Source organism: Streptomyces sp. NBC_00690 (assembly GCF_036226685.1).
Classification (GTDB): Bacteria; Actinomycetota; Actinomycetes; order Streptomycetales; family Streptomycetaceae; genus Streptomyces.
This window is the reverse complement of the sequence record NZ_CP109009.1, coordinates 4,485,222-4,542,892: the sequence shown is the minus strand read 5'-3', so window position 1 is coordinate 4,542,892 and position 57,671 is coordinate 4,485,222. Positions and strand designations below refer to the sequence as shown.

Genomic DNA, 57,671 nt, shown 5'->3' with positions numbered 1-57,671 from the left:
CGCGTACCGCCGCCTTCGGCTCCACCGAGATGCAGTTGACGGCGACCGAGACGCTCACCGTCGACACCCCCGGGCACGCCCGTGATCTCGTCGCCGTCGGGGACGCGTTCCTGTTCGGCACCGACCCGTCCGCCGCGCTCACCCCGCGTACCGCCGTCTCCGATGTGTTCAGCCTCCACGGCCGCAGCCGGCAGCCGCTCTCGTCGGACGCAGTCCCCGGGCTGTTGGACGATCCGGCGTTCATCGCCGAGTTCGCCTCCCTGTGCCGCTACTTCCAGGGCGCCCGACTGATCCGGCTGCGCCGGGTCGAGGACCGGCTGTTGGCCGTGTTTCGGATGGCAGCGGAGGGCGACGGCACGGGCGGTCGGGCCGACGCCGTGCGCGTACTGCGCTGGGCGCTCCACCCGGACGGCACGGTCCGCTTCCTGGACGGCCGGGGGGACCGCGACCTCGCCCGCACACCCCCGTACGACATCGAGTGGACCGCGCTCCAGCGCGACAGCCATGTGCTCGGACGCCATCCGCACATCGCCGTCGGCGAGGACCTGTACGTCTCCACGGTGGGCGGCGCGCTCACCCTCAAGGTGGAGAACGACACCGAGAGCGCGGACGGCATCCACCGCGAGCCGGTCGATGAGCCCCTCCAGGCCCTCGCCGACGCCGATGTGTCCTACGCCCGGGTCGGCCCCCTGCTGTTGCTGCGGGTCAGGCCCTACAAGGAGCAGCACGTTCGCCATCTGGTGTTCAACACGGTCACCCGCGCGGTGGCCAGGCTGGACGCCATCGGTCAGTCCTGCCGGCGGCTCCCCGACGACCAGGGGATCATCTTTCCCGGCGGCTACTGCCTCGCCGGCGGTGAGGTGCGCGTCTTCGACGTGGACGCCGACGGCCTGGAGTTCGAGACCGCGCAGCCCTCCCCCGGTGGCGAGGACGTGCTGTACGTCTTCCAGGACCCGGGCGGCGGCCGGGCCCTGCTGATGGCGTACAACACGATCCGCAAGGAGGCCGCGAGCCCATTGGGTTGTGTCGGGCATGCACTGTTCGACGACGGCACGCTGATCCTGCTGCGCGACCCGCAGACCGACGAGCCCTCCCTGGTCCATCAGATCCAGCTGTGGCGCAGCCCCTACGTCAGCGCCACCCATCGGGCGCCCACGGGCTCGGGCCCACTGGCGCGCATCGGCAACGCCGACCTCGTCCGGGGGATCTCCGACTGTCTGTCCATCGCCCGTCGGGCCATCGAGACCACCCCCACCACGGAGGTGTACGAGTCCCTGGTGGCGCTGTGCTCCCGTACCGTCGACCGCTGCCACTGGCTGGACGACCCCGACACGGGGGATCTGCTGACCCCGCTGGAGGCCGTGCGGACGAGCGCCGGCCAGGTGCTGGAGGAGTTCCGGACCGTACAGGCCCTCACCGCACAGTCCGCGGAGGCCCTCGCGGAGATGACGGCCCGCATCACCCGGCTGGTGCGCCGCATCAAGGGCGAGGCGCCCGCGGGTGCGACGGAGTGGGTCGAGCGCATCGCCGAACTGCGCGCCTGCCACGGGCATGTGGTGGGCCTGCGCGAGATGCGGTACGCCGACACGGAGGCGATCGACGCGCTCGCCCGCCGCATCGAGGACGACACGGCATCGGCGGCCCGTCGGGCGATGGCCTTCCTCCAGCGCAAGGACGCCTTCACCCCGTTCCACGCCGAGGCGGAGGAGGCGACCGAGGCGGCGGCGCGGTCGGCGACGGTGGCCGAGGCGGACGAGGCCGGCGCCCAGCTGGTCGAGCGCACGGCCGGTCTGCGGGCGCTGAGCGAGTCCGTCACCGGTCTGGACAGCGGTGACACCACCGTCCGCACGTCGATCCTGGAGCGGATCGCCGATGCCATGGGTGCGCTCAACCGGGCCGCGGCGACCCTGCGCGCCCGTCGACGTGAGCTCCTCGACCACGAGGGCCGGGCCGAGTTCGCGGCCGAGTTCGCGCTGCTCGCCCAGACGGTCACCGGAGCCCTGGCAGCCGCCGAGACACCCGACGCCTGCGAAGACCAGCTCACGCGACTGCTGCCCCAGTTGGAGGAGCTGGAGTCCCGGTTCGCCGCCCATGACGACTTCCTCGACCGGATCGCCGAGAAGCGGACCGAGGTGTACGAGGCGTTCACGGCTCGTCGGCAGACCCTCGACGACACCCGGGCACGGCGGGCCCAGCGGCTGGCCCGGTCCGCCGAGCGCACGGTGGAGGCGATCGTTCGACGCGCGGCCACGCTGGCCGACACCGATGCGGCACACGCCTACTTCGCCTCCGACCCGCTGCCGGTGAAGGTCCGTCGTACCGCGAACGAACTGCGGGCACTCGGCGACCAGGTGCGCGCCGACGAGTTGGAGGGCCGGCTCAAGGCGGCCCGCCAGGAGGCCGCTCGGGCGGTACGGGACCGCACGGAGCTGTTCGCGGACGGCGGGGACACCATCCGTCTGGGCGCGCACCGGTTCGCCGTGACCACCCGGGCCGCGGAGTTGACCGTCGTACCGGACGGGAGCGGACCCGATGCCGGCCTCGCCTTCGCGCTGACCGGCACCGACTACCGGGCGCCCGTCACCGACCCCGCCTTCGCCGCCACCCGGCCCTACTGGACGCGCACCCTGCCGTCCGAGTCACCGCAGGTCTACCGGGCCGAGTACCTGGCCGCCCGGCTGCTGCCCGCGGCGATCGACGGCGGCGACATAGCGGAGTTGGTGCGTGATGCCGCGCAGTCCTCGTACGACGAGGGCTATGAGCGGGGGGTCCACGACCACGACACCGAGCAGATCCTGCGGCTGCTGCTGCGGCTGCGCGCGGACGCCGGGCTGCTGAGCCATCCGGGGCAGGCCCGGGCCGCGGCGCAACTGTTCTGGGCGCACGGTACGACCGAGGCGCAGCGCACGGGCTGGGCGCGGCAGGCCCTATCACTGGCCAGGGCGCAGGAGGTGTTCGGAGCGGTGGGCGCGACGGACGGTCTGCGGGACGAGATCGCCGCCGCCCTCGCGGGCGCGGCCCTGCCGCTGCACCATCCGGGGGCCGCTGACTACCTGGTCGCGGAGTTGGCGTCCGGGGAGTCGTTCACGACCAGCGGCACGGCCCGTGCACTGCTGGACAAGTTCACCCGGGCGGTGGGCGCCTGCCCGTACGCGGACGATGTGCGGGCGCAGTTGGCCGAAGGGGAGGTCGCGGCTGCGCACCGGCTGGTCGAGGGCTGGCTGACGGCCTGGGCTCGGACGACCGGCGAACACCTCGCGGCGGGGGACATCGCGGAGGCGATGGCGATCGAGCTGACGGCCGGGCTGGCGCGCCACGACGTGGACGCGTCGGTGACGGGCACGGCGGCCCCGCTGCTGGGCGAACACTCACGGATCGTCCGCGGCGCGCTCACCCTGCGGCTGGATGAGTTCCTGTCCCGGACGGCCGGTTTCGCGGCCAACGACGTCCCCGGATTCCGCGCCTACCAGCAGTTGCGGGGGCAGCTCGCGACCCGTGAGCGCGCCCGGTTGCGGCTGGACGACTACCGGCCGAGGGTGATGTCCGCCTTCGTCCGCAACCGGCTGGTGGACGAGGTGTGCCTACCGCTGATCGGGGACAACCTCGCCAAACAGCTGGGTGCGGCAGGGGACGCACGGCGCACGGACAGCGGCGGCCTGCTGCTGCTCCTGTCCCCTCCGGGCTATGGCAAGACCACGCTGGTGGAGTACGTGGCGGAGCGGCTCGGACTGCTGCTGGTGAAGGTGGACGGGCCGGCGCTCGGCCGGCATACCGTCTCCCTGGACCCGGCGGAGGCACCGGACGCGGCAGCGCGCCAGGAGGTCGAGAAGATCGCGTTCGCCTTGGAGGCGGGCAGCAATGTGCTGCTCTACCTCGACGACATCCAGCACACCTCGCCCGAGTTGCTCCAGAAGTTCATTCCGCTGACCGATGCGACCCGCACCCTGGGCGGGCGCGATCTTCGGGGCAAGCGGTTCGCCGTTTGCATGGCCGGCAACCCGTATACGGAGTCCGGGCAGCGGTTCCGCATCCCCGACATGCTCGCGAACCGGGCCGATGTGTGGGACCTCGGTGATGTCCTGACGGGCAAGGAGGACGCCTTCGCGTTCAGCTTCGTCGAGAACGCGCTGACCTCGCATCCGGTGCTCGCACCCCTGGCGGGCAGGGCCCGGGAGGATCTGGAACTGCTGGTACGACTGGCGTCCGACGACCCAACGGCCCACCGTGACCGGCTCACCCATCCGTACGCGGCCCAAGAACTGGACCGGATCGTGAGCGTCCTACGGCATCTGCTGGCGGCCCGCGCGACCGTCCTCGCGGTGAACGCCGCCTACATCGTGTCCGCGGGCCGATCGGACAGCACCCGGACCGAGCCGCCGTTCCGGCTCCAGGGCTCGTACCGCAATCTGAACCGGATCGCCCAGCGGATCAGTCCGGTGATGAACGACACCGAACTGTCCGCGGTGATCGACGACCACTACGCGGCCGAGGCCCGCACGCTGACGACGGACGCGGAAGCCAATCTGCTGAAACTGGCCGAGCTGCGCGGACTGCTGGACGAGGCCGGCGCGGCGCGTTGGGAGCGGATCAAGGCGGTGTACGTGCGGGAGGCCCAGGGCGGCGAGTTGGAGCGGGCGGTGGCGGCGCTGGGGGTGTTGGCGCAGCGCCTCGCCGGGGTGGAGGCGGCGATCGTCGGGCGGGGAGGCCCGACCGGGAGCCCGGGGTGAGCCTTCAGGCCCGGGCCCGGGCCTGAAGACACGACCTACCGGCCCGGGCAGCTGATGTCGTGCCGGGGGCGCTCGCCGGTGGTGAGGAAGGCGGTCACCGCCCGGTCGCCGCAGGCGTTGCCCGTACCGAGGTAGGCCCCGTGGCCGCCCGTCTCCGCCGTGACCAGCCGGGCCCGCTCCCCCAGCGCCTCGCGCATCTTCAACCCGCCGAAGTGGGGCGTGGCCGGATCACGTCGGGTCTGGACCATGAGGATGTTGGACGGTCCCTCATCGGTGATGCGCGTCGGCGCCTCGGTCGGTGTGTCCTTCCAGAAGGCGCAGGGGGTGATGTTCTGCGGCAGCCCCGCAGTGAGCGGATACGCCGCCCGGTCGGCCACCACCGCACGCCGGTACGAGTCCACGCGCCCGGGCCACCGGACGTCGTTGCAGATCACCGCCATCGTCACCGCCGCGGCCTCGTCGCTCATCGGCTTCACCAGGTCGTCCGAGAGCACCGGCCGACCGGTCGGGTCCTGCGCGGCCTTGATCAGCCCCGCCAGTTGGGGGAACGCGGCGTCGTTGTAGAGGGCGAGATGCAGGGCCTGGCGCAGGAGGTTCCCGTCTAGGGGGATGTTCGCGGTGGTGGTCGGCCGGGGGTTGCGGTCCAGCGCCCGCGCCAGCCGTAGGAACTCCGGCCTGAGGTCCTGGGCCCGCCGTACCAACCGGAGCCCCTCGGCATCGCGGTCCGGGTGGGCGGCCCAGGCCGCGAAGTCGGGGAAGCGGAGCTCGACGGCCCGCCCGGTGTTGGCGAGCCACCCCCGGGCGACACGCCGCGGATCGGGATCGCCGCTGCTGTCGAGCACCCAGCGATCGGTCCGCCGCGGATGCTTCTGCGCATAGACCGCGCCCACGTACGCACCGTACGAGCTGCCCCAGGCGGACAGCTTCTCCACGCCCAACGCGGCACGGAAGGACTCGATGTCATGCACCTCGTTGGCGGTGGTCATGCTGCGCAGCACGGCCCCGCCGTTGCGATGGCAGGCGTCCGCGATCCGTTGTGACCGGGCGATGTTCGCATCGATGCGACCGTCGGCGGCCGGCCAGGACCGCAAATTCGGCATCCGCCGATCGTCGGGGTCCAGCCCACAACTGTCGGTGGTGCTGCCACCGACCCCGCGCGGGTCGAGGCTGACGATGTCGTAGGCGCCCTCCAGCTCCCGCTGGAGGGCGATCCCCTTCTGCGTCAGTCTCTGCACCCCCGAGGACCCGGGCCCGCCAGCGATCACCAGCAGGGTGCCGCGGCGCGCCTGCGGCTGGTCGCTGGGGATGCGGGAGACGGCGAGGGGGATGTGTTTGCCCCGGGGGTCGCGATGGTCCAGCGGAACCGACAGGGTGGCGCACTCCTGGGTCCTCGGTCCGCCATCCCGGGCACAGTTCTGCCACACCAGACGCCCGGACGCCGGTGCGGCCGGGGCCGCCTGAGCGAGGGGCGAGACAACACCGGTGAGCGTTGCGGAGAGGGCGAGGAGAAGGGCGGGAGTGGAGTAAGTCGTCATCCCTAGAGGGTTGTTGACCGCCCGCGCGGGGCCCATCCAGGAGGCTGGTGGACCTGGGTGGGGGTACCCCCCGATCGATTCCCGGCCATCCGGCGCGCCGAGTGGCGGCACCGGACGCCCGTGGACGCCCACGGTCGTGTGCCGGAGACCTTCCCGCGCCAGGCCCTCGCTTCCTTCCTACGAGATGCCCTCGGCGACGAGGCCAGCCGCAAGCCCGACTGCACGATGACCGTACTGATCCGCGACTTCCAGTTCCCGGACCTCCTGGGTAGCGGGCCGGGGGAACACTCCACGGTCAGCCCTTCGAGCGTGAACTGACGCTCCTGATTGGGTCCGATCCCCGCCCCCGGGCAGAGAGAAATAGTGCTCGTCGATCGGGGACACATGGTGCAATGCCAGCCATGGCAACGCTTCTCGACAAGGCACAACTCTTCCGCTCCTTGCACGTTCCCGGCGACCCGCTGATCCTGCCCAACGCCTGGGACGCGGCCTCCGCCCGGGTGGTGGCGAGCGCTGGTGCAGCCGCGATCGCCACCACCAGCGCCGGGGTCGCCTGGTCGTTGGGCCACGGCGACGGGGACCAGCTGAGCCGCGAACAGGCGTTGGGCGCGATCTCCCGGATCACGGCCGCCGTCGACCAGCCGGTAACGGCCGACATCGAACGCGGCTACGCGACCGATCCCGCTGGTGTGGGCGAGACCGTACGCGGCGTCCTGGCGGCCGGAGCCGTGGGCATCAACCTTGAGGACACCCTTCGTCCGGTCGCCGAGCAGGTCGCCCGGATCGCAGCGGCCCGCGCGGCGGCGGACGAGGCAGGCGTCCCGCTGTTCATCAACGCCCGCATCGACACCCACCGCCTGCCACCGGGCGACCGCGCAACATGGCTGGACGAGACCCTCGTCCGTGCCGGCGCCTATGCGGCGGCGGGTGCGGACGGCGTCTTCGTCCTCAGCGCGCCGGACACCCATGCGATCAAGGCGCTCGTCGAATTCACCCCCCTGCCGGTGAACCTGCTGGCCGGCCCGGGAGCACCGCCCGTACCCGATCTCGCCACCGCGGGAGTCGCCCGCGTCAGCGCGGGTTCCTCCATCGCCGAGGCGGCGTACGAACTGGTACGACGAGCAGCCCACGAACTACTGACCGAGGGCACGACGACTGCCCTGGAGGGTGGATACGACTATGCCGCTCTCAATGCCCTGCTTCTGGGCGAACGGCCGCGCTGAAAAAGCCGGCCGGGGAATGGCGGCGGGCGCTCAACCGATCATTCCCGCCCGGGCCGGTGTGCCATTCCTGGTCGAGGATGCTGAAGACATCGGAGTCACGCCAGCCGTCCCGAATCCACACGGTGTGCCGATGCCGGCCCTCGTGGGTCATGCCGAGCTTGCCCAGCACCCAACTGCAATCAATAGAACTCACGAGCCCGCGTCCGTCCCTGCTGTCGCAAGCCGCTGTGTACGGACGCGGGCACCCCCCGCAACACCCCAGGAGGGTCACCGTCGCCATCTCCCCTGTTGCCCAAAGGAGTAGCGTTCTGAGTGTCTACGCGAGAACGGAGTGTCGGTATGCCGGATCCACATGACGGACGCAGTGCGCCGGACACCTTCGCAAAACGAGTCCGGCAGGCCAGAGAACGCCGGGGGATGACCCGAGCAGCAGCAGCCGAACGAGTCGGCCACTCCTACGAGTGGTGGAAGGGGATTGAGACCGGCCGACTGCTCATGCCTCGGCTGCCCATGTTGATGAGGATCGCCGACGTGCTGGGGGTCGATTCCCTTTCGGACCTCACGGGTGACGACCGTGTCACCGCGTCCGCCTACAGCAACACATCTCACCCCTCACTCGGCAGAGTGAAGGACTCCCTCACCAAGTACACCTTCCGCCACTCTGATGTTGAGCCCCAGAGCGAGGCGCAGTTGATGAGTCGCGTGCGGCAGGCATGGCTGCTGTGGCACGGCATCGGAGACCATCGCACACACATCGCCGATGTGCTTCCGGCTTTGCTCTCGGACCTTCAGCACGCGGCTCGCACCTTGGACGGAACGGCACGCCGGCGCGTACTTGCCGCTCTGGCCGAGACCTACCACCTGGCCCAGCTCTACCTCAGCTTCCAACCGGTTCCAGAGCTCGTGATGCTGACCGGAGACAGAGCAATGGCTGCCGCCCAGGACGCTGACAGTCCCCATGCCATCGCCGTGGCGGCCTGGTACATGAACCACGTCTTCCGAGACGCGGGAGAGTCTCATCAGGCACGAACCGAACTAGCCCTCAGTGCAGCTGGTCTGCTCCGGTGTGAACGAGGCGAGGAAGACACCGCCCGATGGGGGTTGTTGCATCTGGCAGTAGCCCTGTCCTATGCAAAGGTGGGCCAAGCCGGAAGCGCGGAACACCATTGGGAAAAGGCTGACCAGGCAGCCAGGGCATTGGGGGACGCGTACTCCCATCCTTACCTGATCTTCGGGAGAGGCATGGTGGATGCGTATCGGATCACTATGTACACCGATCTGACACAGCCAGGCCCGGCGGTGAGCGCGGCAGGAGGGCTTGATGCCTCCGCCATGCCCTCTGCTACGCGTCGCGGCTTCCACGCCATCGAGCAAGCACGTGCGTACAGTCTTGCCGGCGAAGACGTGGCGGTCGTGCACTTCCTCAAACAGGCCAATGACCTGTCACCGGAGACGGCCAAGTACAACTTGTTCGCGCGGAGAGTTGTTGCCGACCTTGTGGAGTCCGGCCCGGTGGCCATTCGCGGCAACGCCCGTTCACTTGCGCGAGCCTGGAACGTCCCCGCCGCATAGGTACAGTCCGTACCCGTAGTCGAACGGGTACGGACTGTACCCGGGACGCATGTCTGGCGGTCCTACCGTCGAACCGCTGCTGGCCATACGCCTGGCAGCGGCGGTTTTCCGCGTTCGCGCGTTCCTGTACGCCCCCGTGGTGGCCGCCTCCAGTGTCAAGAGGTGAACCATATGAACCAGTGCGTTACGCAGCGCTTGAGGCTTCTTTCCCTGTGCGGCGAACTGATGCCGTCCCGTGAAAAGACGTTCTGCACCGTCAAGGACCCCGACCACAAAGGGGATCACGTCCACGAGTATTCGGCCCTCTCTTGGTCACGGACCGAGGACGATGCCCCTGCGAAAGCCGATGCCGATTCGGTCGACCTACAGAGGGCATCCCAGTTCGGTGGCTGACACTTACAGCGCCCAGCAGCGCCCACCAAGGGACCTCCGAAGAGTGCAACGACATCGCCGCCAAGGCTCGTCCAACAGCTTTCGAGGGAGCTAGCCCACGATGCGCACCGCCATCGTCCGAATCCTGTTGTGGGCTCTGAGCCGGTTACTTCCGGCAGAGGACGACGCCGTACCACCGCCCACTTTCATCCCCGAGCCGACACCGGTTCCCGCCCGCTGGTGGTCCACGCCGACGCCCGCCCATGTCGTTGAGCGGCAACGCACGCTTAGGGGTGAAGACTGCCGAACCGTCCGCCCGTACGTCGTTGCGGAAGAGACCCTGCAACTACGCGCCATGAGCGCGGACCACGACCCGTATGCACATCGGGGGACGTACGCATGAGACACGACGCAGTTGTACGACCCACGTCCCCTCCCGAAACGGGCGATCACACACCCCACAACACCGAACGGCCACTCGGGACCGGCCGAGCAGTGGGGGTCACGAGCGAAACGGAGACTCTTCTGAGCATGAGCTTGACCGTGGAACCGTCAAAGATCGGGGCCGTACGACGAGCCGTCGTGAACCATCTCAAGGACGTCGGGCTCAAGGAGGCGGCCCCTGATGTGGGCCTTGTGGTAACCGAGTTGCTGGCCAACGTCCACAAGCACGCCGAAGGCATCTGCCATCTGGAGATCGAGCCTCGCGGTGAGCGGCTGGTCCTCCGTCTCAGCGACACCGTGCACAATCTGCCCACCGTGCGCCAGCGCTCCGACTGCGCCGAGACCGGCCGCGGCCTGCTCCTGGTCGCGGCACTGACCGAGCACTGGAAATCTGACGTCACGCCGACGGGCAAGGTCGTGACCTGCACGTTCCATACCGCAGCCCTGTCCTCGCAGACGGAGGGCGACCGATGACGGGGGTCGAGCACGAGTCCGACGCAGTGACGCCCGCCGCTCCCCGGGCGAGATCGGAGAGAACACTCGGAGACAGGGTCTTCTTCGCCATCGCGACCCTGACCCTCTTCGGCTCCCTGGTGGCCGCCCTCCTGCGCAGCATCAGGGGAGACGGCCCTTGATGCTGCACAACTCCCGATCGCCGCGGCAATCGCCGAACTGTTGGAGAACGGAACGATGAAGTGAGCGACCACCCTTCCTCACAAGAGCTCCGGGCAGACCTCGTGCAGTTGCTCACCGAGTCCGGAGACCTCCGGAGTCCACAGTGGCAGGAGGCGTTTGGCGCCGTACCTCGTGAAGCATTCCTCAAGGGCGGATGGTTCGAGTACGAAGACGGCGGGTGGTACCGGCCGGTGCGTCCCGGTGATGGACCACAGGTGCTCGGCCGGGTCTACGAGGACGACACGCTCGTCACCCAGGTCGCGTGTTCCGTCGCTCCACTCCAGGTGGACGGGCGCATCTCGCACACGCCCTCGTCGTCATCGACCCGGCCGGGGCTCGTGGCGCACATGCTCGAAGAACTGAATGTGTCCGAGGGCATGCGGGTACTCGAAGTCGGTACGGGCACGGGCTACTCAACGGCCCTCCTCTCCTACGTGGCGGGAGAGGACCATGTGTACTCCGTGGAAGTGGATCCGGAGATCTCCGCCCGCGCCCAGGTGGCTCTGGGTGAACTGGGCCACTGGCCTCATCTCGTCGTCGGCGACGGGTTGACCGGGTACGTTGCCAAGGCTCCCTATGATCGGCTGATCGCCACCTGTGGCGTCCACACGGTTCCCGCCGAATGGATCGACCAGATCCGCCCCGGGGGAGAGATCCTGGCAACGATCGGTGGCTGGATGAACGCCTCCGAGCTGGTGCGTCTCACCGTCGCGAACGATGGGACGGCGAGCGGCCCCGTGCTGGAGGGTCATGTCTCGTTCATGCTCGCCCGCACCCATCAGCCGCCCGCGTTGGGCATGTTGCCGGACCTCGACGCTGGGGAGACCGTGCCCACGGACATCGGCGGGACGGTACTGGACGACGGGACGGCCCGCTTCGTCGCACAGTTCGCAGCTCCGCGTGCCCAACGGTTCTCCCTCTCCCGCCACGGCCGTGACGAGCAAGTGGTCATCGATGTGGAAGCTGCTTCCTGGGCGGTCATGTTCGAGGACGACGGGCAGTGGTACGTCCGCCAGGGAGGACCTGCACGGCTGTGGGACGACATCAGCGAGCAGATCGCTCGCTGGCGCGACGCGGGCCGTCCTTCGGCCGGGCGACTGCGGCTGGATGTGGAGGCAGGAGGTCAGCGCCTCGGCTGGTGATCCCTCCCGCCTCCGTGTTCGAGGCCCGGCGCGCACGCCGGCCCCTCCAGCAAACGGGTGCAATCGCCCCATCCCCCGCCGTGGAGCGCTGGACACCCCGGGGCGGGGCATGAACAGCTGAAAGCACCCACAGTGCCAGCGGCCGGGCCCGGCAGGTCGTTGGGGCAGTACCGATCCGAAGGAGCACTCGATGCCCGCCACCGCGCTGACCGCCGACGAGTTGGACCAGGTGTTGACCGACCTGCCCGGCTGGAGTGTGCAGGACGGCAGCCTCGCCGCAGAGTTCAAGGCCGAGCGCGCCAGGGTGCCCGAGCTGTACCGGGCCGTTGCCGCCGCCGAGGACGAGGCGAATCACCACGCCAAGATCACCATCCTCTACGGGACGATCGGCTTCGGGCTCAACACCCATGACGCCGGTGACGCGATCACCGCTCTGGACACGGCCCTCGCCGCACGGATCAGTGCCTTGGCCGCCGAGCACGGGGCCGAGCCGGCCGGCGGCTGACCCGTTCGGTCGTGGCGGGTCCGAGGCGGCGGCGTACCGACGCCGCCTCGGATGATCTTGATCCCATGGGTCGGGTGGTCTGCCACAACCGCCCAACACGGGCGCGCAGCTCAGATGTTGCTCAGAGAATCGGTGATTTTCGGGACCGCCGAACCGTTCCTGCTAGCTTCGGCTCACCGACGGTCGTCGAAGCACGATGCCGCTGACCGTCGAAGACACCGAGACCCACCGTTCACCGCACTCTCCTCGTTCCTCCCGGTACGTGACGGCAACAGGGGGTACCCATGCAGCACGTATGGCTGGCCATCGCGGCGGTCTTCGCTCTCAATCTCGTCGTGTTCTCCGGCGCTTGGCTGTTTCTCAGGCTGCACCGGGTTCACATCCGCTGGCACGGCTGAGTAGCGCTCCAACCTTTCGGGGGCTGGGCTCGGGCGGGCCGGAGATACGGTGATCCGCCACCACGAGCAAGGGTGGCGGCGGCGTGATTCCGTACGTCCCACCGAGCCTGCCCGAACCGGGCGTACGGCACCGGAAGGCCCCCTGGAAGGCCCCTGCGCCCAAGGCTGACCAAGAAGGCGGGAATCACGCGCGTGATCGCAGGGCGTTCCCTCCACTGCACACAGACGCGTTTGACCAGCCAAAACGGCATGTGATCACCGAATGCGCTCCCCCGGAGTCGAGCACCTGCGGGACCATGGAGCATGCGCCCCGATGACTGGCACCTCACCCAAGACGTCGATGACTTCCTCGTCCGCGCCGAAGGCTTTCTGCGCCCTCGCCTGGCCCTGCACACCACGCTGCTGACGGTGACCGACAAGCTGCGAACAAGCGGGTCGGACGCGTACGGCGACGAAGCCCCCGTTTTCGGCCGGTTGGAGCGGGCGGGCGAGACCATCGGCACCTTTCATCGCCTGGCGGGCCTTCGGCTGTTCATCGCCGCGCTCTCCCCCGAGCACGCCGAATCGCTCGCCCTCCGCATGAAGCACCTCGGCCACTCCCTCCCCGGCGTCACCGGGGACCACAACGCCGTCACCGCCTTCGCCGAGGCATGGCAGCGACTCACGGGCGCCACACCGAAACTCGGGATCCGGCTCGGTCTGTACCGTCTCGGCACCCTGACCCCGGTGGACCCGTTCCCGCAGGGCCGAGGGCGTCTCGTGGGGGCGCAGGACCGGGAGCAACTCATGTCCTGGTTGCGCGGGTTCGTGACGGCCGTCGAGGAGGACGTCACCATCGACGCCGACTCCTGGGCCAGCACCCGCTTCGCCGACAAGCACTACACCTTCTGGGAGACCCCGGACGGCACACCCGTGTCCCTGGCGGGCTCGACCTCGATGGTCTCCCGCATGGTCCGGGTGGACCCGGTCTACACCCCGGCCCACCTGCGCGGTCGTGGCTACGGGGGCGCCGTGACGGTCGAGGTGACCCGGGCCGCACTGGCTGCGGGGGCGACGGACGTCGTGTTGTTCACCAATGCGGCCAACCCCACCAGCAACGCCCTCTACCAGCGCCTCGGGTACGAGCCGGTGACGAACATCAGCGTGTACGACTTCGCGTACCCCGCCGATCCGGAAGGCGGTTGAGACGCCCGGCGGGAGCGTTCCGCCGGAGGCACCCCCGGGGCCGTGCAGCAGCCCTCACCGACCCCGGTGAGGGCTGGCTAGGCTGCGGCGCATGGACATAGTGATCCCGCTCTTCGACGACTTCGAGCCGCTCGACGCGATCGGGCCGTACGAGATCCTCGCGTACGTGCCCGATGCCACCGTACGGTTCGTCACGGCCGAACCCGGTCTGGTGCGTGATGTGTTGGGCTCCCTGCCGGTGCACGTTCCGACCGGGTACGCCGAGGTGGAGCGCTGCGATGTCCTGCGGTGGCAGCTTCCAGGCCATGGTTGCGGACGCCGACTTCCTGAACTGGGTGCGCGCGATCCACACCGGTACCCGCTTCACCACCTCGGTGTGCACCGGCTCCCTGGTGCTCGGTGCGGCCGGTCTGCTGAAGGGCCTGACCGCCACCACCCATTGGGACGCGGCTGCCGACCTGGAGTCGTACGGTGCCGTCTACACCCCCGAGCGGGTGGTTCGGCACGACCGGGTGATCACCTCGGCCGGGGTCTCATCCGGCATCGACATGGCCGTCCGGTTGGCTGCGCTGCTCAGCGATGATGTGACCGCGCAGGCGATCCAGCTCTACACCGAGTACGACCCGCAACCCCCCTTCGACTCCGGTTCGGTGGCCAAGGCGTCGGCGGAGGTGCTCGAACGGGCCCGCACTCTGGGCTGACCCCGCGGGCGGGAACGGGCCCTTCAGCCGGTCCGTCGCGGCGTCGAGCGGGGTCCGCGGGAGGCGGTGGAACCGTGCAAGGGGACCTCGCTCCAGCCTCGAAAAACGAAGAGTGCAGAATGAACCTATGTCGATATCGAATACCCCGAAAACGGCAACGCTCGACGATGCGCCGCTGGTCAGCAGCGTGCTGGCCCGCGCATTCGACGATGACCCGATGATGCGCTCGTTCTTCCCCGACGGCGCCACGCGTGAGGCGGATCTGAGCCGCTACTTCACGACGATCTTCACCCGGCAGTACGTCAAGCACGCCGTGTGCGAGGTCACCGAGAAGGCCGCCGCGTTCTGGGTGCCGCCGGAGGCCCAGGCCAAGGCCGTGCCGGATGGGGAGACCATCCAGGAGCTCCTGAACATCCTCGGCGACCGGGCCGAGTTGTTCAGGAACACCGTCGAGACGGCCGCCAAGCACACCCCCCAGGAGCCGCACTGGTATCTGGCGCTGATCGGCGCCGACCCGGCGGCACAGGGCCAGGGGCACGGGGCCGCCCTGCTGCGCTCGGGGCTGGCAAAGGCCGATGCGGCGGGCCTGCCGGCCTATCTGGAGTCGTCCAAGCCGGACAACCTCCCGTTCTACGAGCACTTCGGGTTCAGCGTGCGCAACGAGTTGCAACTGCCCGACGGCGGTCCGGTGCTCTGGGCGATGTGGCGCGAACCGCGCCCCACGACCGCGGCCTAGCCGACACCGCGTCGCACCCCGACCGAGCCCCGCTCGATGTGTCGATCACCAGCGGGCGGGGTCACTCCGAGGGGCGCGTGCCATCTACCCGGAGGCGGGCCAGAACCAGTTCCCCGCGCGGGGACAGCCTGTATCCCGTCTCCAGGCTCTCGGTGAGTCCGTACTCCTTCAGCCTGCGCACATCGGCCTTGAAACGGACGAGGTCGCGATCGATGGACTCGGCGAGTTCCCGCGCCGGTACGGCCGGACGCCCGGCAATCAGGGTGAGTACGGCCTCGGTCCACGGTCCGTGCTTGCTGCGGGAGTCGATCAGCGCGAGACGCTCCGCGTCCAGGGCGATTTCCCGTTCCGTCAGGTCCTTCGCGGTCCGTAGCCCCTCCCGCGGATCGGACCCGGCATGGTGCAGGGCGATGCGGTAGATCCGGCGGTCCGCCCCCGGTCGCAGACTCCCCAACAGCTCGCTCCTGTCGGGGAAACCGGCCTTGCGGGCGTCCTCGTCGGTGATGTCCTCCTCCGCGACGACGTCCACCGCACCGAACTCGATCACACCGACAGAGGTCCGCAGCGTTCCGCCCGCCTTGGCTTCCGGGCGCAGCCAGCGCCGGAACGCCAGGCTCACCTCACCGGCGACCACCCGGTCGAGCACGTTCCGTTTGAACATCATGTGCCGCTCCTCGGCCGCTTCGGTCCGGTCGTCCAGCACTCCCGGCGCCTGGGTGTACGGGCTCCCCAGTCTGCGGGCGGGGCGAGCAGAGCGACCACCTGGCAGCGCAACCGACACCCGCCGACCGGAGCGATGGACGCACTCGTGGGCCCGGTCCAGGACGGACCGGGCCCACGGGGGAACCTGCGTCAGATCAGATCCCCTCGACTCTCATCCGGGTGGTACGTGGCCAGGGCCCAGATGATGAACACATCGATCGCGATCATGATCACTGCCCAGATCGGGAGATAGGGCAGGAACAGGAACTGCGCGATCAGGCTGATCGAGGCGAAGAAGATGCCCGTGTACCGCGCCCAGGACTGGTTCGACAGCACGCCCCAGCCGGTGATCAGCAGACAGACGCCGAGCACGAGGTGGATCCAACCCCATCCAGTGAGGTTGATCTTGTAGACGTAGTCGCCGACCCGGGTGTACACGTCGTCCTTGGCGATCGCGGAGATGCCCTGAAGGATGGCGAGCACGCCATTGCAGATCATCAGGATGCCCGCGAAGACGACCCCTCCGACCGCCCAGCCACTGTTGTGACGGGACCCGTAGCCGGAGCCCTGACCGGTCGTCGGGGTGGATCTCGGCGGTGGTGTCCCGGTCGGCTGCGATGCACTGCTCATGGGACGTCCCTTCATTGGCTTCCTTGCCCCGTGCGCCCATCGCGGACGGGAATTCGAGCCTCAGCCCGCGCCCGGCCCACCGCCATCGGTGTTCGGCCGTTCGGGTGATGGTGGGGTCTGGGGGATGTGCGGCGGCCGGGAGGGACGCTGGGGCGTGGGCGCGGTCCCGGTGCCGGCCGATCCACCGGTCCGTGTGTCAGCCGCGCTCCCACCGGATGACCGTCCCGATGACGCTCCCGACGGTGGACTCCCACCGGCCGTGGCCCCACCGTCAGCCGGTCCTGACGGAGGGCTCTCCTCGGGGCCCGACCGGCCCACCGTGCCGCCTCCAGGCCCCGGCTCGCCCGCCACCAGTTCCACCACCGCCAGGGCGAACAGCAAGGCCAGCGCCAGCCCCACCACCACCCACGCGGTCGGATAGCTCCACAGCACGTATGCCAGTACCGCCCCCGCCACCAGCACCCAGACGATCCAGCGTCGATAGCGGCGCACCCAGGGCCCCACCGGCCCCGTGTGCAGCCCCGCGCGGGCGATGGTCGTCCGTACCGCCCCGAGGCCGCTGTGCCACACCTGCCGTACGAGGGCGGCCCAGCGCCCCGGGCCGGTGAGCCAGGCCGCGAGGGCCACCACGATCCCGAGCGTGACCACCATCCGTACCGTGGTCCGCAGATAGCGGACCATCGCGTCGTACACCGAACCGGCCGCGGGCTGGGACACCTCCGACGGCAGGGCGTCCAGATAGACCGCTCGGAAGCCCGTCAGACCCAGGCCCAGCAGCAGCAGTGCGAAGGCCACCCCCAGCGCGGCGGCGACCAGTGCCCTACGGCGGCGCACCGCGAGCAGTACGCCCACGACCACCAGCAGCAGGGCCAGCACCGGCAGCCAGAAGCCGGCGATCTGGAGCAGCCGGAACCCCGTCTTGACCTTGCCGATGTCCTCCGACTTGAACACCGTGAACTCGGCGTTGACCTCGGGAATCCGCCCGGCCACCGTCAGGCCGTCCGATACGAGGCGCTGCTTCACCTCATCGACGATCGGCCCCAGATCGATCCGTACGGAGTCGTCCGTGAGCTCGACCGCGCCGCCACCGCTGCCGGTGAGGGCCTTGTCCACGGCGTCATGGACCTTGCGGTTGGCGTCGACCCAGACGGTCTTGAACGTGTCGGATGCGACGACCTCCTGCGACTTGTCGTGGACGAAGCTGCGCAGCGCGCTCTCCAGCGAGTCACCGAGCTTGCCGAGCGCCTTGGTGAGCAGCGGTCGATCGGCCGGAGCCACGCCCTCCAGCAGGGAGTTGAGGTCGATGTGTTCCATTACGGCGTCGGTGACCCGATCGGCGACCGCGTTCTGTACGTCGGCGTCCGAGGCGAGCGGTGCGACGGTGTCCACGTAGCGATCGGTGTTCCCGACCTCGTCGGAACTCCAGGCGGCGACGGCGCCCAGCGGGGCGAGGACACAGCCGATGACGATGAGCAGCGCGGAGAAGAACGAGCGGACCCGGTGGTGGGCGGGCCCGGGCGCCGAGGTCTCCAGGGCGGCGACCCTGGCCCTCAGGTGCTCCAGCTCGGTGCCCCCGGTCATGGCCGGGGGCCCCAGCCCGGGGCGGGCGGGCCGCCGTGCCGCACGTGTTCGCCGTACGCCACCGTCCATCGCCCCGGCCGTGCGCTGCTGCCGTCCGCCATCGCCGTACGCCTCCCGCTCGCCGTCCCGTCAGCGAACCCGAAGCGTGGAGTGGCGGCGAGCGGTGGACCGCCGTCCGGGTGGAGCCACCCGAATGCAGCGCGCCCAGGCGGACCACCCGCCTTCTCCTGCCTTTGCATGGGCTCATGGATCGCCAGGAAGTGCGCACCCCGACCGCGTGGAGCCGTACGGCAGGCAGTAGCGGGCGGAGGGTCGTATGAGTACGGCGGCGCCCGGGGCGGCCTCGGACGAGGCGCCCACGCTCCGGGACACCATCCGGAGCCGCGGCTATCTCAAACTGCTGCTGCTGTCCGTTCTGATCGGGGCGCCCATCGCCCTGGCCTGCTTCTTCTTCGTCAGTGCGCAGCACGCCCTCCAGCACGCCATCTGGGAGGACCTCCCCCATGCGGTCGGGTACGACGAGCCACCGTGGTGGTGGTCGCTGCCCGCGCTGCTGCTCGCCGGGCTGTTGCTCGCGCCGATCGTGACCCGGCTGCCGGGCCGTGGTGGGCATCAGCCGGTGCACGGTCTCGGCGGGCCGCCACTGGGGCCCGATGCGCTGCCCGGTGTGGTGTTGGCGGCCCTCGCGACCCTGCCGTTGGGTGTGGTGCTGGGTCCCGAGGCCCCGCTGATGGCACTTGGCAGTGGGCTCGCCCTGCTCGCCGTGCGGTCGGCTAAGCGCGCCGAGGACCCCAAGGCCGCACTGGTGTTGGGGACGACGGGATCGACGACCGCGATCTCCACCATCCTGGGCGGTCCGTTGGTCGCTGCGGTGATGGTGGTGGAGGCGGCGGGGCTCGCCGGGCCCCAACTGGTGTTGTTGCTGTTGCCGTGTCTGCTGGCCAGCGGTGTGGGTGCGTTGGTATTCACCGGTTTCGGGAAGTGGACGGGCCTGTCCATCGGGGCGTTGCAACTGCCCGACGTACCACCGAATGTGGGCCCGGACGCCGGTGACTTCCTGTGGGGGGTGCCGGTCGCGGTGCTGATCGGTGTGGTGGTGACGTACGCCCATCGCATCGGCTATGTGTCGCTGCGGTGGACCGAGCGGCACACCGCGCTGCGGACGGTGGTGTGTGCGGTGGCCGTGGGGGTGTGCATCGCCGTGTACGCCTTGGTGTCGGGCCGCTCGCCCGCGGAGGCCGCACTGTCGGGGCAGGTGACGCTCGGTGTGCTGGCCGCCGATCCCCATGGGTGGTCGGTGGGTGCGCTGGTGGCTCTGGTGGTGTGCAAGGGCCTTGCCTGGGGCGTGAGTCTGGGTTCTCTGCGCGGTGGACCGATCTTCCCTTCGGTGCTGCTCGGCGCGGCGATCGGGGTGGCCTGCGCGGGGTTGCCGGGGCTGGGGGTGACACCCGGGCTGGCGCTCGGCATGGCGACGGCGTCCGCGGTGGTGACCCGACTGCCGGTGACCAGTTCCGTGTTGGCCGTGCTGCTGATGGGCAAGGACGCGGCGAACCAGATGCCGTTGATCGCGGTGTGTGCGGTGGTGGGGTTCATCACCGCACAGTTGTTGGAGAAGCAGCAGCGCTGAAACGGCGTAGGAACAGCGCTTCGACCTGGGCCATGTGCTCGATCTCGGTGGGGTCGACGCTCTCGTTGGGGGCGTGGATGAGGCACTGCGGCTCCTCGACCCCCATCAGGATGATCTCGGCGCGCGGATAGGCGTCGGCGAGGACGTTGCAGAGCGGGATGGAGCCGCCCTGGCCGAGGAAGGACATCGGCCGGCCGTACACCTCGGCCATGGCCGTACCGAGGGCCGCGTACGCCGGGCCGTCGGTTGCGGCACGGAAGGGCGACCCGGTGCGATCGGGCGCCGGCACCACGCGCCCGGTGGCGGGCGGTGCGGCGCTTCAGCGGTCGACGGAGTCCGTCGCCTTACTGGTGGCCGACCCGATCTGGTGCCCGGTGCGCTGGGCGGTCACCTTGACCGTGATCCTCTTGCCGCCCTGTGCCGACTTCAGCTTCAGGCTGGACCCGGTCGCCCCGACGATCGCCCGGCCGTCGGCGTACCACTGGTAGGCGTACGACGTCGGCTTCGGCGACCAGGTGCCACGCTTCGCCTTCAGGGTGCGGCCGACGTCGGCCGTCCCCGTGATCCGCGGCGACTTGCTGGCCTTCGGCGCACTGCCCAGCGCGACCGTGGTCGGTGCACTGGTGGCCGAACCGTCCGGGTGGCCGATGCGGCGGGCGGTGACGCTGACCGTGAGCTGCTTGCCGACGAGCGAGGACGGGACGGTGTAGGTGGACGAGGTGGCGCCGGAGATGCTGCGCCCGTCCGCCTTCCACTGGTAGCGGTGGGACGTGGCCACGGGCGTCCAACCGCCGGTGACCGCGGTGACCTTGGCTCCTGCCCGTACGGTGCCGCTGATCCTGGGCGCCCTGGTGTTCTTCAGCGCTGCGCCCGGGGTGACGATGAAGGCGCCCCGGCCGAACTCCCAGCCGTAGTGGGTGATCACACTCGCGGTCCAGGTGCCCGGTGCGGCACCGTCGAGATCGAGGGCCACCGTCAGCGACCGGCGATCCGGTGCGACGGAGATCGGCGTCGACTCGATGGTCTTCCCGGAGCGCTTGATGCGGACCGTGTCCTGCTGGTGCAGTGCCGTGCCGGTGAGGGTGAGGACGGTGTCGCTGCCGCTGACAGCGGTGGCCGGGCCGATCGTGCCGACCGTGCGCGGCTCGTTCCCGCACAGGCTGGCGCGGCAGTCGAAGGCGGCACGGTAGGAGGTCTGCGACGCCCGCTCGGGAAGCCCGATGACCAGGGTGGTGGGCAGGAGCGGGGCGGTGGTGGGCTCGTCGGTGGCGCAGCGGTAACGGCCGGTGCGGGTGGTGGTGCAGCCGTTTTCGAGCGCGCTGCCGTAGAGCCTGGGCACCACGGTCAGCCCACGCTCGGCGACCCCCGTGTCGCTCGTGACGGTGGCGTTGAACTGGTCGCTCGTGCCGGTGGGCAGCGCCGCACAGACGGCGGAGTTCTGCTCGGTCAGGGTTCCGGTGAGGGCGCCGAAGCCGTAGCTGACGCTCGGGATCCGGAGACATTCGGGTGCCGGGCCGGCCGCCGTGCCGATCCGCAGGGCGTCGAAGCGGTAGTCGGGGGCCGCCGGCCGGTCCTGCGGCACGGTGACGATGACCTGGTAGCTGGTGGAGCCGGTGACCGCGCAGGCCCGGGCGCGGTAGCCGCAGGTGGTGATAGCGCCGTCCGCGCCATGGGCGACGGTGTGGGCGGTGGCCTGCTCGTCGCGGGCGTTCAGATAGAGCGTGTCCTTGGGGTCGTCGGTGGTCACCTGACGGCACTGGAGGGTGCCCGCCGCGCCGGCCGTTGCCGTGACGGACGGGCCGCCCACGACAGTCGCCGGGTTGGGGATGCAGCCCTTGGCCGTGGCGGTGACATCGCGACGGGTGAGGGTGTACGAGCCGTCGGTGTCCTCGGCCGAGAAGATCACCGTGTAGGCGGCGCCGGGAGTGAAACCGCAGGTGGTGTGCGCGTACTGGACGGGCCGCAGCGTGCAGACCTTGGTACCCGTCGGGTCGACCACCGTGACGACGGCATTGCTCGTACCCGCCGCCGTGTGCAGTTGGAGGTTCTCCATCACGCTGTGATCGCCGGCGGGGATTGTCAGACAGTGCGAGAACACGCCGTCACCGGTGGTCAGGTGGGCGGCGGCCGTGGTGGCGGTGAAGTCACCGGCGGGAACCGTGGTGCAGCCCTCGGCCGTGTCGGTGCGGTAGAGCGCCATCGCATAGGCACCGGTGGGCTGGTTCGACTGCCCCGCGGTGATCAGCATCCGGTGCGGGGCCTTGCCGGTCAGCCCGCAGGTGCCCTCGTTCAACGTGGCCCAGTCGCACCGCTGGGTGCCGTCCGCGTCGAGGACGACGGCCTTGGGGTCGACCTTGACCGCACCGCGGTTGCCCAGTGCGGCCAACCGGGCTCCGGCCGGCTCCGGCAGGATCAGACAGTCGGTCTCCCCCGCGGCCCCGAAGTCGCCGAGCTGGCCGCCGAGCACCGCGGGCCGACAGCCGTCGCTGGCGGTGCGGTCGTAGACGAGCGTTGCCTGATCGGTGACGAGGGTGTAGTCGGCCGAGTCGGGCAACTGGCACTGGCCCCACGGCTTGCAGACGGTCCTGCCGGTCCGGTCGTAGACCTTCACTCCGGACCGTACGCCCGCGGCTGACACCTGATGGATCTCAAAGCTGCCGGCGGTGGGAGCGGAGAAGATCTTGCAGCCGCTCGCGGTGGCCGCTGCGGGCGGCGAGTCATAGGCGTTCAGCGGGGCGTATCCACAGCCCGAGGGGTCGGACAGCCGTCGGATGCTCAAGGCGTACGCGGCGGGGAAGCCGGCTTCGGAATGCTTGATCCGAGCGATCACCCGGTAGGGGCCGTCACCGGGCAGGACGCATCCGTCGCTGCCGTCGGCGTTGGTGCGCGGGCAGATCCGGGCGCCGGAGCGGTCGGTGATCCACTGGTCGGCGGAGAAGTCGACGACGACCCGGTCACCCGGTCGGGCCCGGAACGGCTGGCACAGGAGTTCCAGTGCGCTGTCCAGGGAGCCCGTGACCGCGGGGGTCGTCCAGGAGGTGCCCGTCTGTGTGCGACAGCCGGTGGTGTCGGCGAGGGAGATCGCGGCGAGGGCGGTCCGGCTGCGGGCCGAGCCGTAGTTGACGACCTTCACGGTGAAGACGCCAGCGCGGGGCAGGGCGCACCAGCCGGCGCCACCGGCAGCGTCGTAGCAGTCGAGCTGGCGGGCGCCGTCGAAGACGAGTGCGTGGGAGTCGCCGCGGTGGCGGTCCAGGAGGATGCGGTGGAGTCCGGGGCGCTCGGCGGTGACGGTGTAACAGACGCTGCCGTCGCCGGGGACGCTGGCCCGGCCGGCGGCGTGGCCGGCGTCACCGAAGGCGGACAGCGGAAGCGCCGTGCACTCGGCGATGTCCGCGGGGGCGGGTTCCGCCGCCGCCTCCCGGGGCGGGCGCGGGTCCACCTGTGCGGCACCCACGGACGCGCTCGCGGCGGCGTTCTTGGAGTCGTTGACCGTGCGGTCCGTCGACTCCTGTCGCGGAGCCGCCTTTCCCTTCTCGGGCACCCAATCGACCACTCCGGGCACCACCATGGACAACAGCACCGACAGGGTCAGCAGTGCTGCGACATACGACGCGGATTTCAGCAATCTCACAGCCGTAGAAGGGTGGTATGGCACAACGTCCCCCCGGACCGGCGAATGGCATGGGCGCGCCGGGGCCTATCCGTAACAGGGGCCTGTGTGACGCGTGTGGTGAATCCTTGCGATGATCCCATAAATGTCTCTTGAGGGGTACACATAAGCCAGCTGAGGCGGCTGCCTTCAGGCCACCATGGCCGTGATGGGCGTAGGGAACCATGACTCGGCCATCGAATGCCCGCCAAGCTCGGCAGCCCGGTCGCCCCTTTCGCCTCCCGCAACCCCTCGAACCCCTGCCGTACCGTCCTGGCCTGCGGAACTCTGCCTTCCAGTACCGGTCCGATGGCACACTGACGCCCGGCCGTCCGAAGGAGCTCCACCGTGCCGATGATGCGCAAGCTGCGCCGAGTGATAAGCCGCACCTACCGTCGCGCCACCGTCGATCTCAGCCACCCGGCGCGCTCACCTCTCGGCAGCACGGTCGTCAACTGCGTGGTGTACGAGGACGGTGTGCGGCAGCCCTGCGACGGCGACGCCCAGAATGCCCTTCGACAGGTGCGGCGCTCGGACGGGCGGGGCTTCGTCTGGTTCGGACTGCACGAGCCGACCGCGCTGGAGTTGGCCGTCTTCGCCGAGATGTTCGGACTCCACCCGCTGGCCGTGGAGGACGCGGCGCTGGCCCAGCAGCGACCGGGTCTCCAGCGCTACGAGCCCGTGCGCGGCCAGCCCCACGGGGACACGCTCGTCGCGGTGTTCCGGACCTGCCGCTACATCGCCGACCCCCAGTCCCCGTCGGGCGGGGAAGTGGTGGACACCGGAGACCTGATGGTCTTCATCGGCTCCGACTTCGTCCTCACCGTCCGACACGGCGGACACGGCTCCCTCGGCCCGCTCCGAGAGTCACTGGAGGCCAGGCCAGAACAGCTGGCCAAGGGCCCGGCCGCCGTACTGCACGCCATCGCCGACCAGATCGTGGACGACTACCTCGCCGCCGCCGACGCCGTACAGCACGACGTGGACGAAGTGGAGACCGCAGTCTTCAGCGAGCAGGCAGGCCGCCATGACGCCGGCCGCATCTACCAGCTCAAACGGGAACTACTCGAACTCAAGCGGTCCGCAGGTCCGCTGGAGCGGCCCATCCGGGCCCTGGCCACCACACCGCTCGCCCCGGCCGGCCCCGCCATGCAGCCGTACTTCCGGGACGTCGTCGACCACCTGACCCGACTAAGCGAACAACTCGCCTCCTTCGACGCGCTCCTCGACTCGATCCTCCAAGCCCACCTCGCACAGGTGACGGTCGCCCAGAACGAGGACATGCGGAAGATCACGGCATGGGCGGCGATAGTCGCCGTCCCGACCATGGTGTGCGGGATGTACGGGATGAACTTCGAGCACATGCCGGAACTGCGCTGGACCTATGGCTATCCCCTGGTGCTCACCGTGATGGCGACCGCCTGTGTGACCATCCACCGCAGCTTCCGCCGCAACGGCTGGCTCTGAACCCGCCGGTGGCCGGGGCGGGATGGCCGGAAGCAGCGATCAGAGCGTTCCGGTCTCGACCGCGGGGCGGACCGCGAAGGCCGAGGCGTCTTCGAGCCAGGACGTGTCCACCAGGGGTCCGTCAAAGAGGACTCCCGCGACCCGCTGCGAGCGGATGAGGTGGAGGGTGCTGGACCACAGCCCGCCCGGCGCAGGATCGACGACCTCGGCGACCACGGGCCACCGGCGCGCCTGCGCGAAGAGCCGCAGACCGACCAGCGCGGACGGCTGACCGGTGGCGTACAGCACGACCCCGGCTCTACCGGCGTCGGACGGGCCGTCAGGGATGGCGGCGGCAGAGTCCGCAAGGCGGGCGCAGCGCTCGCGTTGCAGCGGTGTTCGTCTCATACAGCGACGATGCCGCTACTGGGCGCGAAGGTGAAGTCCACAACCGGATGACTCTGCGGAATCTCCAGCCCATGCGTCACACGGGGCACAGGAGTGTCGCTCTGTCATCCTCCGTCCCTTTCTGCGTCCCCTTCTGCGCCCCCAAAGGGTCATGACGGACAGGTCCGCTCCAGCGGGACGCCGGGCCCCGTCGATGGCGCCCACCCATGGCGCCCGGGATGCCACCCTGCCCAAACAGCGCGAGCAGCCCGAGCAGCCCGGGACGTCCGCCCGACCCAGGGGCCTCCATCGCGCACTGCGGACCGTAGGGCGAGATAGCGGTCCACCAGGCCGCTCGATGTTCACCCTCGATGTTCACCCCTGGCAGCCCGTGGCGATGACCTTCACCTTTCGATCTTGGGGAAGCCGCCAATTCCCGGAGAAAGGATCTTGAAGCTTGAGGCGGCGATCCCCTTTCCCGCCATTCAACTCCGTTGCTGCAAATGCCCATTGAGGCGCCGATCGACCTTCAGGCATATTCCGTTCCCGGATGTGGCGAGAAACCGTGGCGTCGGGCATACGACCGAAGGAACGTTCTCCCCCGCGCACATCGATACCGATCAGGACCCTCGCGAAGATCCGCACCTTCCAGCCCTCGACCACGGCGGAAGAATGCGGGCACGCTGAGCTGACGTCCAATCAGATTTCGTGCATTCCCGACCTCTTGACGCCTGGGCCTGTTGCCACCTCGACCCTTGGCTCCTTGACCCGCTGCCCATGGGCCGGGTCCGAGGTACGGCCGCGGGCTACAGCAGGGTGACGAACAGGCCGAGGGTCATAACGGCGACCACACAGCCGTAGAGCGCGAGCGTCACCGAACGCGCCTCGTCGGAGGGGTCGGTACGGCCCGCACTGGAGAACCGGAGGGCCGAGGTGCCCAGCAGGGCGAGCGCCGCTGCGGAGCAGACGGCGACCATGGGGACGGAGAGCGCGGCGATCAGGAAACTCATCACCCGGCGAACCTCTCACGGGTCGTCAGATGCCGCATGTCGGGCTACTCCGGCAGGGGCAGAACGGCGTTCGGTGATGCTGGGAGCGACCTATGTGGTGCCAGTGTTGGAGGTGAAGCATGTGGGTTACGTGTCAGACAAACGTCTAATTTGCCTATCCGCGCGACACCCCGCACCACGGACCGCCTTGCCCCTAACGTACGAATGTGGCGGGATGGCAGCAGTTGAGCGCGTTGGGGATCGCGGCGATTGTGGGTTCGCAAGGGGTGGCTGTGGCCGCTGCTGCAACCGGGGCCGTGAGGGAGTCGGCGCAGGCGTCGATCTCCGAGCCGATGGCCGGACCCGAAGGCGGGGCGGGCACCGAGGGGACCGAAGGAGACGGCCGGGTACGGACGTCTGATCGGCCGGAAGCCGACGGTACGGCGGGGGTGGCGCCCGGGCCGACGGCGCAGGAGCCCGGCGCCAGGGAAACGGACGCTCGCCCCGACGCCTCACCTACGCCGGCCGCGAAGGCATCGAGCCCATCAGGGACGACGAGTTCCCCGGCCGGTGGGGAGAGCGATTCCCCGAAGCCAGCACCCGCGGGGCAGGACATCCAGCACGAAACCGCCGATCGAGACCCGGCTGCGACCGTCGGCGAATCGCGCACCACCCGGCACCCGGCCAATGGAACCGCCGGAGACGCCGGAAACGCCGGAAACGCCGAGGGTGTTGGAACTGCCGGACCCGCTGAAAACGCTGGAGACGAGCGAGCGGCGCGGCCCGCAGCGGAGCCCGCGTCGGTCCCGCGATCGAACGACCCCCTCGGCTCGTCCTCCGCTCCTGCCCGGGTGCTCGACGGCGCGGCACATGTGTCGTTCCCGCTCCCCTTGCCGTTCGAGGTCTCCACACATGTGTCGGTACCGGGACTCGTCTGCGCCTCGGCGTCCGTGTCGGTCGGAGGAACCGTTCCGCTGACGATCGACGTATCGGTGGCGGTCCACCTCTTCACGGACTGCCCCCCGCCTCCCGAGCCGCCCCCCTGCCCCACGCCGACCCCTACTCCCACGCCTACGCCGACTCCAACCCCGACGCCCAGCCCCACACCGACTCCAACGCCCACACCGTCCCCGACCCCGACCCCGACGCCCACACCCGTCCCTACTCCTACTCCTACGCCCACCCCGACCAGTCCGCCCCCGTCGCCTCCGGCTCCCGCGCCGCCCGTGGTCGAGCCGCCACCGGCTCCCCCGGCCCCGCCGCCGGCCGAACCGCCCCCCGCGCTCGTCCCCGCTCGCGCCCCGGCACCGCCCGCACCACGGCCGCTACCGGCACCCCCGCGCACCAGCCCGCCCCAGGCCGCACCGCCGCCGCAGGCCATGCCCGTCGTGCGTAAGTACCGGCCCATCCCGGGGAAGCGGAAGTCCGACGGGCTGCCCCTGGTCGTCATCATGCTCACCACCACCACGCCCGCCGTCCTGGCCGCCGCCATGCTGCGGCCCCGGCGCGGTCGCTGACCCGACCCCCGGCCGCCCCAGCGGCGCCCGGGGCACGGCACTGCCCGACGCAAACCGGCGCACCAGACCGGACAGCGCACACAGCACCCCCCAACAGCACGGAGATCCCCATGTCCGAATGGCTGGTCCTGGCCATCGCGATGGCCGCCGCCTGCGCCGTCGTACTCGCCGCAACCCTGCTCAGCCATCGCAGACGCGAGGCCCGGGCCCTCCCGATCGAAGATGACCGCGACTCCACACCCGACGTCCTTGAGTACATGACGATGATGGTGGGTGTGGTGTACGCCATCGTCCTGGGGTTGGCCATCGCGGGTGTCTGGGAGGCGCGCAGCACGGCCCAGGACGATGTGCGACGCGAGGCACAGGCGCTCTACGAGGTGACCCAGCGCGCCGAGGTCTTTCCGCCCGATGTCCAGACCGAGCTGAGGAAGGACATCGATCGGTACGTCTCCCACGTCGTGCACACCGAGTGGCCACGGATGACGGCGGGTGAGGAGTTGCCCGACCGTGGGACCCAGCTCCTGGACACCGTACGGAGCGATGTCGCCCAGCACGAACCCGCGAATGAGCTGGAGGCCCAGGCGTACCAGCCGATGCTGGACCAGATCTCCATCGCCGACGACGCACGCAACGCACGGGAGCAGAACGCGGGTGCGACGCTGCCCGGGGTGGTCTGGTTCGGTCTGATCATCGGGGCGTTGGTCACGGTGGGGCTGATCTTCACCATGCACATCGGTCGCTCCGGCCGGGAACTGCTGCTCGCCGGACTGTTCAGCGCGCTGATCGCCTTCCTCCTCTTCCTGGTGTGGGACTTCGACGCGCCGTTCGGACGGTCGGGCTCGGACTCGGCCGATGCGTTCCGCCAGCTCTTCTCCGCCGCGAGATAGAGGACGGCCGGGCCACCGGCGATCTGGTGTGGGGTGTCCGTCACTCGGTGACGGACACCCCCTTTGTCTGTGGTGCATCGGCCAGTTGCCTGTGGTGCGTCGGCCAGGGCGATGCACGCCTCGGGGTGGGTCTCAAAACGTCCCGCGGGGCGTGTCTCGGGCCCGTCTCGGGCGCTTCCAGGAACGGCCGAAATGGGAAAGCACCAGGTGGGAAGGGGTTCGACAGGATGGGAACCAGCCGGTGTGCCGGGGGCGGAATAGCGGGGAGGGGTCTCCCGTTGTACGATTTGATTCAACATTCAACCACTTAGGTTGAAGGCCCTAACGCGAGAGGTGAGCTCCATGCAGTTCGGCATCTTCACCGTCGGCGATGTCACCACCGACCCGACCAACGGGCGCACGCCGAGCGAGCACGAGCGCATCAAGGCGACGGTCGCCATCGCGCAGAAGGTCGAAGAGGTCGGCCTCGACGTCTTCGCCACCGGCGAGCACCACAACCCGCCATTCGTCCCCTCGTCCCCCACGACGCTGTTGGGACACATCGCGGCCCGCACCGAGAACCTGATCCTGTCCACCTCCACCACCCTCATCACCACCAACGACCCGGTGAAGATCGCGGAGGACTACGCATACCTCCAGCACCTCGCCGACGGCCGGGTGGACCTGATGATGGGCCGGGGCAACACCGGGCCGGTCTATCCGTGGTTCGGCAAGGACATCCGACAGGGCATACCGCTGGCGATCGAGAACTACGCCCTCGTCCACAAGCTGTGGCGACAGGACGTGGTGGACTGGGAAGGCAAGTTCCGTACGCCCCTCCAGTCGTTCACCTCGACCCCGCGCCCGCTCGACGGCGTACCGCCGTTCGTCTGGCACGGTTCGATCCGCTCCCCGGAGATCGCGGAACAGGCCGCCTACTACGGTGATGGCTTCTTCCACAACAACATCTTCTGGCCCATGAGCCACACCAAGAAGATGGTGGACCTCTACCGGAAGCGGTACGCCCACTACGGCCACGGCACGCCCGAGCAGGCCATCGTCGGACTCGGCGGCCAGGTCTACATGCGCAAGAACTCGCAGGACGCGGTGCGCGAGTTCCGCCCGTACTTCGACAACGCGCCGGTCTACGGACACGGTCCCTCGCTGGAGGACTTCAGCGAGCAGACCCCGCTGACCGTCGGCTCCCCGCAGCAGGTGATCGAGCGGACGCTCGGCTTCCGTGACGCGGTCGGCGACTACCAGCGCCAGTTGTTCCTGATGGACCACGCGGGGCTCCCGCTGAAGACGGTCCTGGAGCAGCTCGACATCCTCGGTGAGGAAGTCGTCCCGGTGCTGCGCAAGGAGTTCGCGAAGCTGCGGCCCGCCGGAGTCCCCGAGAGCGCGCCCCTGCACCCCGCCGTCATCGCTGCCCGTAAGGAGGCGTAACGATGAAGCCGCAGCAGACACTGAAGTTGGTGGCCGTGTCCGCCGGTCTGAGCGTGCCCTCGTCGACCCGGCTGCTGGCCGACCGCCTCTCCGAGTCGGTTCGCCAAGGACTCATGGGTCAGGGCGTGGACGTGGAGGTGCACGTCATCGAGCTTCGCGAGCTGGCCGTTCCCATCGCCAACCACCTGGTGACCGGGTTTCCGCCGCCCGCACTCGACGACGCCATCGAAGCCGTCACGGAGGCCGACGGGGTGATCGCGGTGACTCCGGTGTTCACGGGGTCGTACAGCGGTCTGTTCAAGTCGTTCTTCGACCTGATCGACCCGGACGCCCTCACCGGGAAGCCCGTGCTCATCGGGGCGACCGGTGGCACGGCCCGGCACTCGCTGGTGCTGGAGCACGCGCTGCGTCCGTTGTTCGCCTATCTGCGGGCGATCGTCGCGCCGACGGCCGTGTACGCGGCGTCGGAGGACTGGGGCGGCACGGGAGACGCGCTCACCGACACCCTGCCGGTACGCATCGACCGGGCCGGTGAGCAGTTCGCCCGGCTGATGGCGACCACTCCCCGACGGGAGCCGGTCGACACCTCACCGCTGGCGGCACTTCCCATCGCCTGAGACCGCGGTCATCCGAGGACCGCGATCGTAGGAGCCACGCGATCGTACGAGGAGCCGCCGCAAACGGTGCACGGCCCGAGCCAGCCATGGCCCGGGCCGTGCTTCGTAGGTCCCTGCTCTGCCCTGGCCTGCCCTGCTCTGGCCTGCCCTGCTCTGGCCTGCCCTGCTCTGGCCTGGCCTCTGTCGCCGGCGGTGTGCGACGGACTTGCACCCCAGGTCAGGCGGGTGCAGGACATCGGCGACAGCCCTGTCGAACGCAATCCCCCATGCGCATTGTCAGTGGTGCCTCCTATGGTTTCGTCATGACCCCTGCACTGATCGGGCGCGACCACCCCGCGGGCGTCCTCAAAGCCGAGATCGACCGGGCCACGGCGAGCCACGGCGGCCTTGTGCTGGTCACAGGCGAAGCCGGAATCGGAAAGACATCGCTGGTGACGGAAGCCGCCGACGAAGCGCGCAGGCGCGGGGCGCTGGTGCTCGGCGGCTCCTGCTGGGACTCGGACAGCGCCCCGGGGTACTGGCCGTGGGTCCAGGTGGTGCGAGGGCTGCGGCGCAGCCTGGGGAGCGAGTGGCCGCAGATAGAGAAGGCGGCGGGGAGGCCGCTGGCGGCGCTGCTCGGCGAGCAACCCGACGATTCACGCGAGCGGGACGAGAGCTTCGCGCTCTATGACGCCGTGACCACCGCCCTGGTCACCTCCTCACAGCAGCGGCCGGTGATGGTCGTCCTCGAAGATCTCCACTGGGCGGACCCGGCCTCGCTGAGACTGTTGGAATTCGCCGCACAACACGCCTGGTACGAGCGGTTGTTGCTGGTGGGGACCTATCGGGATGTCGAGGTGGAGGCGGCCGACCACCCCTTGCACCGGCTGATCCTGCCACTGACCTCCCGTTCCGCGGCGACGGTGACGCTCACCGGTCTGGCGCGGGACGAGGTGGGCGCGCTGATCGCCCTGACCGCCGGCGTCGAACCCGAGACCCCCTTGGTCGACGAGGTGTTCCGACGTACGGGCGGCAACCCGTTCTTCGTGGAGCAGACGGCCAGGATCTGGCGCAGCGGCAGTCCGGTCACCACCGTCGCGCCGGGTGTCCGTGAGGCGGTGCGGCGGCGGCTGGCGCTGCTGCCCGAATCCGTGGTCACCCTGTTGGAGACCGCCGCCGTGCTGGGGCGGGAGATCCACCGCCAGGTACTCGCCGCCGCCGTCTCCACACCGGTTCCCCAGGTCGATCGGCTGCTGGAGCGTGCCGTGGCCGCCCGGCTGGTGACCGTCAGACCGGGCGGACTGTTCGCCTTCGCCCACGACCTCGTGCGCGAGACGCTCTACGACGAGTTGACCGAGCCCCAACGACGGGCCCGACACGCCCTGGTCGTCCAGGCCCTGGACGCCACGCCCACGCTGGGCGAGAAGGTGGTGCCGGCCGATCTGGCCCGCCATGCGTATCTGGCGGGAGAGGAGCTGGACCGGGCGAAGCGGGTCGAGTTGCTGCTGTTCGCCGCGCGGGACGCATCGAGCAGGCTCGCGGGGGAGGAGGCCGTCGGCCACTACCGGCGGGCGATCGAAGCCGCAGGGGACGACACCCGCAGGGCGGTCCTCCTCCATCTCGACCTGGGCGGCGAACTGGTCCACCAGAGCGAGGAGACGACGGGCATACAAGCCTTCGAGCGAGCCGTGGAACTGGCCCGGTCGCTGCGGGACCCGGAGTTGCTGGCGCGGGTCGCGATCACCATTCACCAGAACGACCACTTCGCGCCGGGGCAGGGACACCACACCCAGTTGCTGAGGGACGCGCATCGCGCGCTCATCGGCAGCGGAGACGAACCGACGCTCTCCCCCGAGCTCCTGGCGCAGGAACTGGCCGTGCGGACGACCGCGCTGGCGCGCAGCGGGGACGACGATGAAGCGTTGGCGTTCTCGCTGTGGGCCCGGCACGACTCGATCTGGGGACTCGGCACCGCAGAGCAGCGGCTGACGCTCACCGCAGAGATGATCGACGTCGGCCATCGCACCCGCAACCGGGAGATGGAGATGCACGCCCACTCCATGCGCTGGGTGACCCTGCTGGAGCTGGCCGATCCACGGTACTTCGACCAGCTGCGCGCCTTCAGTGCCCTTGCCGAGCGGGCGGAGCTGCGTCGCTTCGAGATGGCACGGCTGATCGACAACTCTCTGATCGCCGCTCTGCGGGGGCGGTTCGAGCAGGCGCACGAGCTCATGGCCGAAGTGGCCGCGATGCGGCACGGGAAGACGCAGTTCAGTTTTGTCTCCGCACATATGGATTGGGCGCTGAAGCTGCTCCAGGGTCGGTTCGCCGCCGCGCAGGCGGTGTTGGACGAACTGGAAGGCATCGGGCACCCCTACCCGGAACTGCTGGTGGGGGTGACGGCAGCCGAGCGGGGGGATGCGGCGCTCGCCGTGCGCATGGCGGACGCCCTGCCCGAGCCACCGCCGCGGATCTTCACCCCGCTCTGGATGCGGCTGCGCGCCCAGGCCGCGGCGCTGTCGGGGGATCCTGACCGAATCGAGGAGGCGAGGGCCGCTCTCGCGCCGTACGCCGGTCAGTGGGTGGTCTCGCTGTACGGGTGTGACCTGGGCGGGCCGGTGGATCTCTGGCTGGGTCTGCTGGACGCGGCCTGGGGGCGCCGGGAGGCTGCGGCGGCGGAGTTGACCGCGGCGTACGAGTCGGCGGACCGGATGCGTGCCCGGCCCTGGTCGGTGCGCTCGCGGGCCGCACTGATGCGGGTGCTGGGTGAGGCGACACCGGTGGAACTGGGCGAGCAGACGCGCCGGGAAGCCGAGGAGTTGGGGTTGATGCATGTGCTGGTGGCGCCGGGCACGGTCATCGAAAGGGACCGTCCCGCCACCACGACTGGCAGCACCGCTGGGACGGCGTCGGAGGCTGGGAGGGGCGTTCCTGCCGAGGACCCCGCGGCGGCAGCCGGGGAGTTCCACAAGCAGGGCGCCGTCTGGGCGCTGCGGTTCGCGAACCGTGCGGTGCACATGCCGGACGCCAAAGGGCTCAGGGATCTTCATGCGCTGCTGTCCCGTCCGGGGGCGGAGCTGCCCGCGGTGGCCCTGTTGGACCCCGAGGGCGGTGCATCGGTTCTCGCGGCACACCGCTTCGGTGCGGATCCGGTGCTCGACGAGGAGGCGAAGACCCGTTACCGCCTACGGTTGGAGCGGCTGGACGAGGAGATAGACCGCGCGGCGGAGTTGGGCGACACGCGTAGGGCGGCGGAGTTCGATCGCGAGCGGGCGGCTCTCCTCGATGAACTGCGCACCGCGGCCGGGCTGGGCGGTCGTACCCGACGACTGGGCGACGAGGCGGAGCGCGCCCGTAAGACGGTGACCGCGCGGATCAGGGACACCCTGCGCAAGATGAAGGTGCTCCATCCCGAACTGGCCGCGCATCTGCGGGATTCGGTGACGACCGGTGCCCACTGTGCCTACCGTCCGACGGAGCCGGTGCAGTGGCGGCTATGAGTGCTCCGGGACGGACCGTTAGGGGCTGAGAAGGCTGACCGGGCCGGATCCATCCCGGCGCGGTCATTCTCACGCCGGGTGGGCGCCAGGGACCTCGGCCAGGCGTACGCATCCGCGGAGGGGCGGATCCATGAGGACGGACTGCGCTCCGTCGAGCGGTCGTCACAGCATGGGCGTCAGACCGGCACCACGTCCGCCACCACGCAGGCGATGTTGTCCGGGCCGCCCGCCCGGTTGGCCAGGTCGATCAGTTCCGCCACCGCGACCTCCGGGTCATCGACGGAGGCCAGCACCCGTTGGACATCACCGTCGGACACCACCGAGAACAGACCGTCGGAGCAGAGCAGATAGCGGTCTCCTGCCCGTGCTTCGTGCAGCCGCAGATCGGGGCGGGCCGATGTCTCACGGCCGTCCAGGGCGCGCAGCAGCAGCGCGCGCTGGGGGTGGGAGTCCGCTTCCGCCCGGGTGAGCGTGCCTTCGTCCACCATGCGTTGGACGAGGGTGTGGTCATGGGTGATGTGGAAGACCTCGCCGCCGCGCAGCAACAGGGCCCGGGTGTCGCCGATGTGGACGAGCGCGAGTCGGGAGCCGGTCCACACCATCGCGGTGAGGGTGGTGCCGGAGTCCGCGTACCCGTGGAGTGCGGTGTTGGCCTGAAGGACGGCGTCCTCCAGGGCGTTGAGGAGATCACCGGCCCGGGTGGAGGGCCGCCCCGCCGTGGTGGCGTCCCACTCCCGGAGGGCGTCGATGGCCGTCAGGCTCGCGGTGGCGCCCTGGCCGCCGTAGCCATCGGCGACGGCGAACAGCCGTGAGGTGGCGTAGGCGGCGTCCTGGTTGGTCTCGCGCACCAGGCCGCGATCGGTCCTGGCGGCGTAGCGAATGCCGAGCTGGAGCATGTCGGTTTCCTCCTCGGAAAGCTGGGTCAGCTGGTCGGCGAGGAAGAACGCCAGGTCACGACGGGCGGCGGTGTCGGCCTCCACCCGTGCCCAGTACGCCCGTACGGCTTGGGCCGCGGCGGCCGGGTCGGACTCACTGAGGTCACAGACGGTGTGGACGTCCGCCAGCGGCATTCCGATGCGGCGCAGCCAGGCCACCAGCCGGGCGCGCTCCAACTGGCTCTCGTCGTAGTACCGGTATCCCGAGTACGCATCGACGCTCGCCGGTGGCAGCAGTCCCAGTTCGTCGTAGCGGCGCAGCGCCTTGGCGGAGAGCCGAGAGACACGGGCGAACGCCCCGATCGTCAGCCGGACCATGCGGTTCCTTCCTCGCACCGGGTGGTGGTCCACCCGATGCCCCGATGCTGGGGCTTCCCCCGGGAGGAAGGTCAACGGCGGGAGGACGGGCCTTCGTCAATGGCCCTCGTCGCCATGCCAGTCGACGACCGGCGTTGTCCAGCGACCCCGTGTCCAGCGATGCCCGTTATCCAGCCGTGCCTTCGTCCAGCCGTGCCTTTGTCCAGCCGTGCCGTTGTCCAGCGATGCCGTTGATGGCACCCCTACCCACACCGGGAGCGACCACCGATACGGGGCGGGCGGCACAGGGAGTAACGAGCGGGCGGCGGGTGTTCCCCCCGGAAACACCCGCCGCCCGGCCCCGCGCTCAGTGCGGGAACCTCACTTGCGGTTGTAGAGCCGCATGGTCCAGGTGCCGAACACCACCACGAAGAACACGGACCATGCAAGGGACCAGGCGATGTCCGCGGCCGGCCACTCGCCCGCCATCAACTCACGCACGGCCGTGGACACATGGGTGACCGGGCTGTTGTTGACGAATGCCTGGAGCCATCCCGGCATGGTCTTCGGGTCGACGAAGACATTGCTCAGGAAGGTCAGCGGGAAGATCACCATCATGCTGACGCCCATCACCGACTTCTCGCTCCGCAGCAGCAGCCCGAACATCGTCCAGACCCAGGAGAAGGAGAAGGAGAAGACCATCAGGACCAGGACGCCGAGCGCGATACCGACGATCCCACCGTCCGGGCGATAGCCGATGATCATGCCGACGGTCAGCATCACCACGGAAGCCATCAGATAGCGGACGATGTCACCGAGGAGATAGCCCACCATCGGGGCGGGCCGCCAGATCGGCAGCGTACGGAAGCGGTCGAAGACGCCCTTGGTGATGTCGGTGTTGACCGCGACACCCGTATAGAACGTGATCATGATGACGCTCATGGTGAGGATGCCAGGCAGCAGGAACTGGATGTACTCCTCGGTGGACCCGGCCAGCGCACCTCCGAAGAGGTAGGTGTACATCAACACCATCATGATCGGGAAAGCAGTCACATCGAACAGTTGATCGGGCACATGCTTGATCTTGAGCATCGCCCGCCAGCCGAAGGTCATCGACGCCGACAGCGCACTGGGCCGCGGTGGTCGCTCCTTGTTCACCAGGAGCGCTGCGAGATCCTCCGCCCTGGGGGCCTCGAATTCGAGGTCGGCCTTGTCACTGGACTTGGTGGTGGTCGCGGTGCTCATGCCGCCCCCTTCTTGTCGGTCAGGGCGAGGAAGACCTCGTCCAGGCTGGGCTGGCCCAGCGCGAAGTTGTCCACGGTGATTCCGTTGTGCGCGAGCTCGGCCAGTGCCTTGGCGGCCTGTTCTGCGGCACCGAACTCACTGGCGTCCCCATTGATCCGCGCGGTCAGTGCGAGCGGATCGGAGTCGAGCAGCACTTCCACACCGAGGACCGCCGCAAGCACCCGCTCGGCCTCGGGGCGCTGGTGGGCATCACGCAGCCGCAGATGGACCGCGCCGGAACCGACGGATGCCTTGAGCTCGCCCTTGGTGCCTTCCGCTATCACCTTGCCGTGGTCGATGACCGCGATGCGGGAGGCGAGCTGGTCCGCCTCGTCCAGATACTGCGTGGTCAGCAGGACCGTCGTGCCCTGCGCGACGACCGCGCGCACGATGTCCCACACCTGGTTGCGGCTGCGGGGGTCAAGCCCTGTGGTCGGCTCGTCGAGGAAGAGCAGATCGGGAGTGTTCAAGATGGACGCGGCGATGTCGATGCGCCTGCGCATGCCACCCGAGTAGTTCTTCACCTGCCGCTCCGCGGCAGCGAGCAGCCCGAACGCCTCCAGGAGCTGTTCGCCCCGGGCCTTGGCCGCCTGCTTGGAGTGGCCGAGGAGCCGGCCGAGCAGGATCAGGTTCTCCATGCCGGTGAGGTCCTCGTCCACGGAGGCGTACTGGCCGGTCAGGCTGACCCTGGCGCGGACGGCGTCGGCGTCCTTCCGCACGTCCTTGCCGAAAACGCGGGCTTCGCCGCCGTCGGGTCGGAGCAGGGTCGCCAGCATCTTCACCGTGGTGGTCTTGCCGGCGCCGTTGGGGCCGAGGACTCCGTAGACGGTGCCTGCGGGCACGTTGAGATCGATGCCGTCGACCGCCCGATGTTCACCGAAGACCTTCACCAGGCCCTTGCTCTCGATTGCCAGTTCTGTACTCATCACGCCTTTTCCTTTGGTTTCACGGTGAGGCTCGGGTGCGGGCCACTGGCGCGGCGAGGCGTCGTGAGGGCCTCCCCGGTCAGCGGCGGACCGTGGTCTTCGGTTGGTTCTGTGGTCTTCGGTTGGTTCTAGGGATTCGACCGACACGATCGACGGAAGTCATCGGTCGGACCGTAGGAATTCGGCCACACCTCGCATCCATCATGCGAAATGTCGGCACATCTCATCTGAAAGTTTTTCCACACTCAACGGGCTCATCGGACTGGTGAAGCTGGTGGTGCTCAGGAGCAGTACGGCCGCAGGGCACGGGCCTCCCTGAGTGCCAAGCCCCACCAACCGAGCTGGTCGAGCATCGCCTGGACCGCGCGGTCCTGCTCCTCCCAACGCTCGTCGAGGAGGTTGATCGCCACGCCATTGCGCAGTGTCACGGTGTGCAGCTCGGTGAAGACCGAACGCAGCTGCTCCACCGCGTACAGCCCTTGTGAGCCATGGCCGTAGCTCACGAAGCCGACCGGTTTGGCCTGCCACTCGTCGTAGGCGAAGTCGATGGCCTGCTTGAGGGAGGCGGGAAACGACCGATTGTACTCAGGCGTCACGACGACGAAAGCATCCGCAAGATCCACCTGAGCAGCGAACTCGCCGACCACCCTGGTCGTCCGTGCGGGATAGCGGGTCGGGAAGTCGAAGTCGATCAGATCGATGACCGCCAACTCCAACTCCGTACGCTCGCGGGCACGCTCGGTGAACCACCGGCCGACGCCGTCGCCCACCCGTCCCTCCCGCGTACTGCCGATGATCACGGCGACCCGCAAGGGCTCCGGTGACCGCTCGCCACACTCCCGCATCAGCTGGGCCCTCCTCCCGTCGAAACCAGCCCTCACCCCTAAGGCGCGAGATCACGACGCGCGATCGCCAGATCTCATCTGGCGGCAGGAACTGGCGGACCGGGTGGGCGGGCGATGACCCGCTAGATCGGGCCGGGCGGTGCGGCAGGGGTTGCGGCAGGGGTCATGCAACGGCGTACGAAAGCCAGGGGCCCGCGTAGGGCGTACGAAGGCGATCAGCGACCAGGCCCGCACGGCCAGCGGTCGACCGGGCCCGCACGGTCAGCGGTCGACCAACCAGGGCGCGGCTGGCGGCACCGACACCGACACCGACACCGACACCGAGAAGGGGTGTTCACTTCTCCCGCATGTAGAAGATGTAGTACGACGCCACCAACATGGCCGCGGCGAAGAACAGCCCCATGCCCACCGCCTGGAGGATGCTGCACCCGGTCAGGCTGTGGAGGAAGCCGATCGACATTCCGCACAGCCCCGCGTAGGCCGCCGCGCGCAGCTCGCGCGGCAGGGCCCGCTGGATCCGACCGAGGCCGTACGCCACCCCGACGAAGACCAGCCCGGCAACCACGCCGAAGAGGACGTCCCACCAGCTGACGGCGACCCCGGTCCGACGCAGGAACCCCGCGTAGAAGCCGAAGACCGCTCCGAGAGCCAGCGGCACCCCCCAGCTGAGAGAAATGTGGTGCCGCGCGGACGGCGTTGCATGTGTGGCCATGGCCGGGCCCCTTCCCTCACGGTCCTGCTCGTCACTCCCTCTCAGGGCACACCCACACGCGGCACCCGGCAAGTCAGGGCCTCATCTCGTTCGACCACCACCCCCGCTCACCACGCGACGCCGCGCGGCGCAAGCCGAGGTGAGGCCAGGGTGGGGCTGCTGCCAGGGCTTTGGCTCCGGGGCAGTCGGTCCCGCGCCCGGTCGGCGGAGCAGCGGTCGCGCCCAGGGCGCGGGCCGCGTTCCCTGGAAGGGTGCGGAGTCTCCTCTCAGCGGTGTCGACGGTGCTGCTCGTGCTCGTCGCCGTCCTGACACCGCTCAGCGCACTGGCCGTCTGGGCGGAACGGGAGATCGGCGACCCGGACGGCTATGTCTCCGCGATGGCTCCGCTCGCCTCCGACCCCTCGGTGCAGAACGCCGTGGCCGACCGCATCACCGACGAGGTGCTGACGAAGGTCGATGCCGGGCCCTTCACCCCTGCCGTACGCGAACTCATCCACGATGCGGTGCTCAGCTTCGCCGCGACGGATGCATACAAGACCGCGTGGAACACGGTCAACCGAGCCGCGCACACCGCCGTCGAGCAGGCGCTGACCAGCGATGACGGCGACACCGCAAGCATCGACCTGGGTCCGGTGATCGAACAGGTCAAACGGCAGCTGTCCGCCGAGGGGGTGCCCTTCGCGGACCAGATCCCGATCGGTGACATCACGATCACGATCGTCGAGTCACAACGTCTCGGTGTGGCGCGTGAGGTGTTCGACGCCCTCCAGATCGCCGGCGTATGGCTGCCCGTGACCACGGCCCTGCTCGCCGTGGCCGCCGTCCTCTGCGCTCCCCGTCGTCGGCGGGCGCTGGCCCTGCTCGGGTGCGCACTCGCGGTGGGCGGCGCCCTTCTGCTGCTCATCGTCCGGGTAGGGCGGGCCGTGGCCCTGAACGACCTCCCCTCGGACCTGGACCGCCCGGCGGCGGGCGCGGTGCTCGACGCACTGACCGCGTCCCTGCGGACGACATCGTGGTGGCTGATGGGTGTGGGTCTGGTCGCGGCGGTCGGCATCTGGTGGCTCGGCCGCCGCCGGCAGACTGCCCAGGACCGTCAGACTGCCCAGGACCAGGCGCACGACCGGGCGGGCAAGGCGGACGACCACCCCGGAACGGGCCCGGCAGACCCGGAAGGTCCCTGACCGATCCGGAAAGTCCCGGACCGATTGCAACGAGTTATCCCCAAGCGGGCGAGAGGCGCAACAGAGTCGGCGAAACTGGCGTCATGACAGTGGGACGTTCCGTCGTCAGAGGTCACGGGAACGCGACCCCGGAACCCCTGCACGCGTGAAACACCTTCGGAGGCCGGATTTGGACAGCGCCACCTCGACCGCGGCACCCGCCGCAGTACCGGACGCCCCGCTGCGGCCTCCGGGCCGCCGTCGAGCTGCCGGGTGGTTCGCCGTCCTCCTGCTGATCGTGCCCACCGTCGTGGTGGTCCACCGGATCATGGACATGGACGGGGTCACCCCCGTGCCCCAACTCCTCGCCTTCCTGCCCTGGCTGCTGGCGCCCTCGGCGCTCGCCCTGCTGTTCGCGCTGCTGGCCCGCTGGCGCGCCGGCATGGCCTGGGCGACCGTGGTCCTCGCACTGATCGGCTGGTTCGTCAGACCGTACGACTCGGGGCTCGCCGATGAGCCGAAGGGGCAGGTCATAGCTCAGCTCGACGTCCTCACCTCGAACGTCGAGTTCGGCAATGCCACACCGGGGCTGCTCGCCACGATCCAGCGGGAGCAGCCCGACCTCGTCTTCGTCCAGGAGTGCGCGGCCGTCTGCTCCGACGCCCTGGCCGCGGAGATATCGCAGGCCGAGTATCCGTACCGCAATGTGGTCGAAGGGGCCTCGGCGTCCGGCTCGGCCATCCTCAGCAAGTACCCGTTGCAGAAGGCCGCGGGGATCGAGAGCCTCCATGCGATGCCCGGTTCGGTGGCGGTCATCGCAGGTCAGAAGGTCAATGTGCAGTTGGCCCACCCGCTGCCGCCGATTCCGGACGGGGTGGACGAGTGGCGTGCCGAACTGGAGCTGATGCGGAAGTACGCCCGAGGGGCGAAGGGGGAACCCACGCTCGTCGCGGGGGACTTCAACGCCTCCCAGGACCACGCCGCCTTCAGGAACATCCTCGACGACGGCGACCTGCGGAACAGCTCGGCCCTCGGCGGAGCCTCCCGCACCCCGTCCTGGCCCACGATGGTCGGCCGGCCGCTGGGCACACAGATCGACCATGTGCTGATCAGCGAGGAGTTCTCGGTGCGCAAGGCCCGGTTCCTGGAGCTGGGCAACACCGACCACCGCTCGCTCCTGGTGCGACTGGACCTCCACGCCGGCCGTTGACCCCGGGAAACGACCGACACGGGTGACAACTGACGAGAGTCGCGGGTGACGACCGGCGCGGGGGCCGCTAGCGCGCCGGTTTCGGCTGGCCCGGCTGGAGGCGTTCCATCTCTCGCCGGTCCCGCTTGGTGGGACGGCCGGCACCCCGGTCCCGCACCGCGACCGGCGCGACGAATTCCTTCGGCGGGGGCGGCGGACTGTTGTCCACGTACGCCTGCACAGCCACCGGCGCACCCACCCGCTTGCGGATGATCTGTGCGACGACCACCAGCCGCTCACGACTCTCATGGAAGATCCGCACCTGATCGCCGACACGGATCGACTGGGCGGGCTTCACCCGGGTGCCGTTCACTCGGACGTGGCCGGCCTTGCAGGCCGCAGCCGCCTGGGAGCGGGTCTTGGTGAGCCGTACGGACCAGATCCAGGCGTCGACGCGCACCGATCCCTGTGCACCTTCGCTATCCATGCCATCGACTCTACGGCTCGGGCAGGACGCGCAGCGGATCGTTTTCGCTCCGGACCGCAGATGAGCTGCTGCGCGGGTATCCTCGCGCCGCCCGGCTCCGGGGCGGCGCGAGGAGAGTGTTCACACTCCGATGTCGGCGCCGTCCTTGCGCCACACCGCCACGACGGACGGGCGGACCATCCGGCCCGGCCCGTCCGGCCAGGCGCTGGCGGGCTTCTGTGCCGAGGCCCCGTCCACCTCACCGGGGTGCTGGACGGCGACGAGGACCCGCCGGTCCTGGATCACCGGGCCGCAGGTCTCCGCCCCGATCGGGACCGTGAGGAACTGCTTCAGCTCACCACGGCGCTCGCCGTGGGTCGCCACTCCGAAGAGTCCGTCGTGCGAGCCGAGTTGATTGCCGTCCGTGGAGATCCACAGATTGCCGTGCGGGTCGAAGGCGACGTTGTCCGGGCAGGAAATGGGGCTGACCCGCTCCTTGGGGAAGCCCGCGAAGTAGGTCTGCGGGTCCTTCGGGTCGCCCGCGACCAGGAACAGCCGCCAGGCGAACCCGTCGCTCGCCGGATCATCCCAGTTCTCGGCCAGTTCCAGGATCTGGCCGTGCTTGTTCAGGTTGCGCGGGTTCGCCTCGTCGGCGCCCGGCTTACCTGGCTTGCCGCGGTCAGTGTTGTTGGTCAGCGCCAGATAGACCCGGCCCGTACGCGGGGACGGCTCGACGTCCTCGGGCCGGTCCATCTTGGTGGCCCCCACCTTGTCGCCGGCGAGCCGGGTGAAGACGTACACCTCGTCCGAGGTCATCCCCGGTACGTGTGAGACATCACCGGTGGCGAGCGGGATCCAGACGCCTGAGCCGTCGAACTCGCCGTCGGCCGGGAGAGCGCCCGTACCGCTGCCGGCGGCGTACTCCGGGCTGTCGCCGGTCAGTTTGGCCACGTACAGCGTGCCCTCGTCCAGCAGGGTGAGGTTGTGTTCGCGCGCCGCCCGCGACGTGCCCTTCTTCATCCGCTTCGACGAGACGAACTTATAGAAGTAGTCGAACCGCTCGTCGTCGCCCATGTAGACGACCGGGCGGCCGTCCTCGGTGAGCCGGGGCGCTGCGGCCTCGTGCTTGAAGCGTCCGAGTGCCGTGCGCTTGCGCGGTACGGAGTCGGCGTCGTACGGGTCGAGTTCGACCACCCAACCGAAGCGGTGCGACTCGTTCGGCTCCTGTCGGACGTCGAAGCGCTTGTCGAACCGCTCCCACTTGCGCTCGCTTGGCCCCGTGCCGATGCCGTAGCGCTTGTCGGTGGCGCTGGAGCCGTGGGCGAAGTACTGGTTGAAGTTCTCCTCGCCGTGCAGCGTCGTCCCCCACGGGGTCTCGCCACCGGCGCAGTTGTTGAGCGTGCCCCGCACCCTGACGCCGGAACGGTCGACGGAGGTGCGCAGCAGGGGGCTGCCTGCTGCCGGGCCGGTCATCTCGAAGGCGCTGGTGGCGGTGAGCCGACGGTTCAGAGGATGCCTGCTGAGCGCGATGATCCGGCCCGTCCTGCGCTCCTCCTGGACCGCGACGACGGACAGACCGTGTGCGGCCCAGGCGATCTCGACCTGTTCACGGGTCGGCTTCTCCGGGTCGTACCCCCGGAACATCAGTACCTCGTCGGTGTACTCGTGGTTGGCGACCATGAGTTGTCGACCGCGCTCGCCGGGGAGCGGGAGCAGGGAGAGGAAGTCGTTGTTGTAGCCGAACTGGCCTGCCTGCGCCTTCGCCGTCTGCCTCTCGGCGCGGAACGTGGGCGCACCGCGCAGGATCGGGTCTCCCCAACGGATCACGATGTTCTGGCTGTAGCCGGAGGGGACGGTGACCGCGTCCTTCTTGTTGGGCGCAACCGGGGCGAAGCGCAGGCCACGGGCGCCGTCGGGGCCACGGCCCCCACCGGGCCGCTGACCGCGCTGGTCGAGGGGCGCGGCCACCGCCTGCCCCGTACCGGCGCCCAGTACGGGAACGGTGGCGGCAGCCGATGCCACGGTCACGACGGCCGCCGTCCGCACCATCGAGCGGCGGGACAGGGCACGGGCGATGATGTCGCCCGCGTACTCGTTGTCGCTGGTGTTGGGGACCTCTTGGAAGCAGGCGTCACCGCACCGGTAGCGGCAGGTGAGCGCGGAACGTCCACCCGCGTGGGGCTTGGTGCTCAACAGTGGCAGCAATCTGCGCACTTCGTCCTCCTCCGGCGCACCCGCGCCGACAGTCTGTCGGGATGTCGTCAGCCGTGACGTTAGGAGGATTTGCACGCAATGCGGCGGACACAGGGTGAACGAGGGATGAATGCACGGAAAGACATGAGCTGTACCGACCGGGAAGGGTCTCGTACGGAACCGATCGCAGACGAGTTTCCGTTAATCCGCCCCTGCGGGGGTTTACTACGAGTGGCCGCTAACCTTACGTGTCCGCCCTGGCCAGGACACCCTCAGAACGACTTGGTCCATATGCGGATATAAAACACCCAACTCATGCGAAAGGTTTCGCACATGGGCATTCGGAGCTTGCTGCGTAAGGTGTTCGGTCGCGATCGTTCGGAGCCCACCGAGCAGGTCGCAGCTTCAGTCCCGACCCAGTCCGAACGTCCAGAACCGGCCACCACCACCGAGGCCGTTTCCACCGAGACACCCGTCATTCCCTCGCCGGCCGAGGCACCCGCCACGGAAACCGCCGAGCCGGCGTCGGCAACCGCCGCAAAGGCGGCTCCCTCCGCGTCGGCCGCGTCCGGATCCGCAGAGGCCGCTACGACGCCGGCCCCCGCGCCCGCGCCCACTCAGGAGGAGGCCCCGGCCGCTGCGGCGGACGCCGCGTCCACACCCTCCGGCCTGGCCGCCGATCTGGTGTCGGCCGCGTTCGACAATCCGCAGCCCCGGCCGCGCACCGCATCGGTCCCTTCCCAGGCCCGTACGGAGAGCGCCCCCGGAGCCAGTGCCACGGAACCGGTCGAGCAGCCGGTCGAGCAGCCGCAAGAGCCCGCGGAGGCCACCCGGTCCGAATCGATCAGCACTGCCGGCGAGAGCCCGGACTCGGATCCGGAGCTCGCTGTGAGCAGCGAAGAGACGGGATCGGCCCAGGCCGACGACCACCCCGAAGACCAGGCCGAGCCCGAAGACAAGACCAAGACCAAGACCGAGGCCGACGACCGGGCCGAGGTCACCGAGTCGGCGGGTGACGCAGTCGCATCCGTGGCGGAAGCGCCGGCCGAGCCCCTGTCGCAGGCCGAGCCACCGGCTTCGGAGGCACCGCCAACAGAAGCACCGCCAGCAGAAGCAGCGCAGGCAGCACCGCCAGCAGAGGCAGCGGAGGCAGACGAAGCGGACAGTGCGGTCACCGCCGAGGAGACCGCCCCGGTCTTGGCCGAGTCCACCGAGCCGGAGCCCACTGCGGTGGCACCCGAGGCAGACGGGGGCGACGCCGACGCCGACACGGCGGACGTCACCGCACCGGAATCAGCGACCGCGCCCCCGGCACAGCCGGTGGCCGCCCCCGACCCGACACCGGCGCCGGACTCCGTGTCCGTGTCCGTGTCCGAGCCTGCGTCTGCGTCTGCAACTGAGCCGGTCGCCGCCGAGGCCGAGCCGGCAGCAGCCGAGGAAGTCGAGGCGGACCAACCCACCGAGCCCACCGAGCCCACCGCGCCCGCCGCGCCCGCCGCGGGCGTCGCGGGCGTCGCGGGCGTCGCGGACCTGGACGAACCCACCCCCGAGACCACCAGCCCCACAGCAAGCACAGCACCCGCAGTACCCACCGCGCTCGCCCCAACGCGGGCCGCCGCGGCCAGTGCACTCCAGCGGGCGGGACTCAGCGACACCCAGGCGCTCGTCTATCTGGTGCTGGACCGCTCCGGCTCCATGCGCACTTTCTACAAGGACGGCAGCGCACAACACCTCGGTGAGCGCGCCCTCGCGCTGGCCACGCACCTCCACGAGGGCACGGCACCCGCCATCGAGGTCGTGTTCTTCTCCACCGAGGTCGACGGCACCGGGACGCTCACCCCCGATGCGTACGAAGGAAGAGTGAACGAACTCCACGACTCCTTCGGCCGGATGGGACGCACCAACTACCACCTGGCGGTCGAGGAGGTCCTGGCACTACACGCCAAGGCCAGCAAGGCCCTGCGGGCGGCGACCGGCAGTCGGTCCCGCAAGCCGGTTCCGGCGCTGGTGCTCTTCCAGACGGACGGCGCCCCCGAGTCCAAGACCGCCGCGACCGCCGCACTGGCGGCAGCAGCCGACAAGCCGGTGTTCTGGCAGTTCATCGCCTTCGGTGAGCACGAGGCGAAGGCGTTCGACTACCTCCGCAAGCTCTCCGTCGACAACGCGGGCTTCTTCCACGCGGGTCCCAAGCCCGGCGAACTCCCCGACGAGGAGCTGTTCGACGGCCTCCTCCAGGGCTGGAAGCCGTAGCAGCTCCCGCGCAGCCCCCTACCTCGTGCCGCCGGTACTCCTCGTACCGGCGGCATGTGCGTTGTGAGCGGTCCCCCAAACCGCCCCCGTCACCCGGTCCCGCCCGCCTGCTTGCTTGCCGTCCACCCACCCGTCCATCCGTCCGTCAACCGATCGCACAACACACCACAACACATCTACCTCGGCTGTCGGTCCGCAACGGTGTGGACGACGGGCAGGGTCACCGTGACGGTCAGCCCCCCGCCCTCAGGGCCCGGGCCGGCCGAGACCCGCCCCCCGTGGGCATCGGTGATCGAGCGGACGATGGACAGTCCGAGGCCGGCCCCTGGTCCCATCCGGTCCCGGCCCTCCCCACGCCGGAAGGGTTCGAACAGGGAGGGAATGTCATCCTCGGCGACCTTCGGCCCGGTGTTCTCCACGACCAGCACACCCTCGCCGACCGCATCGGCGGCCACCCGCACGCTCACCGTCCCGCCCGGAATGTTGTAGGCGACCGCGTTGGACACCAGATTGCCCACCAACTGGGCCAACAACAGCCGGTTCCCCCGCACGACGACGCCGTACTCCACCTCGGCCCGGACCTCGTGGCGTACCGATTCCTCCCGGGTGAGCTCACCGAGGTCGATGTCGTCGCGCTCCTCCAGTCCGCGTTCGCTGCGGGCCAACATCAACAACCCCTCGATCAGCCGCTCGCTGCGCCGGTTGGTGTCGAGCAGCACGCGTTTGGTGGCCAACAGGTCCTCGGGGGACGCACCGGTGTCCAGACCGACCTGGATGGCCGTGCGCTGGGTGGCCAGGGGCGTGCGCAGTTCATGGGAGGCGTTGGCGATGAATCGGCGTTGGCTGTCGAACGCGCTCTCCAACCGGGCGAGGAGCGCATCCAGGGTGTCCCCCAACTCCTTCAACTCGTCGTCGGGTCCGCTGGCCGCAATGCGCTCGTGCAGGGTGCGTTCGGAGAGATGGCGTGCCTTCGCCGTCATGGCGTGCACGGGCCGCAGCACCCGCCCAGCCGTCCACCAGCCGACCGCGACGGCACACAGCGCGGTGATCAACAGTGCGGTCAGCGACCAGAACAGCATCTCCTCGGACGCCGCGTCGCTCACGTTCTCGGTGAGTTGTTGGGCCCTGAAGGTGGTGAGGTCGCCATGGCTCACCGACCAGAGGCCGGGTGACGACGGGTGCGGTTTGAGGACGGCCCGCCGGGCGATGGAGTCAGCCTGGTCCTCCGTGCCCGCGCGGGAGAGCAGATTGACGACGGCGAGCAGGACCCCGCCGAGGACGAGGAAGACCGCCCCGTAGACGAGGGCGATCCTGGTGCGGATCGTGGAGCCGGGACCCAGCCGTCCGGCTCCGGCGTGGCGTATGCGGGTGCGGGCGGCTCCCGGGCCGATGTCGACGCGCTGGCCGGTTCGCCCTCCGCGCACGACGGGACCGAGCCGGGTGCGTCGCATTCGGGCGGCCGTGATCCGCGCACCGGCGATTCCGGGCGTCCGCCCGGCGCCGGGGCTCCGGGTCACAGTGCGTACCCCACTCCCTGGACCGTTCGGATCAGGGCGGGCTCGCCCAGCTTCGCCCGCAGCTTGCTCATGCAGACCCGGACAGCTCCCGTGAAGGGGTCGGTGTGCGCGTCCCAGGCCCGTTCGAGGAGTTCCTCGGCCGACACGGTCGCGCCGTCCGCCTCCAACAGGATCTGGAGCACGGAGAACTCCTTCGGGGACAGATCCAGCAGCCGTCCCTCTCGGACGGCGGTCCTGCGGACGGTGTCGAGCACGACCCCGTGGCGCTCCAGCAGGGGCGGTACGGCCCGTGCGCTGCGGCGGCGCAGCGCACGCACCCGGGAGACCAGCTCGGGGAACTCGAAGGGCTTGCCCAGATAGTCGTCCGCGCCCAGGTCGAGCCCTTCCACCCGGTCCTCCATGGACGCGGAGGCGGTGAGCATCAGAATGCGGGTGCGGGACTCGGAGGCGACGAGCTCCCGGGCGACCTGGTCGCCGTGGACGCGCGGCAGATCGCGGTCGAGGACGACCACGTCGTAGTCGTGGAGTCCCAGATAGGCCAGGGCTGCATCTCCGCTGTACACGGTGTCGACCGCGAAACCGGCGCGGCGCAGCCCGGTGGCGACCAGCTCGGCCAGGATTTCCTCGTCCTCGGCCACCAGTACCCGCATACCGCCTTCTCCCCTGCCATGACCGCCGCGCCGCGGGGCTCCCGGGCCCACTGCCCGTCCCGCCGGCGAAGGACGCATCGTCCATCCAGGATGCGTCCTTCCATCCCGTTCCTATCCCGCGGGATGTTTCGCGGATGTCTCCACCACCTCGCCACTCAGCGCGGACCCGCTCCCGGTGGGCTTTATGCGGGTGAGGGGAGCATCCGGGGGCGACTAGGATTTCGACCATGGCGGCCACTGGAACCGAGAAGCAGGGATCGAGCGCAGACGTGCAGGCGTACTACGTGACGACCCCCATCTACTACGTCAACGACGCTCCTCACCTGGGCCACGCCTACACGACCGTCGCAGGCGACGTGCTCACCCGCTGGCACCGTCAGCGCGGCGAGAAGGTGTGGTACCTCACCGGCACGGACGAGCACGGTCAGAAGATCATGCGCACTGCTGAGGCGAACGGCGTCACGCCCCAGGAGTGGTGCGACAAGCTCGTGGAAGAGGCGTGGAAGCCCCTCTGGGAGCATCTGGGGATCGCGAACGACGACTTCATCCGGACCACCGAGAAGCGGCACACGGACCGGGTGCAGGAGTTCGTTCAGGACCTGTACGACAAGGGCGAGATCTACAAGGGCGGCTACGAGGGCCCGTACTGCGTGGGCTGCGAGGAGTACAAGCTCCCGGCGGACCTGATCGACGGCGAGGGCCCCTACGAGGGCCAGAAGCTCTGCCCGATCCACAAGAAGCCGGTGGAGCTCCTCAAGGAGGAGAACTACTTCTTCAAGCTGAGCGAGTACGGCCCCAAGCTGCTGGAGTTCTACGAGGCCAATCCGGGCTTCATCCAGCCCGAGTCCGCCCGCAACGAGGTCGTGAACTTCGTTCGGCAGGGCCTTCAGGACCTGTCCATCTCCCGGTCGACGTTCGACTGGGGCGTGAAGGTGCCGTGGGACGAGAAGCACGTCATCTACGTGTGGATCGACGCGCTGCTGAACTATGCGACGGCGGTCGGCTACAACGAGAATCCGGCGAAGTTCGCCGACACCTTCCCGGCCAACGTCCATCTGGTCGGCAAGGACATCCTGCGCTTCCACGCCATCATCTGGCCGGCGATGCTGCTGGCGAACGACCTGCCGGTACCCGGCCGGGTGGCCGCGAACGGCTGGCTGATGGTCGGCGGCGAGAAGATGTCGAAGTCCAATCTGACCGGCATCAAGCCGCAGGACCTGACCTCGCACTTCGGCGTGGACGCCTACCGCTGGTACTTCCTGCGGGCCATCGCGTTCGGCCAGGACGGTTCGTTCTCCTGGGAGGACTTCACCGCCCGCTACACGAGCGAGCTGGCGAACGACTACGGCAACCTCGCATCGCGGGTGGCGGCCATGGTCGGCAAGTACTTCGACGGGCAGCTGCCGGAGGCCACCGCGTCCGGCCCCGCGGAGAAGGCGGTCCAGGACGGTCTGGCGACGGCGGTCACGACGGCGGACCGGCTGATCGGCGAGGAGCTCGACTTCCAGGGCGGCATCCTCGCGGTCTTCGACTTCGTGAAGCAGGTCAACGGCTACCTCACCGAGCAGGAGCCGTGGAAGGTCGCGAAGGACACCTCTCCCGAGGGTCAGGCGCGCCTGGCGACCATCCTGTACACGGCGGCCGATGCGCTGCGCGGTGTGGCGGTCCTGCTGAACTCGGTGATGCCGCGCACCTCGCAGGCGCTGTGGGATTCCCTGGGCGCTGAGACGTCCCTGGGCGCCCTGGCCGACCAGAGGGTGCAGGACGCGGGCACCTGGGGCCTGCTGCCGGTGGGCTCGACGGTCACCAAGGGCGCGGTGTTGTTCCCGCGGCTGGAGGAGCCGAAGAACCAGTAGCACCCGGCAGCGGCGCGTGATGCATCCGCACGGAACACCGGAGTACCGGAACACCGGAACACCGGAATGCGTACGACCCCCGGTCCCGGGCATGAGCTCGGGGCCGGGAGTCGTGTCGTACGGCGTCGGGGTGCAGGGTCGTACGGCGTCGGGTTCGAGGTCCTACGGCGTCGGGCGCGCGTTGGCGCGCCCGGACGGTTCACGCTGCCAGCGCCGCCACGGGCCCCATCACCACCACCGGCTCGGCCGCCGGATCCAGCCGCCGCAGCAACTCCTTCATGCGCTCCCGGGGCAACCCCACACAGCCTTGCGTACCGGCGCCGTGCTCGACGTGGAGCCAGATACCGCCGCCCCTGGCGTCTCCCAGCGGCCGGGTCCAGCTCAGCGGGGTGTGCCCGGCCACCCGGTTGTAGTTGACGGCGACCACGTAGTCGAAGGCGCCGGTCAGCGGCTCACCCTCGACATTGGTGCGGTTCGGCGGGGTGAAGCCGGGCCCCTGGTCGTACGGGAGTTTCGTGCCGGGGTCCTTCAGCAGTCCGCCCGCGTCGGTCAGCCCGTACACGCCGATCGGGGTGCGCAGATCGCCCTGGCGGTGGTGCTCGGTCCAGCCGCGGACGCCGTTGCGGGTGGGCCAGGTGTCCGATGCGGGGCGCCAGGCGCCCGCGGAATCGCGTTCGTAGAGGACGGCGGTCCCCTGGTTGGCGTCGACTCCCTCGGCGCGCACCACCAGTGCCTGCCTGCTCTTGAGGCCCATGCGCTGACGCGTCTTGGGCCCGAGCCCCGGTATCTCGGTGGGTTTCTCCGCGAGCGGCGAGGGCTCGGCGCCGTGCACCGGGTGCGCCCCGGGAGCACTCTCGGCAGGGTCGGTCTCCTTGGCGGGGCCCGGCCCTGCGGCCTTGCCGGACTGTGTCTGGCAGCCGCTCAGCGCAAGAACGAGTGCGAGCGCCGCCGCCGATGTCGCGCCCGTACGAGCGTGCATGGGATCTACCGTCCTGTCGAGGTGGTGGGATCGGGTGTGTCCGCGTCAGCGAGTTGGGCGCTGTCGATCATCTTCTGGACATCGGCCCAGGTCTCGGCGGTGGTGCCGGGGGCGGCGCAGACCCGGAACGCGGACAGAACCGTGGGATAGGGCTTGGAGTCGGTCACCAGACTCGCCGCGTGGGTGACGGCACCGCCGATGGCCGCGCAGTTGTCGTCCACGCCCATGGCCTGGAGTTTGCGTGAGGCCCGCCTGTCGATCTTGCTCCCGGGCGGCCCGCCCGCGGTCACGGTGATGAGGATGTCCCCACGGCCGAGACGGTCCAGCGGCAGACAGCCGTCCGCGTACTTCATCTGGCAGGGGCGGGTGAACGGGGCTACCGGTTGGGTGGCGATGAACCCCTGGGGCTCGACGAGGTTGCGGCGGTCCGCGGGCATCGTCAGGGTGTGCCACACCCCCGGCAGTCGGACCGTCAGCCCGTCCAACTCCGTGAACGTCACCGTGTCTTCGGTCGGGGGGACGGCGGCGGGGGTCTGTGCGCTCAACGCCGGACGCCGGGAGTCCGCCGTGGTGGGCAGCAGCAGCGCTCCGGCCGTGACCAGGGCCACCGCCGCGGCGCCCCCCGTCACCAGGGCCATCCTGATCCGTCGACGTCGTACGACCCGCTCCCGCACCTGGCGCAGCAGGCCATCGGATGTGGCGAGCCGGGGCGTGCCGCGTTCGAGTAGGGCGCGCAGTTCGTGCTCCAGCGGCTCGTCCAAAGCCGATCCGCCCGAAACCGGCCCGCCCGGAACCGATCCGCCCGAAGTCGGTCCGTTCGAAGTCGGTCCGTGCGGGAGCTGGGCGTCATGGCGGTCATGCAGCACTGCGATCACCTGCCTTCGCCATGGTGGCGGGTAGCAGTGCCCGCAGGGTGCGCAGCGCCTTCGACGACTGGCTCTTGACCGTGCCCGTGGCGCAGCCGAGGGTGGCCGCGGTGTCCTCGACGCTCATGTCCTCGAAGTAGCGCAGGACCACGATCGCCCGCTGCCGGACCGGAAGGCTGCGGATGGCCGTCGCGAGCGACTGCTCCAGATCGACATTGGCGTATGCGTCGATCGACGTCACGGAGTCCGGTAGGTCGCCGTGCGGCACCTCTCCGCGCCAGCGTCGCCGCCACCAGGAGGCATGGGTGTGCACCAGCGCCTTGCGGATGTACGCCTCCGGGTGCTCCCGCGAGATCTTCGACCAGTTCGGCCAGACCTTCGCCAGCACCGTTTGGAGCAGGTCCTCGGCGAGATGGGCGTCGCCGGTCAGCAGCCAGGCCATGCGGAGCAGTCGGGGGCCACGGGCGGCGACGAACGCCTCGAAGTCGCCGTCCCCGTACTCGGAGCCCATGGTTCCGTCCCCGCTCTCGTGTTCCGTCGTCCACGTAGAAGGAACGCGGTGAGGAATGGTTCGGGTTGCCCGCATGCGCGGGAACAAACGCCTCCGCCCAACGGGATGCGTCCGCGCCCCGGAGCACGAGGAACAACCGGGCACGAGGAGCAAAGGGGCTGAGCACGCAGAGCACCGGTGGAACACGAAGAGGCCCCGGACCGCGGTCCGGGGCCTCTCGCGTACTCGATCGGAGTGCCGTCAACCGGCCGACAGGCGCTACTCGGCGGGCTTCGCCACCGGCTTGCGGAGCTGGATGTTCAGCTCCCGCAGTCGGGACTCGTCCAGCTCGGTCGGCGCGCCCATCATCAGGTCCTGGGCGTTGCCGTTGAGCGGGAAGGCGATGGTCTCGCGGATGTTCGGCTCGTCGGCGAGCAGCATCACGATCCGGTCGATGCCGGGGGCGATGCCACCGTGCGGCGGGGCGCCGAGACGGAAGGCCCGCAGCATGCCCGCGAACTCGTGCTCCACGGTCTCGCGGTCGTAGCCGGCGATCTCGAACGCCTTCAGCATGACCTCGGGCTCATGGTTACGGATCGCGCCGGAGGACAGCTCGATGCCGTTGCAGACGATGTCGTACTGCCAGGCGAGGATGTCGAGCGGGTCCTTCTCCTCCAGGTCCTTCATACCGCCCTGCGGCATCGAGAACGGGTTGTGGGAAAAGTCGATCTTCCCGGTCTCCTCGTCCTTCTCGTACATCGGGAAGTCGACGATCCAACAGAACCGGAAGACGCCCTCGTCGAAGTGGCCCGCGCGCTTGGCGGCCTCGACGCGGACCGCGCCCATGATCTTGGAGACCTCGTCGAAGTCGCCCGCGCCGAAGAAGACGGCGTGCCCGGCGGCGAGGCCAAGGCGCTCGGTGAGGACCTTGACGTTCTCCTCGGTGAGGAACTTGGCGATGGGACCGGAGAGGGAACCGTCCTCGGCGACGCGCACCCAGGCCAGCCCCTTGGCGCCCTGCTCGATCGCGTACTCACCGAGCTGGTCGAAGAACTTCCGGGGCTGCGCGGAGACGTCGGGCACGGCCAGGGCGCGCACGTGCTTGCCGGCGAACGCCTTGAACTCGGAGCCGTCGAAGACATCGGTGATGTCGACGAGTTCGAGCCGGGCGCGCAGGTCCGGCTTGTCGTTGCCGTACTTCAGCATCGACTCGCGGAACGGGATGCGCGGGAAGGGCGAGGTGACGTGCTTGCCGTCGCCGAACTCCTCGAACAGCTCGGTCATCAGCTTCTCGACGGGCTGGAAGACGTCCTCCTGCTCGACGAAGCTCATCTCGACGTCGAGCTGGTAGAACTCGCCCGGCGAGCGGTCGGCGCGGGCGTCCTCGTCCCGGAAGCAGGGCGCGATCTGGAAGTACCGGTCGAAGCCGGAGATCATCAGCAGCTGCTTGAACTGCTGCGGGGCCTGCGGCAGGGCGTAGAACTTGCCGGGGTTCAGCCGGGAGGGCACCACGAAGTCACGCGCGCCCTCGGGGGAGGTGGCGGTGAGGATCGGGGTGGCCATCTCGTTGAAGCCGAGCGCCGTCATCTTGTGCCGGATCGCGCTGATCACCGCGGTGCGCAGCATGATGTTGCGGTGCATGCGCTCACGGCGCAGATCGAGGAAGCGGTACTCAAGCCGGCGCTCCTCGTTGACGCCGTCGTCCGCGTTGATCGTGAACGGGATCTGCTGGGCCGCGCCCAGCACCTCCACCTCGGACACCTCGATCTCGACCTCACCGGTGGGCAGCTCGGGGTTGACGTTGTCGGCGCCCCGGCTGACGACCTTGCCGTCGATGCGGACGACGGTCTCCTTGGTGAGGTGGCTCAGCGCCTCGTTGGCCGCGGTGCCCGGGCGGGCGACGAGCTGGGTGATGCCGTAGTGGTCGCGCAGATCGATGAAGAGGATGCCGCCCAGGTCTCGACGATTGTGCAGCCAGCCGCTCAGCCGGACGTCGGTGGAGACGTCAGAGGCGCGGAGCTCGCCGCAGGTGTGGGACCTGTACCGATGCATCGTCGTTCATCCAGTCTTAGCGGAGTGGGGTGGGGTGGGCCTGTCAAGGTTACCGCCCACCCCCCGCCCCCCTCATTGGCATATACACGCCAGAGGCAGGTCGGGGGTCGCGAGGGCCTCGGCTCACCCGGTGAACAGCCGTACCAGCGGCTTCCGCGCCCATCCGTACCGGTGCCGCCCGCGCCTGTTCCCGCGCTCCCTTCTGCCGTCCGTCCACGGCCCGTTCACCCGCGGGTGGCCCCCGGCAGGTCAGGCATCAGCAGATCGGAATAAAGTGAGGCAATGCGCACCGAGGACGTCCTGGCAGCCATCGCCACCGGCCTATGGCGGTGGGACAAGGCATCCGGGACGGTCACCCTCGACGCGGAGGCCGCCCGGCTGATCGAGCTGACCCCAGAAGCCGGCCCCCACCCCGAGTCCGTCGTGAGGGCCCGTTTCCACCCCATCGACTGGAACGAGATCAACGGCGTCGTCGGCCTCGCCATCGCCGAGGACACCCTGGCCGAGGGGCGGCTGAGGATCGTCGACGAGGCCGGGCGGGTGCTGCGCACCGTCCGCTTCCGCTCCAAGCCGTTCCGGGTGGGCGCCTCCCACGTCCTGTACGGAACGCTCCAGGAGGTCGCCGAGCCGACCGAGGGCACGGCCGCGCAGACCCCGATCACCGGTGACTGGCGGCGCTCCCGGGAGGCGTTCCTGCTGGACGCGGGGCGGGCACTGGCCGAGGCGCGGTCGACCGCCGAGGTGCTGCGGGTGGCCGCATCCCTGTCGATGCCGGGATTCTCCCCGGACGGGCTGGCGGTCTTCGGCGCCGCGGGCGACCGGATCACCATCATCGGACAGCACGGCCACCAGGGGGCCGAGGATGACCCCTTCAGCCATATGCGGATGGACACCGACCATCCTGCGGCCGAGGTCATCCGCACCGGACGGGCCGTGTACCTGCCGAGCCCCGACGAGTACGACCACCGCTATCCGACCAGCTGGCCGCTGGCGCAGCGGCTGGGGCGGCAGTCGTGGGCGTATCTGCCACTGATCGTCGCGGGCCGCACCATGGGTGCCTGGATGGCGGCGTTCCGGCACCCGGTGACCTTCACCCCCGACGAGCGCTCCGTACTGACGACAGTCGCCCGGATGCTGGCGCAGGCACTGGCCAGGGCCGGGGTCGCGGAGACCGAGCGTGAACTGTCCCTGGGGCTCCAGCGGTCGATGATGCCGGTACTGGGACCGGCCATCCCGGGCATGTCGGTGGCCGCGCGCTATGTGCCGACGGGTGGGGGCCTCCAGGTCGGCGGCGACTGGTACGACATGATCCCGCTGCCCTCCGGACGCATCGCCCTGGTCATCGGGGACGTACAGGGTCATGACGTACGGGCCGCGGGACTGATGGGCCAGTTGCGGATCGCCCTGCGCGCGTACGCGTCGGAGGGACACCGTCCGGACGCGGTGCTCTCCCGGGCATCGCGCTTCCTGCACGGCATCACCGACTCCTACGGGCAGGGCGACTACTCCGGTCCGCGGTTCGCCACCTGCCTCTATCTGGAGGTCGACCCGGCGAACGGGCGGATCGAGATGGCTCGTGCGGGTCATCCCGAGCCGGCGGTCCGAATGACTGACGGAACGGTTCTGCTCAGGCCCACCGAGGGCGGCCTGCCCCTGGGCATCGACCGGGACACGGACTATCCGACGACGCGGCTCACGCTGGAGCCCGGCGAAACGCTGATGATGTGCACCGACGGTCTGCTGGAGACCGGCGGCCATGACCTGGACACCGGCTGGGCCAGGCTGCGGACGGTGCTGGAGAACGACCCGGGCGAATCGCTGGAGGAGTTGGCGGACGCCCTGGTGCAGGCGGTCCACGGACCCGTCTCCCACTACACGACCGGCCCGCTCGCCGACCGGCGCGAGGACGATGTGGCACTGGTGCTGCTGTCCCGCGAGGGGCAGCCGGTGACGGAGGCCCCACGGCGGATGGTCATGACGGTGGCCCAGGCCCAGCCGGAACGCATCGCCGTCGCCCGCCACCAGGTCAAGGAACTGCTACACGACTGGTCCGACCCGGACCAGCTCGACTCCGCGGTCCTGATGGTCTCCGAGATGCTGACCAACGTCCTGGTGCACACCGACGGCAACGCCCTGCTCTCGGCGGAGGTCGCCCACGGCAACGGGGACGGCCGGCGGCTGCGCGTCGAGGTCACCGACGCCAGCGATGAACTGCCGCACAAGCGGCGCCCCGGCGAGATGGCGTCCTCCGGCCGCGGCCTGGTGCTGATGGAGATGCTGGCGGACGCCTGGGGAGTGGACCCGCGGGGCGAGGGCAAGTCGATCTGGTTCGAACTCCACGAGCCGAAGACGAAGGAGTAGGCGGCGGCGATCAGCCGGCCGATTCCGTCCCGGCCCCTTGTGCCCCCTCGGTCGTTCCGCTGCCGTAGACCTTCCGCAGTTCACCGATGATGCCGAAGGCCGCGGCGGTCACGGGTACGGCGAGCAGCATCCCCAGGATCCCCGCCACACCGGCGCCCGCGGTGATCGCCAGCATCACGACGGCCGGGTGCATCTGGACGGTACGGCTCTGGATCATCGGCTGGAGCACGTGCCCCTCCAGCACCTGGACGGCGAGGACGACACCCAACGCCCAGAGCGCGATGACCCATCCCCGGTCGGCGAGCGCCACCAGGACCGCGACCGCGCCGGAGAGGAACGCACCGAGATAGGGGATGTACGCCCCCACAAAGACGAGCGCCCCGAGCCCGAGGGCACCGGGAACCCGCAGGATCAACAGTCCGATGGTGATGCAGAAGGCGTCGATCAGGGCGATGAACGTGGTCCCCCGCATAAAACCCTCGACGGCCTCGA

General features: G+C 69.6%; 46 protein-coding genes (2 of these 46 cut by a window edge). 24 read left to right on the top strand and 22 right to left on the bottom strand.

The window, feature by feature from the left end; genetic code table 11:
- Positions 1-4,727, top strand: partial view of a DNA repair ATPase gene (locus OID54_RS19900; protein ID WP_329021400.1) — the 3' portion only. It extends 298 nt beyond the left edge of the window; the window shows 4,727 of its 5,025 coding nt (coding positions 299-5,025); its start codon lies beyond the left edge, outside the window; the stop codon is at positions 4,725-4,727.
- Positions 4,728-4,762: 35 nt separating this feature from the next.
- Here the strand turns inward: OID54_RS19900 and OID54_RS19895 are convergent, their stop codons facing one another.
- Complete coding sequence (locus OID54_RS19895; protein ID WP_329021399.1) at positions 4,763-6,262, bottom strand: alpha/beta hydrolase; 1,500 nt, start codon at positions 6,260-6,262, stop codon at positions 4,763-4,765.
- A gap of 57 nt (positions 6,263-6,319) precedes the next feature.
- Here OID54_RS19895 and OID54_RS19890 point away from each other — a divergent pair, with 57 nt between their 5' ends.
- The 11 genes from OID54_RS19890 (at position 6,320) to OID54_RS19840 (ending at position 15,215) form a co-directional block, all read left to right on the top strand.
- The gene (locus tag OID54_RS19890; protein ID WP_329021398.1) at positions 6,320-6,580 is read left to right on the top strand and encodes a hypothetical protein; all 261 of its coding nucleotides are present in this window, start codon (positions 6,320-6,322) and stop codon (positions 6,578-6,580) included.
- A 74-nt stretch (positions 6,581-6,654) separates the two neighbouring features.
- On the top strand, positions 6,655-7,485 hold the full coding sequence (locus OID54_RS19885) for an isocitrate lyase/PEP mutase family protein (RefSeq protein WP_443055635.1): 831 nt from the start codon (positions 6,655-6,657) through the stop codon (positions 7,483-7,485).
- A 339-nt stretch (positions 7,486-7,824) separates the two neighbouring features.
- Positions 7,825-9,057 (top strand): helix-turn-helix domain-containing protein, encoded by a 1,233-nt coding sequence (locus OID54_RS19880; protein ID WP_329021396.1) that lies wholly within the window; start codon positions 7,825-7,827, stop codon positions 9,055-9,057.
- Between the two features lie 493 nt (positions 9,058-9,550).
- Positions 9,551-9,832, top strand: a complete 282-nt coding sequence (locus tag OID54_RS19875; protein ID WP_329021394.1) for a hypothetical protein — start codon at positions 9,551-9,553, stop codon at positions 9,830-9,832.
- Positions 9,833-9,960: 128 nt separating this feature from the next.
- Positions 9,961-10,347, top strand: a complete 387-nt coding sequence (locus OID54_RS19870; protein WP_329021392.1) for an ATP-binding protein — start codon at positions 9,961-9,963, stop codon at positions 10,345-10,347.
- A complete protein-coding gene (locus OID54_RS19865) occupies positions 10,344-10,508 on the top strand; it encodes a hypothetical protein (protein ID WP_329021391.1) in 165 nt (54 codons plus the stop codon). The genes OID54_RS19870 and OID54_RS19865 overlap by 4 nt, the downstream gene beginning before the upstream one ends.
- 60 nt (positions 10,509-10,568) lie before the next feature.
- Positions 10,569-11,690: an ATP-grasp peptide maturase system methyltransferase gene (gene tgmC, locus OID54_RS19860; protein ID WP_329021390.1), complete on the top strand. Its 1,122-nt coding sequence runs from the start codon at positions 10,569-10,571 to the stop codon at positions 11,688-11,690.
- 190 nt (positions 11,691-11,880) lie between these two features.
- Positions 11,881-12,195, top strand: a complete 315-nt coding sequence (locus tag OID54_RS19855) for a 4a-hydroxytetrahydrobiopterin dehydratase (protein ID WP_329021389.1) — start codon at positions 11,881-11,883, stop codon at positions 12,193-12,195.
- A 701-nt stretch (positions 12,196-12,896) separates the two neighbouring features.
- Positions 12,897-13,778: a GNAT family N-acetyltransferase gene (locus OID54_RS19850; RefSeq protein WP_329021388.1), complete on the top strand. Its 882-nt coding sequence runs from the start codon at positions 12,897-12,899 to the stop codon at positions 13,776-13,778.
- 278 nt (positions 13,779-14,056) lie between these two features.
- Positions 14,057-14,479 carry a DJ-1/PfpI family protein gene (locus OID54_RS19845; protein ID WP_329021387.1) on the top strand — a complete coding sequence of 141 codons (423 nt, stop codon included), beginning with the start codon at positions 14,057-14,059 and terminating at the stop codon, positions 14,477-14,479.
- Between the two features lie 127 nt (positions 14,480-14,606).
- Positions 14,607-15,215, top strand: coding sequence for a GNAT family N-acetyltransferase (locus tag OID54_RS19840; protein WP_329021386.1), 609 nt, complete (start codon positions 14,607-14,609; stop codon positions 15,213-15,215).
- Positions 15,216-15,276: 61 nt separating this feature from the next.
- On the opposite strand, the gene OID54_RS19835 is transcribed toward OID54_RS19840, so the two are convergent.
- From OID54_RS19835 to OID54_RS19825, 3 genes are all read right to left on the bottom strand, one after another.
- Positions 15,277-15,996, bottom strand: a complete 720-nt coding sequence (locus OID54_RS19835; protein ID WP_329021385.1) for a hypothetical protein — start codon at positions 15,994-15,996, stop codon at positions 15,277-15,279.
- Positions 15,997-16,067: 71 nt separating this feature from the next.
- Positions 16,068-16,547: a DUF7144 family membrane protein gene (locus OID54_RS19830; RefSeq protein WP_329021384.1), complete on the bottom strand. Its 480-nt coding sequence runs from the start codon at positions 16,545-16,547 to the stop codon at positions 16,068-16,070.
- Positions 16,548-16,607: 60 nt separating this feature from the next.
- Complete coding sequence (locus OID54_RS19825; RefSeq protein WP_329021382.1) at positions 16,608-18,128, bottom strand: hypothetical protein; 1,521 nt, start codon at positions 18,126-18,128, stop codon at positions 16,608-16,610.
- Positions 18,129-18,444: 316 nt separating this feature from the next.
- On the opposite strand from OID54_RS19825, the gene OID54_RS19820 reads away from it, so the two are divergent.
- Positions 18,445-19,755, top strand: a complete 1,311-nt coding sequence (locus OID54_RS19820) for a chloride channel protein (RefSeq protein WP_329021381.1) — start codon at positions 18,445-18,447, stop codon at positions 19,753-19,755.
- Here OID54_RS19820 and OID54_RS19815 read toward each other — a convergent pair.
- Positions 19,721-20,044 carry a hypothetical protein gene (locus tag OID54_RS19815; RefSeq protein WP_329021380.1) on the bottom strand — a complete coding sequence of 108 codons (324 nt, stop codon included), beginning with the start codon at positions 20,042-20,044 and terminating at the stop codon, positions 19,721-19,723. The two genes, OID54_RS19820 and OID54_RS19815, sit on opposite strands and share 35 nt — an antisense overlap.
- A gap of 30 nt (positions 20,045-20,074) precedes the next feature.
- Positions 20,075-23,386: a hypothetical protein gene (locus OID54_RS19810; protein ID WP_329021378.1), complete on the bottom strand. Its 3,312-nt coding sequence runs from the start codon at positions 23,384-23,386 to the stop codon at positions 20,075-20,077.
- Positions 23,387-23,758: 372 nt separating this feature from the next.
- On the opposite strand from OID54_RS19810, the gene OID54_RS19805 reads away from it, so the two are divergent.
- On the top strand, positions 23,759-24,871 hold the full coding sequence (locus tag OID54_RS19805; protein WP_329027649.1) for a magnesium and cobalt transport protein CorA: 1,113 nt from the start codon (positions 23,759-23,761) through the stop codon (positions 24,869-24,871).
- A 39-nt stretch (positions 24,872-24,910) separates the two neighbouring features.
- Here the strand turns inward: OID54_RS19805 and OID54_RS19800 are convergent, their stop codons facing one another.
- Both OID54_RS19800 and OID54_RS19795 read right to left on the bottom strand, forming a co-directional pair.
- Positions 24,911-25,258, bottom strand: a complete 348-nt coding sequence (locus OID54_RS19800; protein WP_329021377.1) for a hypothetical protein — start codon at positions 25,256-25,258, stop codon at positions 24,911-24,913.
- 785 nt (positions 25,259-26,043) lie between these two features.
- The gene (locus OID54_RS19795; RefSeq protein ID WP_329021376.1) at positions 26,044-26,247 is read right to left on the bottom strand and encodes a hypothetical protein; all 204 of its coding nucleotides are present in this window, start codon (positions 26,245-26,247) and stop codon (positions 26,044-26,046) included.
- A gap of 1,367 nt (positions 26,248-27,614) precedes the next feature.
- On the opposite strand from OID54_RS19795, the gene OID54_RS19790 reads away from it, so the two are divergent.
- The 5 genes from OID54_RS19790 (at position 27,615) to OID54_RS19770 (ending at position 34,151) form a co-directional block, all read left to right on the top strand.
- On the top strand, positions 27,615-27,743 hold the full coding sequence (locus OID54_RS19790) for a hypothetical protein (protein WP_329021375.1): 129 nt from the start codon (positions 27,615-27,617) through the stop codon (positions 27,741-27,743).
- 110 nt (positions 27,744-27,853) lie between these two features.
- Positions 27,854-28,630 (top strand): bestrophin-like domain, encoded by a 777-nt coding sequence (locus OID54_RS19785; protein WP_329021374.1) that lies wholly within the window; start codon positions 27,854-27,856, stop codon positions 28,628-28,630.
- A gap of 342 nt (positions 28,631-28,972) precedes the next feature.
- Positions 28,973-30,055: an LLM class flavin-dependent oxidoreductase gene (locus OID54_RS19780; protein ID WP_329021373.1), complete on the top strand. Its 1,083-nt coding sequence runs from the start codon at positions 28,973-28,975 to the stop codon at positions 30,053-30,055.
- A gap of 2 nt (positions 30,056-30,057) precedes the next feature.
- A complete protein-coding gene (locus OID54_RS19775) occupies positions 30,058-30,672 on the top strand; it encodes an FMN reductase (protein ID WP_329021372.1) in 615 nt (204 codons plus the stop codon).
- A 302-nt stretch (positions 30,673-30,974) separates the two neighbouring features.
- Positions 30,975-34,151 (top strand): ATP-binding protein, encoded by a 3,177-nt coding sequence (locus OID54_RS19770; protein ID WP_329021371.1) that lies wholly within the window; start codon positions 30,975-30,977, stop codon positions 34,149-34,151.
- Positions 34,152-34,327: 176 nt separating this feature from the next.
- Here OID54_RS19770 and OID54_RS19765 read toward each other — a convergent pair whose 3' ends face one another.
- From OID54_RS19765 to OID54_RS19745, 5 genes are all read right to left on the bottom strand, one after another.
- Positions 34,328-35,404, bottom strand: coding sequence for a MerR family transcriptional regulator (locus OID54_RS19765; RefSeq protein ID WP_329021370.1), 1,077 nt, complete (start codon positions 35,402-35,404; stop codon positions 34,328-34,330).
- A gap of 360 nt (positions 35,405-35,764) precedes the next feature.
- Entirely contained in the window at positions 35,765-36,628 is an 864-nt protein-coding gene (locus OID54_RS19760; protein ID WP_329021369.1) for an ABC transporter permease, read from the bottom strand.
- Entirely contained in the window at positions 36,625-37,593 is a 969-nt protein-coding gene (locus tag OID54_RS19755) for an ATP-binding cassette domain-containing protein (protein ID WP_329021367.1), read from the bottom strand. The genes OID54_RS19760 and OID54_RS19755 overlap by 4 nt, the downstream gene beginning before the upstream one ends.
- A 281-nt stretch (positions 37,594-37,874) precedes the next feature.
- On the bottom strand, positions 37,875-38,438 hold the full coding sequence (locus OID54_RS19750; RefSeq protein WP_329021366.1) for an NADPH-dependent FMN reductase: 564 nt from the start codon (positions 38,436-38,438) through the stop codon (positions 37,875-37,877).
- A 334-nt stretch (positions 38,439-38,772) separates the two neighbouring features.
- Positions 38,773-39,150, bottom strand: a complete 378-nt coding sequence (locus OID54_RS19745) for a hypothetical protein (protein ID WP_329021365.1) — start codon at positions 39,148-39,150, stop codon at positions 38,773-38,775.
- A gap of 251 nt (positions 39,151-39,401) precedes the next feature.
- Between OID54_RS19745 and OID54_RS19740 the strand changes: the two genes are divergently transcribed.
- Together OID54_RS19740 and OID54_RS19735 are read left to right on the top strand one after the other, a co-directional pair.
- Positions 39,402-40,331 carry a hypothetical protein gene (locus OID54_RS19740; protein ID WP_329021364.1) on the top strand — a complete coding sequence of 310 codons (930 nt, stop codon included), beginning with the start codon at positions 39,402-39,404 and terminating at the stop codon, positions 40,329-40,331.
- A gap of 169 nt (positions 40,332-40,500) precedes the next feature.
- On the top strand, positions 40,501-41,520 hold the full coding sequence (locus OID54_RS19735) for an endonuclease/exonuclease/phosphatase family protein (RefSeq protein ID WP_329021363.1): 1,020 nt from the start codon (positions 40,501-40,503) through the stop codon (positions 41,518-41,520).
- Between the two features lie 67 nt (positions 41,521-41,587).
- Here the strand turns inward: OID54_RS19735 and OID54_RS19730 are convergent, their stop codons facing one another.
- Positions 41,588-41,986 (bottom strand): RNA-binding S4 domain-containing protein, encoded by a 399-nt coding sequence (locus OID54_RS19730; RefSeq protein WP_329021361.1) that lies wholly within the window; start codon positions 41,984-41,986, stop codon positions 41,588-41,590.
- Between the two features lie 120 nt (positions 41,987-42,106).
- Positions 42,107-44,179 carry a PhoX family protein gene (locus OID54_RS19725; protein ID WP_329021358.1) on the bottom strand — a complete coding sequence of 691 codons (2,073 nt, stop codon included), beginning with the start codon at positions 44,177-44,179 and terminating at the stop codon, positions 42,107-42,109.
- A 312-nt stretch (positions 44,180-44,491) separates the two neighbouring features.
- Between OID54_RS19725 and OID54_RS19720 the strand changes: the two genes are divergently transcribed.
- A complete protein-coding gene (locus OID54_RS19720; protein WP_329021357.1) occupies positions 44,492-46,408 on the top strand; it encodes a VWA domain-containing protein in 1,917 nt (638 codons plus the stop codon).
- A 176-nt stretch (positions 46,409-46,584) separates the two neighbouring features.
- Here the strand turns inward: OID54_RS19720 and OID54_RS19715 are convergent, their stop codons facing one another.
- On the bottom strand, positions 46,585-47,925 hold the full coding sequence (locus OID54_RS19715; RefSeq protein ID WP_329021356.1) for a sensor histidine kinase: 1,341 nt from the start codon (positions 47,923-47,925) through the stop codon (positions 46,585-46,587).
- Positions 47,922-48,575: a response regulator transcription factor gene (locus OID54_RS19710; protein WP_329021355.1), complete on the bottom strand. Its 654-nt coding sequence runs from the start codon at positions 48,573-48,575 to the stop codon at positions 47,922-47,924. The genes OID54_RS19715 and OID54_RS19710 overlap by 4 nt, the downstream gene beginning before the upstream one ends.
- Positions 48,576-48,802: 227 nt before the next feature.
- Here OID54_RS19710 and metG point away from each other — a divergent pair, with 227 nt between their 5' ends.
- Positions 48,803-50,431 carry a methionine--tRNA ligase gene (gene metG / locus OID54_RS19705; protein ID WP_329021354.1) on the top strand — a complete coding sequence of 543 codons (1,629 nt, stop codon included), beginning with the start codon at positions 48,803-48,805 and terminating at the stop codon, positions 50,429-50,431.
- 199 nt (positions 50,432-50,630) lie between these two features.
- Here the strand turns inward: metG and OID54_RS19700 are convergent, their stop codons facing one another.
- From OID54_RS19700 to aspS, 4 genes are all read right to left on the bottom strand, one after another.
- A complete protein-coding gene (locus tag OID54_RS19700) occupies positions 50,631-51,410 on the bottom strand; it encodes a L,D-transpeptidase family protein (RefSeq protein ID WP_329021353.1) in 780 nt (259 codons plus the stop codon).
- Positions 51,411-51,415: 5 nt separating this feature from the next.
- A complete protein-coding gene (locus tag OID54_RS19695; protein WP_329021352.1) occupies positions 51,416-52,171 on the bottom strand; it encodes a hypothetical protein in 756 nt (251 codons plus the stop codon).
- Between the two features lie 94 nt (positions 52,172-52,265).
- Positions 52,266-52,787: a SigE family RNA polymerase sigma factor gene (locus OID54_RS19690; RefSeq protein WP_329021351.1), complete on the bottom strand. Its 522-nt coding sequence runs from the start codon at positions 52,785-52,787 to the stop codon at positions 52,266-52,268.
- A gap of 258 nt (positions 52,788-53,045) precedes the next feature.
- The gene (aspS, locus tag OID54_RS19685) at positions 53,046-54,818 is read right to left on the bottom strand and encodes an aspartate--tRNA ligase (RefSeq protein WP_329021350.1); all 1,773 of its coding nucleotides are present in this window, start codon (positions 54,816-54,818) and stop codon (positions 53,046-53,048) included.
- Positions 54,819-55,100: 282 nt separating this feature from the next.
- Here aspS and OID54_RS19680 point away from each other — a divergent pair, with 282 nt between their 5' ends.
- On the top strand, positions 55,101-57,179 hold the full coding sequence (locus OID54_RS19680) for an ATP-binding SpoIIE family protein phosphatase (protein WP_329021349.1): 2,079 nt from the start codon (positions 55,101-55,103) through the stop codon (positions 57,177-57,179).
- Between the two features lie 10 nt (positions 57,180-57,189).
- Here the strand turns inward: OID54_RS19680 and OID54_RS19675 are convergent, their stop codons facing one another.
- Positions 57,190-57,671: the end of an AI-2E family transporter gene (locus OID54_RS19675; protein WP_329021348.1), read on the bottom strand. Its footprint extends 610 nt past the window's final position; only the last 482 of its 1,092 coding nucleotides appear in the window; the start codon falls outside the window, past its right edge; the stop codon is at positions 57,190-57,192.

Excerpts from the sequence above, each read along its gene's own strand:
- aspS (WP_329021350.1), bottom strand. The coding sequence starts at position 54,818 with ATGCATCGGTACAGGTCCCACACCTGCGGCGAGCTCCGCGCCTCTGAC.
- OID54_RS19805 (WP_329027649.1), top strand. The coding sequence starts at position 23,759 with ATGATGCGCAAGCTGCGCCGAGTGATAAGCCGCACCTACCGTCGCGCC.
- OID54_RS19760 (WP_329021369.1), bottom strand. The coding sequence starts at position 36,628 with ATGAGCACCGCGACCACCACCAAGTCCAGTGACAAGGCCGACCTCGAA.
- OID54_RS19770 (WP_329021371.1), top strand. The coding sequence starts at position 30,975 with ATGACCCCTGCACTGATCGGGCGCGACCACCCCGCGGGCGTCCTCAAA.
- OID54_RS19680 (WP_329021349.1), top strand. The coding sequence starts at position 55,101 with ATGCGCACCGAGGACGTCCTGGCAGCCATCGCCACCGGCCTATGGCGG.
- OID54_RS19730 (WP_329021361.1), bottom strand. The coding sequence starts at position 41,986 with ATGGATAGCGAAGGTGCACAGGGATCGGTGCGCGTCGACGCCTGGATC.
- OID54_RS19840 (WP_329021386.1), top strand. The coding sequence starts at position 14,607 with ATGTCGATATCGAATACCCCGAAAACGGCAACGCTCGACGATGCGCCG.
- OID54_RS19845 (WP_329021387.1), top strand. The coding sequence starts at position 14,057 with ATGTCCTGCGGTGGCAGCTTCCAGGCCATGGTTGCGGACGCCGACTTC.
- OID54_RS19830 (WP_329021384.1), bottom strand. The coding sequence starts at position 16,547 with ATGAGCAGTGCATCGCAGCCGACCGGGACACCACCGCCGAGATCCACC.
- OID54_RS19765 (WP_329021370.1), bottom strand. The coding sequence starts at position 35,404 with ATGGTCCGGCTGACGATCGGGGCGTTCGCCCGTGTCTCTCGGCTCTCC.
- metG (WP_329021354.1), top strand. The coding sequence starts at position 48,803 with ATGGCGGCCACTGGAACCGAGAAGCAGGGATCGAGCGCAGACGTGCAG.
- OID54_RS19855 (WP_329021389.1), top strand. The coding sequence starts at position 11,881 with ATGCCCGCCACCGCGCTGACCGCCGACGAGTTGGACCAGGTGTTGACC.
- OID54_RS19795 (WP_329021376.1), bottom strand. The coding sequence starts at position 26,247 with ATGAGTTTCCTGATCGCCGCGCTCTCCGTCCCCATGGTCGCCGTCTGC.
- OID54_RS19800 (WP_329021377.1), bottom strand. The coding sequence starts at position 25,258 with ATGAGACGAACACCGCTGCAACGCGAGCGCTGCGCCCGCCTTGCGGAC.
- OID54_RS19750 (WP_329021366.1), bottom strand. The coding sequence starts at position 38,438 with ATGCGGGAGTGTGGCGAGCGGTCACCGGAGCCCTTGCGGGTCGCCGTG.
- OID54_RS19755 (WP_329021367.1), bottom strand. The coding sequence starts at position 37,593 with ATGAGTACAGAACTGGCAATCGAGAGCAAGGGCCTGGTGAAGGTCTTC.
- OID54_RS19720 (WP_329021357.1), top strand. The coding sequence starts at position 44,492 with ATGGGCATTCGGAGCTTGCTGCGTAAGGTGTTCGGTCGCGATCGTTCG.
- OID54_RS19850 (WP_329021388.1), top strand. The coding sequence starts at position 12,897 with ATGCGCCCCGATGACTGGCACCTCACCCAAGACGTCGATGACTTCCTC.
- OID54_RS19875 (WP_329021394.1), top strand. The coding sequence starts at position 9,551 with ATGCGCACCGCCATCGTCCGAATCCTGTTGTGGGCTCTGAGCCGGTTA.
- OID54_RS19780 (WP_329021373.1), top strand. The coding sequence starts at position 28,973 with ATGCAGTTCGGCATCTTCACCGTCGGCGATGTCACCACCGACCCGACC.
- OID54_RS19690 (WP_329021351.1), bottom strand. The coding sequence starts at position 52,787 with ATGGGCTCCGAGTACGGGGACGGCGACTTCGAGGCGTTCGTCGCCGCC.
- OID54_RS19745 (WP_329021365.1), bottom strand. The coding sequence starts at position 39,150 with ATGGCCACACATGCAACGCCGTCCGCGCGGCACCACATTTCTCTCAGC.
- OID54_RS19880 (WP_329021396.1), top strand. The coding sequence starts at position 7,825 with ATGCCGGATCCACATGACGGACGCAGTGCGCCGGACACCTTCGCAAAA.
- OID54_RS19895 (WP_329021399.1), bottom strand. The coding sequence starts at position 6,262 with ATGACGACTTACTCCACTCCCGCCCTTCTCCTCGCCCTCTCCGCAACG.
- OID54_RS19775 (WP_329021372.1), top strand. The coding sequence starts at position 30,058 with ATGAAGCCGCAGCAGACACTGAAGTTGGTGGCCGTGTCCGCCGGTCTG.
- OID54_RS19825 (WP_329021382.1), bottom strand. The coding sequence starts at position 18,128 with ATGACCGGGGGCACCGAGCTGGAGCACCTGAGGGCCAGGGTCGCCGCC.
- OID54_RS19785 (WP_329021374.1), top strand. The coding sequence starts at position 27,854 with ATGTCCGAATGGCTGGTCCTGGCCATCGCGATGGCCGCCGCCTGCGCC.
- OID54_RS19710 (WP_329021355.1), bottom strand. The coding sequence starts at position 48,575 with ATGCGGGTACTGGTGGCCGAGGACGAGGAAATCCTGGCCGAGCTGGTC.
- OID54_RS19865 (WP_329021391.1), top strand. The coding sequence starts at position 10,344 with ATGACGGGGGTCGAGCACGAGTCCGACGCAGTGACGCCCGCCGCTCCC.
- OID54_RS19870 (WP_329021392.1), top strand. The coding sequence starts at position 9,961 with ATGAGCTTGACCGTGGAACCGTCAAAGATCGGGGCCGTACGACGAGCC.
- OID54_RS19885 (WP_443055635.1), top strand. The coding sequence starts at position 6,655 with ATGCCAGCCATGGCAACGCTTCTCGACAAGGCACAACTCTTCCGCTCC.
- OID54_RS19820 (WP_329021381.1), top strand. The coding sequence starts at position 18,445 with ATGAGTACGGCGGCGCCCGGGGCGGCCTCGGACGAGGCGCCCACGCTC.
- OID54_RS19700 (WP_329021353.1), bottom strand. The coding sequence starts at position 51,410 with ATGCACGCTCGTACGGGCGCGACATCGGCGGCGGCGCTCGCACTCGTT.